General features: G+C 37.0%; 48 protein-coding genes, 1 pseudogene and 1 riboswitch (2 of these 50 only partly in view). Of the genes and pseudogenes, 31 read left to right on the forward strand and 18 right to left on the reverse strand.

Annotated elements, in window-relative coordinates; all coding sequences use genetic code 11:
• The 6 genes from GH741_RS03400 to ald all read left to right on the forward strand — a co-directional run.
• Positions 1 to 310, forward strand: the final stretch of a protein-coding gene (locus GH741_RS03400) for an NAD-dependent succinate-semialdehyde dehydrogenase (protein ID WP_153735344.1). It extends 1,118 nt beyond the left edge of the window; the window shows 310 of its 1,428 coding nt (coding positions 1,119-1,428); its start codon lies beyond the left edge, outside the window; its stop codon occupies positions 308 to 310.
• Between the two features lie 38 nt (positions 311 to 348).
• Positions 349 to 1,938 carry a bifunctional GNAT family N-acetyltransferase/carbon-nitrogen hydrolase family protein gene (locus GH741_RS03405; protein WP_153735345.1) on the forward strand — a complete coding sequence of 530 codons (1,590 nt, stop codon included), beginning with the start codon at positions 349 to 351 and terminating at the stop codon, positions 1,936 to 1,938.
• Positions 1,939 to 2,424: 486 nt separating this feature from the next.
• Positions 2,425 to 2,637: a hypothetical protein gene (locus GH741_RS03410; protein WP_170287545.1), complete on the forward strand. Its 213-nt coding sequence runs from the start codon at positions 2,425 to 2,427 to the stop codon at positions 2,635 to 2,637.
• Positions 2,638 to 2,818: 181 nt separating this feature from the next.
• Positions 2,819 to 4,279: a CoA-acylating methylmalonate-semialdehyde dehydrogenase gene (locus GH741_RS03415; RefSeq protein WP_153735347.1), complete on the forward strand. Its 1,461-nt coding sequence runs from the start codon at positions 2,819 to 2,821 to the stop codon at positions 4,277 to 4,279.
• Between the two features lie 29 nt (positions 4,280 to 4,308).
• On the forward strand, positions 4,309 to 5,652 hold the full coding sequence (locus tag GH741_RS03420; RefSeq protein ID WP_153735348.1) for an aspartate aminotransferase family protein: 1,344 nt from the start codon (positions 4,309 to 4,311) through the stop codon (positions 5,650 to 5,652).
• A gap of 25 nt (positions 5,653 to 5,677) precedes the next feature.
• Positions 5,678 to 6,820 (forward strand): alanine dehydrogenase, encoded by a 1,143-nt coding sequence (gene ald / locus GH741_RS03425; protein WP_153735349.1) that lies wholly within the window; start codon positions 5,678 to 5,680, stop codon positions 6,818 to 6,820.
• 174 nt (positions 6,821 to 6,994) lie between these two features.
• On the opposite strand, the gene GH741_RS03430 is transcribed toward ald, so the two are convergent.
• Positions 6,995 to 8,431, reverse strand: a complete 1,437-nt coding sequence (locus GH741_RS03430; RefSeq protein WP_153735350.1) for an aldehyde dehydrogenase family protein — start codon at positions 8,429 to 8,431, stop codon at positions 6,995 to 6,997.
• A gap of 761 nt (positions 8,432 to 9,192) precedes the next feature.
• Positions 9,193 to 9,348, reverse strand: coding sequence for a hypothetical protein (locus tag GH741_RS21755; RefSeq protein WP_153735351.1), 156 nt, complete (start codon positions 9,346 to 9,348; stop codon positions 9,193 to 9,195).
• A gap of 253 nt (positions 9,349 to 9,601) precedes the next feature.
• Between GH741_RS21755 and GH741_RS03440 the strand changes: the two genes are divergently transcribed.
• The 13 genes from GH741_RS03440 to GH741_RS03500 all read left to right on the forward strand — a co-directional run bounded on the left by GH741_RS03440 (position 9,602) and on the right by GH741_RS03500 (position 24,580).
• Positions 9,602 to 11,431 (forward strand): MotA/TolQ/ExbB proton channel family protein, encoded by a 1,830-nt coding sequence (locus GH741_RS03440; protein ID WP_153735352.1) that lies wholly within the window; start codon positions 9,602 to 9,604, stop codon positions 11,429 to 11,431.
• Entirely contained in the window at positions 11,421 to 12,116 is a 696-nt protein-coding gene (locus tag GH741_RS03445; RefSeq protein WP_153735353.1) for an OmpA family protein, read from the forward strand. The genes GH741_RS03440 and GH741_RS03445 overlap by 11 nt, the downstream gene beginning before the upstream one ends.
• A 253-nt stretch (positions 12,117 to 12,369) precedes the next feature.
• Positions 12,370 to 13,260 carry a nitrilase-related carbon-nitrogen hydrolase gene (locus GH741_RS03450; protein ID WP_153735354.1) on the forward strand — a complete coding sequence of 297 codons (891 nt, stop codon included), beginning with the start codon at positions 12,370 to 12,372 and terminating at the stop codon, positions 13,258 to 13,260.
• Positions 13,261 to 13,377: 117 nt separating this feature from the next.
• Entirely contained in the window at positions 13,378 to 14,745 is a 1,368-nt protein-coding gene (locus GH741_RS03455; protein WP_153735355.1) for an NAD(P)-dependent oxidoreductase, read from the forward strand.
• A gap of 38 nt (positions 14,746 to 14,783) precedes the next feature.
• Complete coding sequence (preA, locus tag GH741_RS03460) at positions 14,784 to 16,058, forward strand: NAD-dependent dihydropyrimidine dehydrogenase subunit PreA (RefSeq protein WP_153735356.1); 1,275 nt, start codon at positions 14,784 to 14,786, stop codon at positions 16,056 to 16,058.
• A gap of 732 nt (positions 16,059 to 16,790) precedes the next feature.
• Positions 16,791 to 18,209 (forward strand): dihydropyrimidinase, encoded by a 1,419-nt coding sequence (hydA, locus tag GH741_RS03465; RefSeq protein ID WP_153735357.1) that lies wholly within the window; start codon positions 16,791 to 16,793, stop codon positions 18,207 to 18,209.
• A gap of 44 nt (positions 18,210 to 18,253) precedes the next feature.
• On the forward strand, positions 18,254 to 18,466 hold the full coding sequence (locus tag GH741_RS03470) for a hypothetical protein (protein WP_153735358.1): 213 nt from the start codon (positions 18,254 to 18,256) through the stop codon (positions 18,464 to 18,466).
• 334 nt (positions 18,467 to 18,800) lie between these two features.
• Positions 18,801 to 20,447, forward strand: a complete 1,647-nt coding sequence (locus tag GH741_RS03475) for a PucR family transcriptional regulator (RefSeq protein WP_153735359.1) — start codon at positions 18,801 to 18,803, stop codon at positions 20,445 to 20,447.
• A 110-nt stretch (positions 20,448 to 20,557) separates the two neighbouring features.
• The gene (locus tag GH741_RS03480) at positions 20,558 to 21,334 is read left to right on the forward strand and encodes an ABC transporter ATP-binding protein (RefSeq protein WP_153735360.1); all 777 of its coding nucleotides are present in this window, start codon (positions 20,558 to 20,560) and stop codon (positions 21,332 to 21,334) included.
• Between the two features lie 3 nt (positions 21,335 to 21,337).
• On the forward strand, positions 21,338 to 22,147 hold the full coding sequence (locus GH741_RS03485) for an ABC transporter permease (protein ID WP_153735361.1): 810 nt from the start codon (positions 21,338 to 21,340) through the stop codon (positions 22,145 to 22,147).
• Entirely contained in the window at positions 22,148 to 23,041 is an 894-nt protein-coding gene (locus GH741_RS22255) for an ABC transporter permease (protein ID WP_338079217.1), read from the forward strand.
• Between the two features lie 121 nt (positions 23,042 to 23,162).
• Positions 23,163 to 24,203 carry an ABC transporter substrate-binding protein gene (locus GH741_RS03495; protein WP_153735362.1) on the forward strand — a complete coding sequence of 347 codons (1,041 nt, stop codon included), beginning with the start codon at positions 23,163 to 23,165 and terminating at the stop codon, positions 24,201 to 24,203.
• 188 nt (positions 24,204 to 24,391) lie between these two features.
• A complete protein-coding gene (locus GH741_RS03500; RefSeq protein ID WP_153735363.1) occupies positions 24,392 to 24,580 on the forward strand; it encodes a hypothetical protein in 189 nt (62 codons plus the stop codon).
• A gap of 169 nt (positions 24,581 to 24,749) precedes the next feature.
• On the opposite strand, the gene GH741_RS03505 is transcribed toward GH741_RS03500, so the two are convergent.
• Both GH741_RS03505 and GH741_RS03510 read right to left on the reverse strand, forming a co-directional pair.
• Positions 24,750 to 25,595 carry an FtsZ/tubulin family protein gene (locus GH741_RS03505; RefSeq protein WP_170287546.1) on the reverse strand — a complete coding sequence of 282 codons (846 nt, stop codon included), beginning with the start codon at positions 25,593 to 25,595 and terminating at the stop codon, positions 24,750 to 24,752.
• A gap of 410 nt (positions 25,596 to 26,005) precedes the next feature.
• Positions 26,006 to 27,040, reverse strand: coding sequence for a glycoside hydrolase family 5 protein (locus tag GH741_RS03510; protein ID WP_153735365.1), 1,035 nt, complete (start codon positions 27,038 to 27,040; stop codon positions 26,006 to 26,008).
• A gap of 1,084 nt (positions 27,041 to 28,124) precedes the next feature.
• On the opposite strand from GH741_RS03510, the pseudogene GH741_RS21865 reads away from it, so the two are divergent.
• Positions 28,125 to 28,244: pseudogene (locus GH741_RS21865) on the forward strand (NAD(P)H-dependent oxidoreductase); the annotation flags it as partial.
• Between the two features lie 155 nt (positions 28,245 to 28,399).
• Here GH741_RS21865 and pfkA read toward each other — a convergent pair.
• From pfkA to GH741_RS21550, 5 genes are all read right to left on the reverse strand, one after another.
• The gene (pfkA, locus tag GH741_RS03515; RefSeq protein ID WP_153735366.1) at positions 28,400 to 29,365 is read right to left on the reverse strand and encodes a 6-phosphofructokinase; all 966 of its coding nucleotides are present in this window, start codon (positions 29,363 to 29,365) and stop codon (positions 28,400 to 28,402) included.
• Positions 29,366 to 29,537: 172 nt separating this feature from the next.
• Positions 29,538 to 30,521, reverse strand: a complete 984-nt coding sequence (locus GH741_RS03520) for a glycoside hydrolase family 43 protein (RefSeq protein WP_153735367.1) — start codon at positions 30,519 to 30,521, stop codon at positions 29,538 to 29,540.
• 195 nt (positions 30,522 to 30,716) lie between these two features.
• Complete coding sequence (locus GH741_RS03525; RefSeq protein ID WP_153735368.1) at positions 30,717 to 31,985, reverse strand: MFS transporter; 1,269 nt, start codon at positions 31,983 to 31,985, stop codon at positions 30,717 to 30,719.
• A gap of 82 nt (positions 31,986 to 32,067) precedes the next feature.
• The gene (locus GH741_RS03530; RefSeq protein ID WP_153735369.1) at positions 32,068 to 33,375 is read right to left on the reverse strand and encodes an alkaline phosphatase family protein; all 1,308 of its coding nucleotides are present in this window, start codon (positions 33,373 to 33,375) and stop codon (positions 32,068 to 32,070) included.
• 228 nt (positions 33,376 to 33,603) lie between these two features.
• On the reverse strand, positions 33,604 to 33,759 hold the full coding sequence (locus GH741_RS21550; protein WP_170287547.1) for a hypothetical protein: 156 nt from the start codon (positions 33,757 to 33,759) through the stop codon (positions 33,604 to 33,606).
• A gap of 636 nt (positions 33,760 to 34,395) precedes the next feature.
• Here GH741_RS21550 and GH741_RS03535 point away from each other — a divergent pair.
• From GH741_RS03535 to GH741_RS03565, 7 genes are all read left to right on the forward strand, one after another.
• Positions 34,396 to 35,370: a TRM11 family SAM-dependent methyltransferase gene (locus GH741_RS03535; RefSeq protein WP_153735370.1), complete on the forward strand. Its 975-nt coding sequence runs from the start codon at positions 34,396 to 34,398 to the stop codon at positions 35,368 to 35,370.
• Positions 35,371 to 35,394: 24 nt separating this feature from the next.
• A complete protein-coding gene (locus tag GH741_RS03540) occupies positions 35,395 to 36,837 on the forward strand; it encodes a DEAD/DEAH box helicase (RefSeq protein ID WP_153735371.1) in 1,443 nt (480 codons plus the stop codon).
• Between the two features lie 42 nt (positions 36,838 to 36,879).
• Positions 36,880 to 37,236 (forward strand): nucleotide excision repair endonuclease, encoded by a 357-nt coding sequence (locus tag GH741_RS03545; protein WP_338079218.1) that lies wholly within the window; start codon positions 36,880 to 36,882, stop codon positions 37,234 to 37,236.
• Between the two features lie 211 nt (positions 37,237 to 37,447).
• The gene (locus GH741_RS03550; protein WP_153735372.1) at positions 37,448 to 39,007 is read left to right on the forward strand and encodes a sensor domain-containing diguanylate cyclase; all 1,560 of its coding nucleotides are present in this window, start codon (positions 37,448 to 37,450) and stop codon (positions 39,005 to 39,007) included.
• Between the two features lie 73 nt (positions 39,008 to 39,080).
• Positions 39,081 to 39,275, forward strand: coding sequence for a hypothetical protein (locus tag GH741_RS03555; protein WP_153735373.1), 195 nt, complete (start codon positions 39,081 to 39,083; stop codon positions 39,273 to 39,275).
• Between the two features lie 330 nt (positions 39,276 to 39,605).
• Complete coding sequence (locus GH741_RS03560) at positions 39,606 to 40,166, forward strand: hypothetical protein (RefSeq protein ID WP_153735374.1); 561 nt, start codon at positions 39,606 to 39,608, stop codon at positions 40,164 to 40,166.
• 29 nt (positions 40,167 to 40,195) lie between these two features.
• The gene (locus tag GH741_RS03565; RefSeq protein WP_153735375.1) at positions 40,196 to 40,498 is read left to right on the forward strand and encodes a hypothetical protein; all 303 of its coding nucleotides are present in this window, start codon (positions 40,196 to 40,198) and stop codon (positions 40,496 to 40,498) included.
• 175 nt (positions 40,499 to 40,673) lie between these two features.
• On the opposite strand, the gene GH741_RS03570 is transcribed toward GH741_RS03565, so the two are convergent.
• The 5 genes from GH741_RS03570 to ectA form a co-directional block, all read right to left on the reverse strand.
• A complete protein-coding gene (locus GH741_RS03570; protein ID WP_153735376.1) occupies positions 40,674 to 41,579 on the reverse strand; it encodes a DMT family transporter in 906 nt (301 codons plus the stop codon).
• Positions 41,580 to 41,865: 286 nt separating this feature from the next.
• Positions 41,866 to 43,353, reverse strand: coding sequence for a glutamate synthase subunit beta (locus GH741_RS03575; protein WP_153735377.1), 1,488 nt, complete (start codon positions 43,351 to 43,353; stop codon positions 41,866 to 41,868).
• A 28-nt stretch (positions 43,354 to 43,381) separates the two neighbouring features.
• Positions 43,382 to 47,971 carry a glutamate synthase large subunit gene (gltB, locus tag GH741_RS03580; protein WP_153735378.1) on the reverse strand — a complete coding sequence of 1,530 codons (4,590 nt, stop codon included), beginning with the start codon at positions 47,969 to 47,971 and terminating at the stop codon, positions 43,382 to 43,384.
• Positions 47,972 to 48,125: 154 nt separating this feature from the next.
• The gene (ectB, locus tag GH741_RS03585) at positions 48,126 to 49,400 is read right to left on the reverse strand and encodes a diaminobutyrate--2-oxoglutarate transaminase (RefSeq protein ID WP_153735379.1); all 1,275 of its coding nucleotides are present in this window, start codon (positions 49,398 to 49,400) and stop codon (positions 48,126 to 48,128) included.
• Complete coding sequence (ectA, locus tag GH741_RS03590; protein WP_153735380.1) at positions 49,397 to 49,915, reverse strand: diaminobutyrate acetyltransferase; 519 nt, start codon at positions 49,913 to 49,915, stop codon at positions 49,397 to 49,399. The genes ectB and ectA overlap by 4 nt, the downstream gene beginning before the upstream one ends.
• A gap of 156 nt (positions 49,916 to 50,071) precedes the next feature.
• Here ectA and GH741_RS03595 point away from each other — a divergent pair, with 156 nt between their 5' ends.
• Positions 50,072 to 51,310 carry an aspartate kinase gene (locus GH741_RS03595; protein WP_338079219.1) on the forward strand — a complete coding sequence of 413 codons (1,239 nt, stop codon included), beginning with the start codon at positions 50,072 to 50,074 and terminating at the stop codon, positions 51,308 to 51,310.
• Between the two features lie 8 nt (positions 51,311 to 51,318).
• Here the strand turns inward: GH741_RS03595 and GH741_RS03600 are convergent, their stop codons facing one another.
• Positions 51,319 to 51,954: an SIMPL domain-containing protein gene (locus tag GH741_RS03600; RefSeq protein WP_205677310.1), complete on the reverse strand. Its 636-nt coding sequence runs from the start codon at positions 51,952 to 51,954 to the stop codon at positions 51,319 to 51,321.
• A 295-nt stretch (positions 51,955 to 52,249) separates the two neighbouring features.
• Between GH741_RS03600 and GH741_RS03605 the strand changes: the two genes are divergently transcribed.
• Positions 52,250 to 53,782, forward strand: a complete 1,533-nt coding sequence (locus tag GH741_RS03605) for an alpha/beta hydrolase (protein WP_153735382.1) — start codon at positions 52,250 to 52,252, stop codon at positions 53,780 to 53,782.
• Positions 53,783 to 54,032: 250 nt separating this feature from the next.
• Positions 54,033 to 54,117, forward strand: a riboswitch (cyclic di-GMP riboswitch).
• A gap of 29 nt (positions 54,118 to 54,146) precedes the next feature.
• Positions 54,147 to 54,269 carry a DNA-binding anti-repressor SinI gene (gene sinI, locus GH741_RS03610; RefSeq protein ID WP_240795389.1) on the forward strand — a complete coding sequence of 41 codons (123 nt, stop codon included), beginning with the start codon at positions 54,147 to 54,149 and terminating at the stop codon, positions 54,267 to 54,269.
• Positions 54,270 to 54,367: 98 nt separating this feature from the next.
• Here sinI and GH741_RS03615 read toward each other — a convergent pair whose 3' ends face one another.
• Positions 54,368 to 54,763, reverse strand: a complete 396-nt coding sequence (locus GH741_RS03615; RefSeq protein ID WP_153735383.1) for a (deoxy)nucleoside triphosphate pyrophosphohydrolase — start codon at positions 54,761 to 54,763, stop codon at positions 54,368 to 54,370.
• A gap of 332 nt (positions 54,764 to 55,095) precedes the next feature.
• Between GH741_RS03615 and GH741_RS03620 the strand changes: the two genes are divergently transcribed.
• Positions 55,096 to 55,581 carry a DUF1189 family protein gene (locus GH741_RS03620; RefSeq protein ID WP_153735384.1) on the forward strand — a complete coding sequence of 162 codons (486 nt, stop codon included), beginning with the start codon at positions 55,096 to 55,098 and terminating at the stop codon, positions 55,579 to 55,581.
• 86 nt (positions 55,582 to 55,667) lie between these two features.
• Here the strand turns inward: GH741_RS03620 and GH741_RS03625 are convergent, their stop codons facing one another.
• Both GH741_RS03625 and GH741_RS03630 read right to left on the reverse strand, forming a co-directional pair.
• A complete protein-coding gene (locus GH741_RS03625) occupies positions 55,668 to 56,627 on the reverse strand; it encodes an L-threonine 3-dehydrogenase (protein WP_153735385.1) in 960 nt (319 codons plus the stop codon).
• Positions 56,628 to 56,656: 29 nt separating this feature from the next.
• Positions 56,657 to 57,671: the 3' portion of a glycine C-acetyltransferase gene (locus GH741_RS03630; protein WP_153735386.1), read on the reverse strand. It continues 176 nt past the right edge of the window; 1,015 of the gene's 1,191 nt are visible here — the last part of the coding sequence; its start codon lies off the right edge, out of view — the gene reads right to left on this strand; its stop codon occupies positions 56,657 to 56,659.

The following is a 57,671-nucleotide window of genomic DNA, read 5'->3' on the forward strand; positions in this document are numbered from 1 at the left end:
AATTGCAACGGAGGAAACATTTGGACCAGTAGCTCCTATCTTTACTTTCAAGAGCGAGGAAGAGGTTATTCAAAAAGCGAATGACACACCCTACGGTCTTGCTGCATATTTTTATACAAAAGACTTAAGTCGTGGTCTGCGGATTATGAATGAACTCGAGTACGGGATTGTTGGAATAAACGATCCTGCTCCTGTAACAGTTCAAGGACCATTTGGTGGCTTTAAGGAAAGTGGTAATGGTAGAGAAGGCGGAAAATCTGGTATTTTGGAATACTTAGAAGAAAAGTATGTTTCCATAAACTTGATTTAGCCGATTTAACGAAATCAACCAGTTAGGGAGGCTAATTTATGGTTGAGAAAAAGAAAGTTATCTCTGAAGAGTTAGGACAGGAAATAATTGTAAGAAATACAACCTATGATGATATTGATGACATTATTGAAATGGCCCATTTAGGGTTTGGTGATCCAGCGATTGCATTTAATCGTAAGCAGTATGAAACACACCTGCAAATTTTTCCGGAAGGCCAAATTTGTGTTGAATTCAACGGCAAAATTATCGGGTCTTGCTCGAGCTTAATTATTAATTTCGATGATTATGGTGACAATCATACAATCACAGAAATATCTGGTGGTGGATATATAAGAAACCATAATCCAGAGGGTTTGAATTTATATGGAATCGATGTCGTCGTCCATCCAGAATTTCGTGATATGAAAATAGGAAGACGTCTTTATGAAGCGAGACGGGAACTATGTAAAAAATTCAATTTGAAATCCATCACATTTGGTGGGAGAATTCCAAATTATCATAAGTATGCTGACAAAATGTCTGCGGAAGAGTATGTTGAACAAGTGATTCAAAAGAAAGTGTATGATCCGGTATTAACCTTTCAAATAATGAATGGATTTGAACTGAAAAAAGTAATGTCAAATTATTTAATAGAGGATAAAGAATCTCTTCAATATGCAACATTGATGGAATGGACGAATGTAGATTATCGCCCAGACTCAGATCATCGCTATCGACGGTCGTTACCTGTTCGAATTTCAGTTGTTCAGTATATGCTGAGAGAGATTGAAGAATTTGATGATTTTGCAGCGCAAGTCGAGTATTTTATCGAGTCAAGCTCTAATATTCGCAGTGATTTTGCTGTATTTCCAGAATCGGTTACACTGCAACTGCTTTCCTTTATAGATGAAACAGTGCCGAGTAAACAGGTCAGGAAGCTATCGGATTATACGGATCAATATATAAAGCTATTTTCTGACCTAGCCATTCGCTACAACATTAACATCATTGGTGGTTCACATTTTGTAGAAGAAAATAATTCTATTTATAATGTGTCCTTCTTGTTTAGAAGAGACGGAACAGTTGAGAAGCAATACCAAATTCATATCTCTGCAGATGAAAAGAAATGGTGGGGAATTCAGCCAGGCAGAACGGTTCAAGTATTTGATACTGATTGCGGAAAGATTTCCATTTTACTTGGCTATGATATTCAATTTGCAGAGTTGTCTAGAATTGCCGTAGATAAAGGAGCCCAAATTATTTTCACTCCATTCTCTGCTGAGGATGAACAGGGCTACTTGCGCGTTCGGTATTGTGCACAAGCAAGAGCAGTTGAAAATGAAGTTTATACGGTCATGGCGGGTACAGTCGGGACGTTACCTTATGTCTATCATATGGATGTCCAATATGCTCAGTCGGGAATTTTTTCACCATGTGACTTCAATTTTCCAAGTAGAGGAATTATCAGTGAATCAGGTGCAAACATGGAGACCATGGTTATTGGAGAAATTGATTTAGAATTGTTACGACGTTATCGTAAGGTCGGGACTGTTACCCATTTAAAGGATCGGCGACATGATGTCTATCGGGTTCAGGTAATGGACGACACGGTGGATAATTCAAAGCAGGAAGTTAGTCAAGAAATTTAAGACAGATATGTGGTCGTCAGGAAAAACTGACGACCATTGTTTTTATCTATGACTGTTTTCTAAAAGATTGTTGTTATTTACAGATTCTCTATAGACTCCGACGTAACTGTCAGGTTGATATCCTACCATCCTTTATAAGGGAGTCGTAATTCATCGCTGCGGAAAAACACTCCCTTTCCATGGGGAATGCTTCAGCCTCCTCGCTCGTAAAAAACACTCACTGTGGGGTCTTCAGACTGTTCTTTGCCCATAGGACCAGAAATGACATCCGTGAATTTGCAACACACGAAGAAAATTGGTTTATATTTTCGAGGAGTGTCGCATTTTTCCGCAGCTTAAGGTAGCTTTCTGCTCAAATGAGATGAACTCCAAGAAACGTTTATTTCATGAATCATTACTACTTATTAATTAGAAAATTTCATTGCGTGGAGGTTTCAATTATTTTATGAGTCTTCGTGTATTCCCAACGCTAGTATAGTGTTGTATTTGATAACTACACTAGATGACGGTGATTGGAGCGAAGGGCAGTCGACTCCAGCGGGAAAAGCGACGGCTGAAAATCCCGCAGGAAGTGGTCTGCTTCCAAGGAAGTTGAAGCGTTGCCCGCGGAAAGCGACTGCCCGAAGCGCAAATCAACTAGTAGCTACGCTACGACGCATTTTATATCAAGTGCGAAGATTAAAAAGTAACAAGACTTAAGAAAAGGCTTTATCTATACATATTGAAGATAAGGGATTTAATAGCAAAAGGAAAATAAAGTAAGCACGCCGTTAAACCGAATGATACTTTGTTTTACCTTCTGTCTAATGCAAGCTAATCATTCCTTATCTATACTTAAGATACTAATAAAAATCTATAAATTGATAGAGGAGGCGCTGATATGACAGATACGAAGAAGGATACAATCGTACTGAAAAATTATGTTAATGCTAAATGGGTGGAAGCAAACACGGATCAATATCAAGATGTGCCAAATCCGGCAACAGGAAAGACGATTGCGATGGTTCCTATATCATCGTTTAGCGATGTGGATCAAGCTGTTGAGATAGCGAAAAAAGCGTTTCAATCTTGGAGTAAAACACCAGTACCAAAGCGTGCAAGAGTTTTGTTTAGATATCAACAGCTGTTAACTGAAAATCATGAGGAATTAGCAAATCTTGTCACCAAAGAGAATGGTAAAAGCTATAAAGAAGCCTACGGAGAAGTATTACGAGGAATCGAATGTGTAGAATTTGCAGCGGGTGCACCAAGTCACATGATGGGCGTTACGTTATCAACAATTGCAACGGATATTGATTCACAAATGTTTCGTTATCCCCTTGGGGTAGTAGGTGGGATTAGCCCATTTAATTTTCCGATGATGGTACCTTGTTGGATGTTCCCATTAGCAATTGCATGTGGTAATACTTTTGTGCTAAAGCCTTCTGAACGAACACCAATCCTTGCCAATCGATTAGCCGAGCTATTTTCAGAAGCTGGTCTTCCGGATGGAGTTTTTAATATTGTGCATGGTGCACATGATGTGGTAAATGGATTGTTAGGTCATGAAGACGTGAAGGCAATCTCATTTGTAGGATCCGAGCCAGTTGCAAAATATGTTTACGAGCAAGCAGCCTCTCATGGTAAGCGTGTGCAAGCGTTAGCGGGAGCAAAAAATCACCATATTGTCATGCCTGATGCTGATAAAGAAGTGACGATTCAAAATATTATAAGTTCATCTTTTGGTAGTGCAGGGCAACGTTGTATGGCTTGCAGTGCCGTAGTTGTAGTCGGAGCTGGGGATGAATTTGTCAAAGAGTTAAGTCAATCTATTAATGATATAAAGATGGGTAATGGAATGGAAGAGGATGTTGTTCTAACCCCAGTAATTAGAGAATCAAATCGCTCTAATGCACTTAAGTATATCGAGCTGGGTATTAAGGAAGGAGCTCAAATGGTTCGAGACGGAAGAAACGATAAGGCGGATAATGATCAAGGTTATTTCCTAGGACCAACAGTCTTTGACCACGTAACACCGGAGATGAGTATTGCTAAAGATGAAATCTTTGGACCGGTGCTTAGTATATTACGTGCAGATGATTTAGATGGTGCACTAGATATTGTGAATAAATCCAAGTTTGGTAACTCTGCTACTCTTTATTCAAGAGATGCGAAGGCAGTTAGGAAGTTTCGAGAGGAAGCTGAACCGGGTATGTTAGGAGTTAATATTGGCGTACCAGCACCAATGGCATTCTTTCCGTTTTCAGGGTCGAAAAATTCATTCTTTGGCGATCTTCATGCGAACGGCAGTGATGGTGTTCAGTTCTATACAAGGAAGAAAATGATTACTTCTCGCTTTTAATTTCCCTTTCGGAAAGGAGTAAAATAATAATGGTTAATGTTAAGCAAGACCTCAATAAAAAGGATGAAAAGTACGTGTGGCATTCGATGCGAAAGTTCGATCCGGAAGCCACCATGGTCGTGACTGAAGCTGACGGAGCTTGGATTACAGATGCGGAGGGGAATCGTTATCTAGACGGAATGGCAGGTCTTTGGTCTGTGAATGTAGGTTATGGACGAACTGAGCTTGCCGAGGCTGCTTATAACCAACTGAAGAAATTGCCTTTCTACCCACTTACACATAGTCACCAACCTGCAATCGAATTAGGGGAAAAGTTAAATGAGTGGCTAGAGGATGATTATGTTATTTTCTTTTCCAATAGCGGATCAGAAGCTAACGAAGTGGCATTCAAAATTGCACGCCAATATCATAGACAAAACGGTGATTATGATCGTTATAAAATCATTTCTCGTTACCGGTCCTATCACGGGAATACAATAGGGGCTCTTGCAGCAACAGGCCAGGCCCTTAGAAAGTATAAATATGAACCACTAGCTCAAGGATTTCTTCATGTTGCTCCACCTGATTGCTATCGGAGTTCATTTGATTCATCAGATGGCACATGTTGTTCTCAAAGTGCTAGTGAAATCGATCGGGTAATGACATGGGAGCTAGATGAAACAATAGCTGCTGTAATTATGGAGCCGATTATTACTGGTGGGGGAGTGCTAATCCCGCATGACCATTATTTGAAAGAAGTAGAAGAAATTTGTTCACAACATGGTGCACTGCTAATAGTAGATGAAGTAATCAATGGCTTTGGTAGAACAGGTAAACGGTTTGGTCATATGCATGCTGGTATCAAACCAGATATTGTTACCATGGCAAAAGGACTGACTAGCTCTTACATGCCATTATCCGCAACTGCGGTTAAAAGGGAAATATATGAGGCATTCAAAGGAACAGAAGAATATGATCATTTCAGACATATAAACACATTTGGAGGAAGTCCAGCTTCTTGTGCTGTAGCTCTTAAAAACATTGAAATAATGGAGAGAGAGGGACTGGTTGAACGATCAGCTGTTTTAGGAAAGAGACTTAACGAAGGTCTAATGGAATTAATTGACCATCCAAATGTTGGAGATATTCGGAGTAGAGGCTTACTACTAGGGATTGAATTAGTGGAAGATAAAGCGACAAAAAAACCCGCACATCCAGACAAATTAACGAATGTCATCTCTTTTTGTAAGAGAAAAGGATTAATAATTGGTAAGAATGGTGACACAGTTAAAGGATTCAACAATGTGTTAACACTGAGCCCTCCTTTAAATCTGACAGAGGATGATTTAGAACTTATTATTAAAACAGTAAAAGAAGCAATCATACAAATCTAGTCAATTAGGATGGAGGTATAGTTATATGAGAATAGGTGTAGTCAAAGAGATAAAAAATAATGAAAACAGAGTTGCTATCTCTCCTTCTGGTGTTAATTTGTTTATTAAAGCAGGACATGAAGTTGTGATAGAGAGTGAAGCTGGAGTTGGATCGGGATTCACAGACGAGGATTATAGGCTCGCGGGTGCTGAAATTTTAAGTAGTAGAAAAGATGTATGGGCAAGTCAAATGGTTATGAAAGTAAAAGAGCCTTTGCAAGAGGAATATTCATATTTTCATGAAAATATGATTTTGTTTACTTACCTCCATCTAGCTGCTGAGCCTGAATTAACAAAAGCACTGGTTGCTGCCAAAGTAGTTGCTATAGCATACGAAACGATACAGGATGAAAATGGATCACTTCCACTTTTAACACCAATGAGTGAGGTAGCGGGGAGAATGGCATCTCAAATTGGAGCACAATTTTTAGAGAGACCCAAAGGTGGGAAAGGTATTTTATTAAGTGGTATTCCGGGAGTGCGTCGAGGTAAAGTAACCATTATTGGTGGAGGAGTAGTTGGAACTAATGCGGCAAAAATAGCGATTGGTTTGGGTGCTGACGTAACAATTATTGATTTAGATTCAAATCGGTTAAGAGAGTTAGATAACATTTTCGGAAACCAAATAAATACAGTAATGTCCAACCCGCTTAATATAGCTGAATGTGTTGCAGAATCGGATCTAGTTATCGGTGCTGTTTTAATACCAGGAACAAAAGCACCAAAACTTGTTTCAGAAGAGATTATTAAAGCTATGAAAAAAGGATCTGTCATAGCTGATGTGGCTATCGATCAAGGAGGAATCTTTGAAACAACAGATAGAATAACGACGCATGATAATCCAACGTATGAAAAGCACGGTGTTGTTCATTATGCAGTTGCAAATATGCCTGGAGCAGTTCCAAGAACCTCGACTCTTGGTTTAACAAATGTTACGATTCCGTACGCCTTAAAGATTGCTAATAAAGGCTATATGGAAGCTTGTCAGCATGACCAGTCGATTTTAAAAGGAATTAATACGATGAACGGATACGTAACCTATAAAGCAGTAGCAGAAGCACATGGATTAGAATACAAAGAAGCAAGCTGGGACAGAGGGACAGGCTCCTTGTCCCTCTTAGGGAGATAGCCTATTCTGTAACTAGTAAGTTGCAAACCCCTGATTAATAGTTAACTTACAATCTTTCAAGATCTCAACACATACGTTAAAAATAATCTAGTATATCCATTTTCAATCTAAGCTAAATAACGGAAAACACCGCACGTATTCTTTAAAGAATCACATGCGGTGTTTTTATGTACGTTAAAATTGATAGTTTATACTGATGAATTTCATGTTGACCATCTCACGGATTGCGTATTTTATCCCTTCATATCCATATCCCGATGACTTTAATCCACCATAAGGCATATGATCAAAACGTAACGTTGGCAAATCGTTAATTAGCACCTGGCCGACTTCTAATTGATGTGCAAATTTAAATGCTTGCGGTAGGGTGTAGGTGAATACTCCAGCATTTAAACCATATTGACTGTCGTTCATCTTAGCTAAAGCCGCCTCTGCATTAGAAACCGTATTAACGACAACAACGGGTCCAAATACTTCTTGACAAGATACCTTTGAATCTGATGGTACGTTCGTTAAAATGGTGGGTTTTACTCCGTTACCTATTACTTCTCCTCCAGTAATTAGCCTTGCTCCCTCATTGAGTGCTTCCTCAATCCAATCCAACACACGTTGCTGTGACTTTTCATCAATCATACCAGACAAATCCGTTGTATCCTTATTGGGATCACCATATACAAGTGTTTCGGTTGCAACCTTAAGATGCTGTAAAAATTCTTCGCTGATATCTTCATGAACATAAACACGTTGTGTACTAATGCAAACCTGCCCGTTGTAAGAAAAACCGCCAACTACTACTTTTTGAGCAACGTCTTTTAGTTTATCTTTTACACTGTTATCAATATACAAAGCAGAATTATTCCCTAATTCAAGTGTTACCTTTTTTAAACCCGCTTGTGATTTAATAAATTTTCCTACATCAGGACTTCCAGTAAAGGTAATCTTTGCAACATCAGGATGATCGATAAGTATCTTTCCTAATCTTGGACCATCCCCTGTAATTACCTGGATTGCATCTTTAGGTAACCCAGCTTGATCCATTACTTGTGCAAGCATGATGGAGGATAGTGGTGTTTTCTCTGCTGGCTTTACAATTATAGTGTTACCTACTGCTAGGGCAGGGCCAACTTTGTGAGCTACTAGATTGAGTGGAAAATTAAAAGGCGTAATTGCCCCGACAACACCAATTGGTTGAAAAATTGTATAAGCATCTCTTCCAGCACCTCCTGGAGCAGCATCCAAGCGAATGGATTCTCCCTCTAACTTTCTTGCTTCTGTGCTTGCGAATTTTAATGTCTCAACCGTCCGGTCAACCTCACCCTTGGCAAAACGAATAGGCTTACCTGATTCCAAAACTATTGTCCTAGCAAATGCTTCTTTTTGTGCAGCTATTAATCTAGCTGCATTGTCTAAAATTGTAGATCTTTCCTCAGAAGTTAGCTTTTTCATCTTTTGAAAAGCTTCGTTACTTTTGGAAATAGCATCTTCCATTTGGTTATTCGTACACTCTGGAATATCAGTAATTGCTTCGCGAGTGTGTGGATTGATTAGGGGATAGGTTTTATTAGTTCCTAAAGCTAAATTGTCAAGATACCTTTTCCAGTCTGTACTCAATAGTGCCACCTCATTTAAATTATTCTATTTATTTATTTTAGCTATAAAGAAGGGCCGGTAAAAGAAACATAATGTAAATTTATTTACAGAAAATTTTAACATTGTAAGTCTCTGCAGGTTTGGGGAAAGTCAGAACTTACAAGTTTTAAACCATAAAAAAGTAGTCCCGTAATTAAAATTTACGGGACTACGTTACTTAACATTACAGGGGACCCAACCATACACATCCTAATGGAATCTTTTTCAGAGAACATTTTGACCCAATGACAGGTTTAAACACTTCTGATTCAACGTATCATAGTTTGCAGTAAGGACTAACTGCCAAGGAGAAGTGCGACCTCTCTAGGATATGTGCCAGTTCCGTTGAAGGATACTGAATTGATTTACCTGAATAAGATTTTCTTCTTATTTTAGACTCATTTTTTGAAATGTTCGGATTGTATAACTTTGTAAAACTCTCCACCTTCTTCATATTTCCTATTTTGCATCAAAGTTCACCGAATTTACATCACACGTTTAAATTTAACCTAGTTAAAGCTCTTAAGTTTTGCCTCATCTTAATCACCATCTAAAGCTTAAATCTTCCATCCCTATGAACTTGTTCTAGTTCATAGTTCATCTGTAGCTTTAGATAGGCAAGCCGTCGAACAATTTAGCTAGACATTTAAGGTTTTGATGATCATACAAATCACTTTGTGTGCAACAGTTCTTTTTGGGTGGACTCACTTTTTTTTTGAGAATTTTCTGAACAAATTAGAAAGTTAATTGGTGGTACCACCTGCTTTCTGCATTTCAGATTTTCCGACATTCTTCCTAGCTGGCTTTTTTAAACCGTAATAAACGGAACTAACTAGGATGGTTGAGTCTCCTGTAATGTTAACTTTGTAAGAATCCTTCTTACATTTATAGTATATCATGTTTTACCTAGTTTATACTAAAAATTTTGCAATCGCTTTCATTTTTTCAAAAAAATAAAAAAGATTACTATAGAGGGCAAGTTTTCAATATGAATACTAACAAAAAAATAAATTGAACTGCTTCTTAGAACACATGATTTGGTCATGCTATGAATAAAGATATAGAAGGATGTACTTACGATATCTTTACTATGCAAGATTAATTGAGTTTATATCCTGTGAAGCCTTTAAATCTAGTTGGGGGAGATTTGTAATGCTAGAAGCCATACTACAACTTTTTACAAGTCAACAAAAAGCGGAAGCGATTCTTTCAAATGGAATTATTGAATTCATTTTTATGGCTTTATTCCTCACGTTTATCATATCTATTCTTGTTCATTTTTCACTGTATAGTAAATTAACAAAAATTCGTAATTACATACAAGAAACCAAAAGAATGGATATTGAACCCCTTAGTTCGTTCAAAGATGAATTTGATCGAAGGAAGCAGGAGGAATCTGTAAAAGCTGAGACGTTTGTTCAGGAGAAATTCTCAGGTTGGCGAGTTTATAATGTACCAGTTATAAATCTAATTAAAATGATTCAGATGACGGTCTCTATGTTTATATTGATTGGTGTTTTGGGAACGTTTATCGGACTAACAATGGCTCTGGGCAATATTGATTCTGGTGGGAATCAATTAGTTGAAGATGTGGCAAGTGTTCTCGCCGGAATTGATGTGGCGTTTTATACGAGTATTGCTGGTATGGGATTGTCTTTGATTATGACAGTAATTATTCGAGCAGCGAATTCTGAATATTTACTCACCGATATTATGCTAAAGGTAGAATCCAATTTAGAAGAAACCGAACAAAATGGCATCGGTCGCTTGATTGATGTATCTGAGACAATTAATGCTTCTATTCTTCAGTTTCAAAAGACAAACCAAGAATCGTTGCAAAATATTGTTCATTCATTTAAAGGTTTCCAGGAGTACACGAGCGGACTACAACAATCAGCAGAAGACTTAGCTAAGTTTAATGATGGATTGTCTAGTAATCTTAAGAATTTCACGGTTTTATTTACAAGTATTAAAGAGGTAACTGATGGACTCGGTAGTTCAGTAACGAAGCTAAACAGTAATTTTGATCAACTATTCTCTTATATTAAACGTGTAGATAAAAGAAATGAACGAATGACAGAGATATTTGAAAATACCTACAAGAAAACCAAGGAATTATCAGAAACTCAGATGAATACATTAGAGACGTTCGAAGCATCAGTTGAGGAGCTGAAGGAATTTACCACGTCAATTGTCGAGGGACAGGAATCAGTCAAAGGTGCATTTGAAAAAATGAACCGAAGGAGCACTGACTTGGTCGCACGGATGGAGGATCATAATAAACAGTTTAAAGGGATTTTCGGAGATAATCTCAGTTCAAATTTATCAAGAATTACTTCTTATCTAAGTGAACTCTCGCAGGATTTTGATAGATTAGGAGAATCGATTGTCCATCTACCTCATGCACTTGAAACGATAAATAATACGCAAAATGAATATAAGCATCTTCTATCTAATCGTTTTGACGATCTCGAACAATTTAATAAAGACTTTAATAATCATCTAAAGGCTCACTCTGCAGATTCAGTAGACTTTGAAAAACACTTAATCGGGGCATCAAGGACGTATGAACAAGTAGGGATAAAAAATAATCAGTTAATCAACGAAATCAACGGAACAATTTCTCGATTGAATGAATCATTTAATCAAAAAGACAATCAAATGGATGCAAGTATTGAGGTTTTAAAGGATACACTTTCCAAATATGTGTCTAATTTGGAGGGAACCCTCGGCGAAAAACTTGATAAGGTTGTTCGGAGTATCGGAGAGTATGTTGAATTAACAAATGAGGGAATCAAAAAAGAGTATAAGCAAATTCGGCAACTAACTGAAGAAAATCATGAAAGCAGTGCAAGATATGCCCAGCAAACAGGAAATGAATTAAACCAAGAAATTCAAAGGCTAAATCAACAAATTAATTCATTTACTCAAGAGGTCGGGAAACTAAACAATCCAATAAGAGTTGGCCAAAATGATCAATAAATACCATCGATTATTTAAAAATGAAGAGGAAGAAAGTCACTTTTGGCCTTCATTTACAGATTTACTAACAATAATTTTACTTTGTTTTATATTAATTTTTATAAGCATGATGGTGATCAAGTCTTTTCAAATTGAAGAGATGGAACGGACCATTGATCAGATAATGGGGGTTAGAGTAGAACTAGTAAAGGAGTTGAACGAAGAGTTTAGTGAATCTACATTGGGTATTGAAGTAGATGAAAAAACTGGTGCGATTATTTTTAATACTGATATCTTGTTCGAATTTAATCAAGCCGTACTGAAAAAGGAATCCTATCAATTTTTAGATGAATTTATACCTAAATATTTAGATGTTCTATTAGAAAGTGAATACGAAAATTATATTGCTGAAATCATCATTGAAGGTCATGCGGACAAAAATGGAGGGTATTTATACAATTTAAATCTGTCACAAGACAGAGCATACAGTGTCGCGTCATATATCCTTGGAGAAGACTTTCCAGAGAAAAGCATTCAGCAAAAGTTAGAGGGAAAGTTGACGGTAAATGCTAAGTCTTATACGGATGGGAGGAATGATGCAGAAGGGAATTATAGTGCTGATGATTCACGAAGAGTCGAATTTAAGTTTCGTTTGAAAGATGAGGAGATTTTAGATAAAACGAGAGAATTATTGCAAGGGAATTAGTAATCTCTTTCAATAATCTGTTTTATTTGTGAGTAGTTTACTACAAATTTACTCTTTTTTAGATGTATAAAAAAATTAGCAGTTAGTATCGTTAGAAAATGTAACAAGTTATTTTAACATAATGGGCATTCGTATGTCATTTCATTTAACAGAGTGTGCAGGTGAAGGGTAATAATTCTTTTGTATAATTACAGATAAGATATCTAAAAATTCAGAATTAAAAACAGTTTGTTTTTATGAGGAGGAGTAATAAATGTCTGATAAGGTTACGATTGGTTTAATACAAGCAACCAACGACGTTGATGGAAATGAACCAGTTGCAGTCCATAAAGAGGCTGCAATCGAAAAACATATTAAGCTTGTGCGCGATGCAAAAAGTAAAGGTGCGCAAATTGTGTGCCTTCAAGAAATATTTTATGGTCCTTATTTTTGTACAGAGCAAAATTCTAAATGGTATGAGGCTGCTGAGGAAATACCAAATGGCCCAACAACAAAATTATTTCAAGAACTAGCAAAAGATCTAGGGGTTGTAATTGTTTTGCCTATTTATGAAAGAGAAGGTATTGCTACCTACTATAATACAGCTGCTGTTATTGATGCAGATGGTAGCTATCTTGGTAAATATAGGAAACAACACATCCCACAGGTAGGTGTTGCAAAAGAGGGCTGCGGTTTTTGGGAAAAATATTACTTTAAGCCAGGAAATTTAGGGTATCCCGTGTTCGATACTGCTTTTGCAAAAATAGGCGTTTATATTTGTTATGATCGACATTTCCCGGAAGGTGCCAGATTACTAGGGTTAAAGGGTGCAGAAATTGTATTTAATCCTTCAGCAACGGTTGCTGGATTATCTGAATACTTATGGAAATTAGAGCAACCAGCCCATGCGGTAGCTAACGGATACTACTTAGGAGCTATTAATCGTGTTGGATATGAAGCACCTTGGAATATGGGTGAGTTTTACGGACAAAGTTATTTAGTTGACCCTAGAGGAAGCTTTGTTGCTACTGCAAGTCGTGATAAAGACGAAGTGGTCATTGGTGAAATGGATAAGCAACTGATTCGAGAGGTTAGAGATACTTGGCAGTTTTACCGGGACCGAAGACCAGAAACATATGAAGATATGACCGCTTTACTTCCATAGAAATGAAAGAACATTAAAACTTTTAATGAAAGTTTAACAAATCAATCAGGTGAACGGGTTTTTCCTGCTCACCTTTAATGAAAATAGCAACTAGATGCTATGAAGGGGGTAACTTGATTGAGTGCTAATTTTGAAAAAATTACACCGGATGATCTACTTGCAAACTTTCGAGAAGTAAAGCCTGGTCTGACAAATCAGGAGGCAATGGAAGAGTCTAATCGTTGTTTGTTTTGCTATGATGCGCCTTGTACAATCGCCTGTCCAACTGGTATTGATATCCCATCATTTATTAAAAAAATAGCCAGTGGAAATTTGAAGGGATCCGCGACCACAATCATGACGGCTAATCCAGTTGGTGCGAGCTGCGCAAGAGTTTGTCCAACAGAAGAGCTTTGTGAAGGTGCATGTGTTTTAAATGAATCGACAAAATCGATCATGATTGGTGACCTACAACGACATGCAACAGATTGGGCGATTAAAAATGAGCAGGTATTGTTCAAAGCGGGCAAGAAAAACGGTAAAACAGTTGCGATTGTTGGCGGGGGACCTGGGGGACTTTCTGCTGCTAGGGAACTCGCCTTACTAGGCTATAAGGTCACTATTTTTGAAGCAGAGGAACATGCAGGTGGGCTAGATAGCTATGGTATTGTTTCCTTCCGGTTACCACAAGCGGTTTCGTTTTGGGAGGTGGAGCAGGTAGAAAGTTTAGATGTAGAAATACGTACCAATACAACTGTTGGTAAAGACATACAACCTAGTGAACTACTAGAAAATTTTGACCGAGTAGTCGTAGCAATTGGTATGTCTAGCGTTCCTGCTTTGGGTATTGAAGGTGAAAACCTAGATGGTGTTTTTGATGCAATCGAATTTGTAAAGGATACAAAAACAAAACCAATTACGGATGATTTCGTGGGTAAAAGAGTGGCAGTCATTGGTGCTGGAAACACGGCGATCGATGGTGCGACTTGTTCAGTACGGTTAGGTGCTGAGAATGTGAAAATTCTTTATCGGAGAACAATTGAAGAGATGACGGCTTATGATTACGAGTATGAATTTGCTAAGCAAGATGGTGTAGAGTTCCGGTGGTTAACTCAGCCTACCAAGATTATCAGCGATGAATCAGGAAAAATAACCGGATTGGAATGCATAAAAATGGAGCTTGGGGAGCCTGGTGAGGATGGAAGGCGAAGACCGGTGCCTGTTGAAGGTTCTACATTTACCTTGGCAGTGGATGTAATAGTGAAAGCGATAGGTCAATCACGTTATACGAAATTAATTGAAGGTTTTTCATTAAATCATAACGGTGGTGTTGTTACAGTTAATGAAGAGACATATCAAACGTCAAATCCAAATGTTTTTTCTTGTGGGGATGTTATTTTTGGTAAAGGTCAAGGTGAAGCAATGGTAGTTTCGGCAGCAGAACAAGGTAAACAGGTAGCCTATGCACTACACCGACAGATGTTTGGTGTTGCAGAAACAGCTTAGTAACCAAAAATAGTAAATACAATAAAGGAGGCCAATACATGGCGGACTTAAGTATAAATATAGCTGGTATCAAATCACCAAACCCTTTCTGGTTGGCATCTGGTCCACCTACAAATACTGGATATCAGGTTCAACGAGCCTTTGAAGCAGGTTGGGGTGGAGCGGTTTGGAAGACACTAGGTGAGCCAGTAATTAATACTTCCTCTAGATTTGCTGCAGTTGGGTACAACGGCCAACGTGTAATGGGGTTTAATAATATTGAGTTAATCACTGATCGATCATTAGAAGAAAACCTAAAAGAGATTTATGAAACAAAGAAAAAGTACCCAAACCACGCTATCATAGCTTCATTAATGGTAGAGCCCCAACAGGAAAAGTGGCATGAGATTGTTAAACGAGTCGAAGAAGTCGGGGTTGATGGTTATGAACTCAATTTTGGCTGTCCACACGGAATGGCGGAACGCGGTATGGGATCTGCCTCTGGGCAAGTTCCAGAACTTGTAGAAAAACAAACGTATTGGACAAAGGAGGTTGCTACAAAGCCAGTTATTGTAAAGCTTACTCCAAATATTACAGATATTACACTTACAGCTGAAGCTGCTACCCGGGGAGGGGCCGATGCTGTAAGTATGATTAATACGATTAATAGTTTAGCAGGTGTCGATATTGATACATGGAATACGATTCCGCATGTTGGAAATAAGGGTGCACACGGAGGTTATTGTGGACCGGCAGTTAAACCAATCGCGTTAAACATGGTTGGAGAGTGTGCAAGAAATGAGCGAATTGGTATCCCTATATCCGGTATTGGTGGTGTATCGAACTGGCAGGATGCAGTTGAATTTATGCTAATGGGATCGACTAGTGTGCAAGTATGCACTGCAGCGATGCATCATGGTTTTCGGATTGTTGAAGACATGATTGATGGACTAAATAATTATCTTGATGATAAAGGGATTGCTTCGGTGATGGATATCGTTGGTAAAACAGTACCGAAGTACACCAACTGGGGAGATTTAGATTTAAATTATCAAATTGTTGCACAGATAGATAATGACATTTGTATCAATTGCAATAAATGCCATATAGCATGTGAAGATACTGCACACCAATGTATCGACATGTTGAAGGACGATTTTGGAAAAGACATTTTAAAGGTGAGAGAAGAAGATTGTGTCGGTTGTAATCTATGCGCAATTGTTTGTCCAGTTGATGGTGCAATTGAAATGGTTGAAGTAGAGAGTGAATTTCCACCAATGACATGGAATGAACGACAAGCTACGACCAGTAGTAGTGTTAATTTAGTGAAATAGCTTAAGGTTGTTTTCTAAAGATTGTTGTTGATAATTAACTATAGACTACGGCCGTAACCTACACCACTACGGAAATACACTCCGCTTTCCGCGGGCGGCTGTTGAGCCTCCTCGTGCTACGCACTGTGGGGTCTCATCGATGCCTTTCCATCCCGCAGGAGTCTCCGTGTATTTCCTCCGTTGGTATAGATCGTTGAAACTAATACATTTAAAATGAGGAACGTTGAAGATCCCACAGGACTTAAATTAACTTCCTGAATCAAAATATCTCCCTAAGAAAATTGTATTTTATTTTCAAGGAATCTATGTATTCTTCCTACGCTTCAATCAACATCATATTGCACCAATACTGAAAGGATGATGGATATAACCAAAAGTAGTATAGTAAAGCTCCGCAGCTTAAATAGCTTTCTGATTACGAGGGTAAAGTCCTTGAGACATAGATCTTTGGCTTTCTCTCTTCGATAATCAGAACACTACTACCAGCGTAGGCAGAATACGTAGACTCCTGTGGGAACAGCACCCGTCCGAAGACCCCGGAAGGATCGTTCTTTGATTCTGAGGAGGCTAAGGCCGTGCCCACGGAAAGCGAAGTATTCTGCCGAAGCGTTAGTATAGCGCAATTTAACTAGAGTGAAATCAAATCAATGCAGAAGTTACGTCGCATCAAATACGAATACTAAAAGCAACAATGTTTGCGAAAAGATCCAGATTAAGTAAAGGAGGCTAATTATGGGCCAAAAGGTGATTAAAAATGGAACAATTGTTACAGGATCTGATACGTATGTAGCAGATCTATTAATTGAAAATGAAGTCATTTCAATGATTGGACGAAACTTGACTGTTGATGGTGCCGAGGTAGTTGATGCTTCGGGATGCTATGTTTTCCCTGGTGGAATCGACCCCCATACTCATTTAGAAATGCCGTTTGGTGGAACGGTTAGTAAAGATGATTTTGAAACAGGTACAATTGCTGCTGCACATGGTGGAACAACCTCTGTTATTGACTTTTGTATAACGAGAAAAGGGGAATCACTTAGAAATCCAATTAAGGAGTGGCATGCTAAGTCGAAGGATAAGGCAGTTATCGATTATGGTTTTCATTTAATGATCAGTGAGGTTACTGATGATGTATTAAATGAACTTCCATCGATACTAACAGAAGAAGGTATTACATCATTTAAAGTGTTCATGGCTTACAAAAATGTATTCCAGGCAGATGATGGAACTCTTTTCCAAACATTAAAAACAGCAAAAGAACTAGGTGCACTAGTCATGGTCCACGCTGAAAATGGTGATGTGATTGATCACTTAGTAAAGGATGCCTTAGCAGCTGGGAACACAGACCCAATTTATCATGCCTTAACACGGCCCCCGGAAGCGGAGGGTGAGGCAACTGCAAGAGCAACACAATTAACTGGTTTGGCTAATTCACAGTTATATGTGGTGCACGTATCCTGTGATGAGAGTGCTCAAAAAATTAAAGAAGCCCGTGAAAGGGGCTATGACGTGTGGGGTGAGACATGTCCCCAATATTTAGTTTTAGATCAAACCTATATGGAAAAACCAAACTTTGAAGGTGCTAAATATGTCTGGTCACCACCACTAAGGGAAAAATGGAACCAAGACAAGCTATGGAATGCACTTAAGAATGGTCATTTGCAAACAATTGGCTCAGATCAATGTTCATTTGACTTTAAAGGGCAAAAAGACTTAGGCAAGGGGGATTTCACCAAGATACCAAACGGTGGACCGATGATTGAGGACCGCTTTAGTATTCTTTTTTCTGAAGGTGTAAAAAAGGGACGAATTACGCTCAATCAGTTTGTTGATATCACCTCAACTCGAATCGCGAAGCTTTTTGGATTATACCCTAAGAAAGGAACGATTTCAGTTGGAGCTGATGCCGATATCGTGATTTTTGACCCGGAAGTGGAGCGGACACTATCTGTTGATACCCATCATATGGCGGTTGATTATAATGCTTTTGAAGGAATGAAGGTTACAGGTGAGCCTGTTACTGTCCTGTCTCGTGGTGAGTTTGTGATAAAAGATAAGCAATTTGTCGGCACATTAGGAGCAGGTAATTACCTAAAACGGGCGCGGTATGGAGAATTGTTAACGAATGATAGTGACAAGGTGTCAGTGTAATACTTTAGGAACCTTGAGTAACTTACACAAGGAGGAGTGTTTTCTTGTCTGAATACAAACTATATGAGAAGGAAAGAAATTCAATTGAATCCTTGCTAGAAAAAGGGTATAGAATAAAGGGAGTCAAAGATAACTTAGAAGGAGCAATCGTAGTTTTCGAAAAAGAGGGAAAAGTTGCTGAACATCTTCAAGTCATGATGGCTGATACAAGAAAATATATTTCTAATTTAATAGCTATCCAAAATAAGGGAGCATAAAAAAACTATTATAACAAAACGTCTATCTAGCATATTTTCCTAGGCGTTTTGTTATTTTATTATCAGCGGTAGAATATACTCTGAAAGAGATATCTTTATGCCATTTTATGTATTTTTTTAACGTATAATTACTAATTTGAATTTTCCTATTAGATGTGACTTATCACCTTATCTATCAGGAAAATTATTCAATATATATATATTCAGTTAGGTTACCTTACAGAACAAAGGGATTCATTGATAAATAGTGTTACCTTAATATTAAGTAATATCTGTAATTCTCTGTTCTATATTAAGATTATCCAATCAAATCAGTAGCAAAGGAGGAAAATTATTGGGATCACTTCGAATAACAGTAGGAGAATTGTTAGAAGAAAAGTGCTTTGAACATGCAAAGGTTATACCAGGTGAAAAAGGGCTTGTGAACACTGTAGATTGGGTTCACATTATGGAAGTTACAGATACTGGTAAGCTATTAAATGGATCGGAATTGATTCTTACGACAGGTGTTGGTTGGCGTAATTTTAGAGCAACGAGTATTAAGTATTTGGAACAACTTATATACGCGGGTGCTGCAGGGCTCTGTATTGAGCTTGTTAAATACGCAAATGAAATACCTGAGGAAATGGTCGAGCTTGCAAACGAACACAACATGCCAATAATTATATTTTATCAAGAGGTGCGTTTCATTGATATTACCCAAACGGTTAATCGACAATTAATGAACAATCAATACAGAGTCTTGGTCGATTTGGAAGAGTTTTCTAGAAAACTTAACCATACGATGCTACTACCAAATGCATTTAAACGGGTATTAAAGTTAATTAGTGAGTATTTAAATGTTCAAGTTATTTATCTGGCAAAAAGCAGTGAAGAAACTATTTTTGTTCCACTACAACATGAAATAGAAAAAATGGACATGATTGAAATAGTAAATAAACATAAAGGTAAACGAGTAGTTAATAGAAATAAACAATTTATTGCTGCAGATGGATCCTATGTAGGACAATCGGTTCAAGCTTTGGATCATAAATTTGCTGAGTTAATTATTTTTCCAAAGTATAAAAAAGTTACTGAATATGAACTATTAGTTTTAGATCGTTGCACAAATGCTATTTCACAAGATTTGGTTCGGTTTTTTTATATCGAAGAACAACGAAAACAGAAAGAGCAGCAATGGGTCTATGAATGGTTAAATGGTGAATACAAAACAGAAGAAATAAGGCAATATTTATCCTCGATAGATTCTAAAATAAAGCCTCAGGGAGCCGTCGTATGTATTTGTCGGTTAAACCAATTAATAGAAGACTCCAAACACTCCTACTTCTTAGCAATATTTAGAAATGTGTTACAAAAGCATGGATATTTCTTAATTTCATTGTGCGATCAGAAACAATTTATTTTTGTATTGATCAACCAACGCTCGTTATCCGATTGGAAAAAAAGATTGGAGAAAGCACTAAACCACATAAAGCAATTGGATTTATTTAAAGAAAGTAAATCTGACCATGCGCTTTTTGGTGTCGGGAAAATGAAAGTAAACATAGAAGCACTATCAGAAAGTTACTCCACAGCGAAAGAAGCACTTCAAATTCAAAATCAAGCGAGACTTAAAGATGAAATTTTTTATGAGAATTTACATATATATCGCTTGGTATCAAAGTTAAGCGAGACAGTTGACTTAGATGATTATGTTAACGAATATTTAGGGGCTGTTATTGATTATGATGAAGCACATTCCAGTCAATTACTTTACACATTACAAGTTTTTCTTGAATCTAATGGTTCAAAAAATGAGGCAGCCAAACGTCTATTCGTAGTACGCCAAACCTTATATCATCGATTAGATAAACTAAAGGAACTACTAGGTGAGGATTTCATGGAATCATCCAAACGAGCTACCATCGAATTTTCACTTCATGCCTATCATTACAACAATCCATCCATCAATATGCCTCAATCCACGATTAATCAGCTTTAAGGCTTTATTTGCTAGAGCAAACTGATCTGAGCAATTTCATCATACTGGGAATGAACACAACTGGGACAGAGTACCTGTCCCCTAATCCCAAAAAAATGGGGGAGATTTCTATGTCGTTAGTGAACACTCCGGAAATAAAATTGGAACGAGTTAGCATGCTTTATCAAACGGATTCCACGGAAGTATTAGCAGTTCAAGATGTCACGTTAGATATAAAACAGGGTGAATTCGTTTCGTTGCTAGGGCCGTCTGGTTGTGGAAAGACAACGCTACTGCGAATTATGGCTGATTTAATTCAACCGACAAACGGAGAAATCAAAGTAGCGGGTGAATCAGCACGAGCAGCAAGACTAGCACAGAAATACGGTATCGTGTTTCAAAGTCCTGTTCTTTATGATTGGAGAAAGGTAAAGCAAAATATAAATCTACCTTTAGAAATGATAGGTATGAAGAAATCAGAACGTGAGGATCGAGTGAATGCTTTATTGGAGCTAGTTGGTTTAGAGGACTTTAAAGAAAAATACCCTTGGCAATTAAGTGGAGGAATGCAGCAACGTGTAGCCATTGCAAGAGCACTTGCGATGGAACCGGAAATATTGCTAATGGACGAACCCTTTTCAGCATTAGACGAGTTTACCAGAGAGCACTTAAACGAAGAGCTCTTATCGATTTGGAGCAAGGTCGGAAGTACTGTAGTATTTGTTACACATAGCATCTCGGAATCTATCTTTTTATCAGATAGAGTATTTGTACTTTCACCCCATCCTGGAAGATTATCTTCTGTTGTAGATATTACTCTTCCTAGACCTCGCACACAAGAAATGAGAAATAGCCCTGAGTTTTTCCAGTTGATCGCAGATATACGCGATAGCTTTGAAGGGGTGTAAGTAATGAACGTTCAGAATGTGTTAAGTAGCCGCTATTTCCCGGTAGTTGTTTGGGTATTTGGGCTATTAGTGGTGTGGGAATTTAGTTCTTGGTTTTTGCTTCATGTTGTAGAGGCATCAATGGCACAATCAAAGATTCCCTACATTCATGAACTTGTTTATACATTTACTCAGTATGGTTATACACTTTTTGTTGAAGGTAAAGCGACTTTTTCGAACGCTGCAATTGGTTTTTTACTAGGTGCAACCTTAGGTGGACTATTGGCGGTACTTATGAGTATATCAAAATGGATAGAGCAACTGACTTTTCCATATGCGATTGCTTCACAAATGATCCCCATCCTTGGCCTTGCACCAATTGTGTATGGAATATTTCGTGATGAACAAATTGCACGTATATTGATTGCAGGTTACATCACTTTTTTTCCGGTTGCATTAAACATGTTAAGAGGACTCAGAAGTGTTGATCCCACAGCAGTTGAACTAATGTACTCCTTTGCAGCAAAGCCGTGGATGATTTATTGGAAGCTTCGCTTTCCAGCGGCATTACCTGGCTTGTTTAGTGGGTTAAAAATAGCTGCCCCACTTGCAGTGACAGGCGCTATTCTGGTTGAGTTGATGGGTGCGCAAAATGGCATAGGTGTACTTATGTTGCGTAATCTCTATTATGGTCCTTCGCATAATTATATGTTTTGGTCAACTGTAATTGTCGGAGCGTTCCTAGGTGTTGTTAGTTACTTACTGATTAGCTTAATCGAACGTATCGTTGCCCCTTGGCAACCGGATTTCAGGTCAAGTGGAGGTGACGATTAAGTGGAAGAAAAAAGATCAGTTAAAACTTTTGATTGGTCAGATGAAGCGGCTGTAAAAGTAGCAGGAAAATCACAAACACAAAAGCTAAAAAATATTTCTCAAGCTGGTTCAAAGAAAAAAAAGAGTAGAAAAGGATATGTCAAGCAGATACTTCTCCCCCTTATTGCTGGGGTAGTGATGGTGCTTTTATGGGAATGGCAAATGTTCCATTTAATATTTAATTTGGAGACGTATCAATTACCAATTCCGTCAACAATTCTAGAAGCAATGACTGAAAATCGTACCCTTTTGTTATCCTATGCTGGCTATACGATGACAGAAGCGGTTCTAGGTATGTTAATCGGGTCGACCCTTGGTTTTGTATTTGCCATACTTGCTGCCGCTTGGCCGAGATGGGGAAAAGGGGGCCTGGTGCTGATTGCTTCCTTGAATGCAGTACCGATAGTAGCGATGGCCCCAATTATGAATCTGTGGTTTGGTGCTGGTATGGGTTCAAGAATTGCTATCGTTACAATCATGACGATGGCTGCAATGGCGATTAATGCGTACAAAGGTATGAGGATGGTTGATCCGTTAGCACTCGATTTAATGCATTCTTATGCTGCGAAAAAACATGAAGTTTTTCGCTATTTACGTGTTTCTAACAGTTTACCGTTTGTGTTCACGGCTTTAAAAATAAATACAACTGCAAGTATGATTGGTGCAATTGTTGGTGAGTTCTTCTTTTCATCACGAGGACTAGGCTATCTACTGTCCAATTCAATTAAGGTTGCTAAAATGCCTTTAGGTTGGTCTTGTATCATAGTAGCAGCTATTGCTGGGGTGATTTTTTATTTAATCGTAGAAAGATTAGAGAAGGTATTCTTAAAGTGGCATACTTCCAATCGATCATAGATTAGATAAAATTAACAGAAACATCCGTCCGTTCTATCTCCCGTACAGGAGTTGATACGGCTGTTTGTATATAAGAAGACTTCTCGACACTAAACAAAATAAGGATAAATGGGGGAAAACGATGATTAGTAAAGTAAAACTTAGCCGTGGTTTACTTGTGTTCGCTTGTACTATGTTGGTATTGCTTGTTATGTCTGCATGTGGTAATGACTCTGCTTCTGGAGATACAGGAGATGAACTGACACCTATAAAATTGCAATTAAAATGGGTTCCACAAGCACAATTTGCTGGGTACTTTATGGCGCTAGAGGAAGGCTACTATGAAGAAGAAGGTTTAGATGTCACTATTGTAGCGGGAGGACCTGATATTGTTCCTGAACAACAGGTTGCCAATGGTGCAGCAGATATTGGAATAGGATGGGTAGCTAGTTTGTTGCCTCACCAAGAACAAGGGTTACCACTTGTACAAATATCTCAGATCTATCAAAAAAGTGGTTTAGTGTTAGTTTCAAAAAGTGAAACAGGAATTTCCTCACCAGAAGACCTTGCCGGTAAAAATGTTGGTAACTGGATGGGCGGAAATGAGTTTGAGGTACTTGCTTTATTCGATAAATATGAACTAGATCCAAATGCAGATCTATCTTTTGTTAAACAAGGATTCACTATGGATCAGTTCCTAGCAGATGAAATCGATGCCGCTTCAGCAATGACTTATAATGAGTATCAAGTGGTACTTGGAGAAGGATTTGCTGAGAGTGATTTAAACGTTATTGATATGAACGATGAGGGTGTAGCAATGCTTGAGGATAACTTGTTTGCTAATACAGAATGGTTAGAAAACAATAAAGAAACAGCAGCCAAGTTTGTCAGAGCCTCTTTAAAAGGCTGGCAAGCAGCAATTGATGATCCGGAAGCGGCTGTGGACAGTGTAATGGCTGAAGCAGAAGAGGGAAGTACGTCAAGGGATCACCAATTGAAAATGATGGAAGAGGTGGCTAAACTAGTTCTTCCTGAGGGCTTTGACCCTGCAAATATTGGTCAAATCGATGATGAAATGTTTAAGCAGACAGCGATAATCGCTCATCAATATGGGGTTATCGAAACCCCAGCAGACTTAGATGAAGCCTACACACATGAAATCATGGAAATGGTTAACGAATAATATTTTTTCTCAGGAGCCTTAATCCAATATATCAAGGATTAAGGCTTTTCCTGTTTGGTTTAAGAATTGGGACATTGCAAGGCGTTGTCATAATCATGCTGCTATTTAATGTCAATAATTTTGTTATTATTTCATGCACTATATGTCTATTTAGTTGAATAGATATATATATAAAAGGAGGGGTTATATTGAGTAGTTATCCGATTTTGTATTTGGCTTGTATTCTTGCTGGATTTGCGTTAATTCGAGTTCCACTACAAGGTTTTTTAGCACCGTTAGAACCGTTAACATTTATCGTTGGAGTGCTCTCCATTCTGCTCTTTTCATGTGTAATAATAGTGGATGGTGTGATGTCGTTAATTGGTAAGAGAAGATAAACAAAATCATAATAAAAAATAGATCTCTCTAATAAATAACTTAGATGAGATCTATTTTAAACAGAATAGCTTAGCTGATTCCATTAAGAACCAGCTAAGCTATAGACCATAGTTCCCGGCTACGGTTTATCTAGTAATACGTTAGTTCAGAAAAATTATACATAAGAATTTAAAAATTTATTTTGGTTTTTCCTTTTTCTGCTAGAATCTGCCACTTTCTGAACAACTCTTTGTATTTAGGCAACTTTTTATAATCATCTGGGGTGTCAATGGGATCATCGATGCCATTAACTAACAGTGTAATTTTTAAGCGTTGTCCAGGCTCATCAATGAAATAGGAACCAAGCTTGAAAAGGTCCGCTTTCGAAAAAAGATCATGTAGCCGGAGGTTTATTTGACGAAAGGCCTCCATATCAACCTCTTGAGTATAACCAATATTAATAATTAATTGTTTGCCATCAGTAAAATCATTTGGTAAATAGGGGGTTGAAAAAAGATATTTTAACGGTTCGTCAAAGGATTCTTCCTCAACCGTATGTATAAACAAGGGACCTTTATTTGCCTTAATAAACGTTTCGATGTCTTGAAAATCGATATTCATATTACCTGTCATTTCAATCATTTCTTTTAATGCCTCAATTGTTCGCTCCTCAATCGCATTAAAAGTTAAATGTGCGTCACGTATAGTTGTGTTTGCATCGATTGTTTCCATAAGCCCATCACTATTAAAGTAAATAACGGCATCACACAGCTCTTTCATCCGTAAGTACTGAATTGTTGCAGTTTGAAACCTTTTTTTGCCCTCAAAACGGAAGGGAAAGCGAAAGACACCAATTAACAAAATTTTTTTCTCTTTTAGTTCACATAACTGATTGGTTAATTCAGCCGTTTCACTCGAGTTACCTCCAATAAAGCGATAAAAACACAAATCATCTGGTTCAAGATTTGCAGCAACGGCTTTCTCTGTTTCAAAAAGCGTACTTTTAATCTGATAGATTTTAGCAGGTTTGTCCATATCGCCTTCTCCCAACTTCACTTTTTCACCATTATAAAAGATAAATCTCATAAAACGTGTCAGATCCTGTTAAGAAAAACAACTAGTTTTGTTGAATAAATGTACTTAAGTGGATTTGTTGGAACTTGTACTCGTTAAGGCATCAATTGGAAATACACTTCGGCCTTTATATTCCATTGATTACAAGGGTTACCGATATCTTTAAAGTAGTGTTACCTCGTGGATTGATGATGTGTTCTAGTGAAAGATATTTCACCACTCTTGTGTCGACAACCCTTACTTGCTAACCTACGAACATGAGGATCCATGTCTTATGCCCCATTGCTTCATAATAGACATCATCTTAATTAATTTTAAAAATAAAAGGACGTTCTGGGGAAATCTTACTTTAAAGAAAAGGGTCTAAACTATCATTTGTCTCCTCTAATGCGGGAACGAATGAACTTACCTGATTCCGATAATTCTTCTTCACTCCACACCTGATCTTCACCAGGATCTAGACTGGTATCATGATTGAATACAGCGGAAGTTTCTAGCTTGTTAGCAGCAGACCAATTAATCCAGCTCACTTGTTCTTTATTTAAAAAATCAAGCCATTCATCTGTTTCCTCATAAAATGGGCCTAAATGTCCGCTTGCTTCACTAGTGCCCCATTCAGATGCAAATATTGCAACTCCATTTTCTAATGCAACTTTAGCGTTATCCATTACCTGACCATCATTATGCGTTCCAGCATAAAAGTGAATTGCATAAGCCGTATTCTTATCATCAATTGGTTCTTCTGCTGCTAAATCTGGTCTTTGACTCCAATTTGGAGTTCCAACAATTATTAGATTTTCGTTACCGCTATCTCTAAGCATCTTGATAATTGGCTCAGAATATGATTTTACCTGTCTCCAGCCAGAAATATCGTTTGGAATGCCTTCTCCATGCTCACTGGGTTCGTTTGCTAGTTCATAAATAATGTTTGGATGGTTGGGATAAAGAGTGGAAATTTCTTCGAAAAACCCCATTGCGCCTTGATAAGTCTCATGATTCGGATCTCCTGGATAAAGTACGTGCCAATCAACGATCACATATAAATCATTTGCAATTGCAAGATTAATTCCTTCTATGACTAATTCCTTCATTTTGTCGGGTCTTTTAGCATAGCCTCCGTCACCGATATACATCGCAAGTCGAACCACATTTGCATCCCAGTCATTTGAAAAGGCAGCGAAAGCATTGTTATTTACAATGGCTGAGTACCATTGTAACCCATGCGTACTGATTCCTCGTAGTTGAATTTTATCTCCGTCAGTATCCACCAGAGTTTTCTTTCCATCAATTTCTTCAATTGCAAGACCTGCTTCTGGTGGGCTAGTTGATTTTGTTATGACAATAATTAGGGAAGTGAAAATAGTTATAGTAATTAAAATGATAATATAAACCTTTTCATTCTTCATATTTCACCCCTATATTCTCTTCCAAAAAAGCGCTTTCATCCTTTAGTATATTATAATGTTTTGATAGAAAAAAATTCAAGCTTAATTTCTAACTACTTGTTAATAGGAAAATTACATTGACTTTGCATTTAACAGTAACTTCAATTTCATAATAAATACAATCAAGGATGAAAGAAGATGCTTTAAATATAATAACTTCCATTATTGGAGTGGATGTCGTTATAAAATAAAAACAGAAAAGCAATCCAGTTTAATCAACTGGATTGCTTTTCTTAACATCACAGGGGACCCAACCATTACATGTCCTATGTGGGGAACGGTTTTAACATGATTCCGCCCAATATAGGCTCAAGAACACTTTTGATTCTACTTATCAAAGTTTACAGTCATTCCGACTGCCAAATAGAAGTGCTACCTGCCAGGATATGCCCAGTTCAGCGGAAAGGATACTGATCAAACTGATTAACTTTTCTTAAGACTCATTTTCAAATTGTTCGGTTGGATTTTTTTGTAAACACCTAATTAGAATTGGATCGTTTGAAATAGTTAAACGAATTGACATCTAACGTATAAGTTAGAAGTATAAGCCGATTTTGAATGTCTCTATTTAAAAGAACATTAGTTGCTTTTATTCATCCTTAGAGACTTCAGTTCTTGTTTTTCAACTTCAAAAGAAATTTATTAACTCAGCAAATATTCTAATTAGCATTCAAACACTTAAAGTTTAGATGCTTTACCAAGTCACTGATTCAAGGATTCTTCTTTGTGGACTGTTTCTTTCAAAAAAAATTCACCGAGAATAACAAACGGGCTGTTAATGGAACCGCCTGTGTATTGTTACTTAAGATTCAGACATTCTTCCTAGTTTACTTCAAAGCCGTATTTAAACGGAACTAACCTAGGACGGTTGAATCTCCTGTGACGCTAAGTGCGGTAATAATGAGTTGTTATTATTTTCCTTACACTTATATTATATCACTCACCAGTAGTGTTAATTATGACTAATTCGTTAGCGTTTTCATACGAAATAATAGACTTTATCTAAATCGAACATATTATTCTATGGACAGTGCAGACATCTTTAAACTATGTAGGGATAAAGAAAGTAAAATTCTTTGAGTTTGGTAATATGGAAAGTCCTAGGGGAAAGCAGAAGGAAAAATTACAGAAAATATACCGCTATTTTAAAACTGTCGATACGTGAGAATTAGTGTTGAAATAACTTTTAAAACCGTATTTGATGCTACTGGAAATTAATTTGGAGAGTGGTAGCACATCCTCAAGCCAGGGATGTGCTTATTTGTTATAAAGTATTTAACTTCTTCTATTTGAAAAAAGAATACTCTATTATTGTTATAACTAAACAAGATCTTCGAAAATTTCATATAACTTTTTATCAAAAACATCTTTACTCTTAAAAATTTCATCAAATGTATGATAGGTAATCTTGTTTTTTTCCATACCTAAAGCTACACCTGAAATGTCTTGTTTGATAAGATTGATAACTTCGTGCCCCATTCGACTGGTGAAAATACGGTCAAACGCAGAAGGAGTTCCACCTCTTTGAATATGTCCTAATACAGTAGATCTTGTGTCTAGATCGGTATGCTCTCTAATCAACGTAGCGATATCCTCAGCCTTGCCTGCACCTTCAGCAACCATCACAATACTATGTGTTTTGCCTTCTTCAAAACCATGTTTAAGCCTATTAGAAACTTTAGTTATATCCCATTCCAATTCAGGAATTAAAATAGCGTCGACACCACTAGAAATACCAGCCTGTAATGCAATGTCACCAGCATTTCTTCCCATAACCTCTATTACACTGACACGCTCGTGGCTGCTCATAGTATCTCGTAGGTTTCCAATTGCATCTGTTACAACATTTAAGGTTGTGTCAAATCCAATTGTATAGTCCGTTAAAGGTATATCATTATCGATCGTCCCTGGCAGTCCATAGGTTTTAATACCACGTTTACCAAGTGCATCTGCACCACGATAACTACCATCACCACCGATTACTACTAGATAATCAATCTCTGCTTTTTTTAAGTTATTGATAGCTTTTAGTTGCCCATGTTCTGTTTTAAATTCTTCTGAGCGTGCAGATTGAAGAAAAGTTCCACCGCGATAAAGGATGTCTCCAACATCTTTTAATTCTAATTTTGAAAAATCGTTTTCCATCAATCCCTTATAACCACGTTTAATACCAATCATCTCAAAACCATTATTTATTCCAGTCTTGACAACAGATCGTATAGCACTGTTCATCCCCTGTGAATCTCCCCCGGACGTTAAAATACCTATTTTTTTCAATGTAAACATCCCTTTCAATTAATTAGTTTTATGTATAAATATCGATGAGACACACCTTTTAATTGATTCTTTTAAAATTTTATATTTTTCTTTACTGTTCCCTTATGTGGAAATCACAAACTAGAATGGTGTAAAAAAAGACTGAGCCCATAATAATGAGTTCAGTCTTTTTTTCATTTTTTTATTCTTTATAGGGGTCGATTGTTTGGATCGTACCATCTTCATTGTAATGAATTTCAGTGAACTTAACACTTCGCTTGTGATTCACACCATCTGATAGTGAACTATCATGGTAGAATAAGTACCACTTATCTTCAAATTGAACAATCGAGTGATGCGTTGTCCAACCAATTACAGGTTCAAGTATTTTACCTTTGTAAGTATATGGACCCTGTGGGTCTTTACTTGTCGCATAGACGATATTATGTGTAGAACCAGTCGAATAAGAAAGGTAATAGTAACCATTGTATTTATGGACCCATGCACCTTCAAAAAATCTTCTATCTTCATCACCTGCAAGAAGAGGGTTGCCATCTTCATCCACGATGGAGATTTCTTTAGGTTCTTGTTTAAATGTAAGCATGTCATCACTTAACTCAGCTACAATTGGTCCTAATGCAGGGGCTGTTTCAGCCGGACCTTCTGCATCTGGTTTAAATGACCCAGTTTGCCATTTTTCTAATTGTCCACCCCAAAGACCACCGAAATACATGTAGGATCTTCCGTCTTCATCAACTAAAACGGCTGGATCAATACTGAAGCTTCCAGGGATATAACTTTCTTGTGGTGTGAACGGACCAGCAGGGTTATCGCTTGTTGCTACCCCGATTCTAAAGATCTCATCTTTATCGCGTGCTGGGAAATATAAATAATACGTATCATTTTTGTATGCAGCATCTGGAGCCCACATTTGTTTCTTTACCCAAGGTACGTTTTTCATGTGAAGCGCTTCCCCGTGATCTACAACTGGAGAATCAAAATCATCCATGGAAAGTACGTGATAATCTTCCATCTTGTATTGGTCACCATTGTCGTTAGATGGCTCGTTATGGTCTAAATCATGAGAAGGATATATGTATATTTTCCCTTCAAATACATGTGCAGAAGGATCTGCAGTAAAAATATGCTCGACTATAGGTTGATTTTGCTTCGGCTTTTTTGTCATAAGCTCGTCTCCTTTTAAAATAGTAAGTATGAAAGCGTTGCGATTTTCATTATATCAATTTCAACAGATTAATCCAATAAATAACATGCACATTACCTAAAGTAATATACTAAGATGCTTTAGAAACGTTCACATGCTGTACAAATTTCCATGCTTAAGTTAGTAAATAATATTTTTTATATAGAAAAAACTAGACTACTTAATTGCTTCCACTGAAACCTTTTTGGGATCAGGTACAAATGCAAGGACTATAATTCCAATAATGAACAGAATAACTAAACTGAACACACCCATGTTTGATTTTCCGGTAATTTGTGCGGTAACTCCTACTAATAAAGGTCCCATAATCGAAGCGAATTTACCAAAAATATTATAAAATCCAAAGAATTCGTTGGCATTTTTCTTTGGTACTAGCTTAGCAAAATAGGATCGACTGAGTGCTTGAATTCCCCCTTGTGATGTAGCGACAAGCATCGCAAGAATCCAAAAATCAAGTGTGGTTTCCAGGAAATAGGCATAGATACAGACAATGATATAAACAACTATTCCGACGTAAAGCATTTTCTTTCCGGTAAATTTATCTGCTAACCTTCCATATAAAATGGCAAATGGACCAGCTACAACTTGGGTAACAAATAAAATAATAAGTAGGTCAGTTGTACCAATCCCTAAATCTGATCCGTAGGCTGTAGACATGGAGATAATCGTTCCAACCCCGTCAATGTAAAAGAAATAAGCTACAAGGAATAGAAAGACTGCACGGTATTTTTTAATCTCTTTAAATGTCTTACCAAGGCGCTTAAAGCTATTGGATATAATTTTGGATTCCCGTTCAATGTAATGGTGTTGATGTACATTTTTAAACATCGGTATGGCGAAAAGTCCCCACCATAATGCGGTAATGACAAAGGCAATCTTACTAGCAATTGAAGCTGAAATTGGTAATACTCCATTCTGAGCCAAAATTATGATTGCAATACTAATGATAAATGGGATGGTACTACCGATATAGCCAAGTCCATAACCACGTGAGGAGACACGATTCATCCGGTCATCCGTTGTAACGTCAGTAAGGAAAGCATCATAAAATACATTGGCTCCAGTTGAGCCAAGAGCTGCGAAGGTATAACAAATTAATAGGAGAAGCCAATTATCGCTTGGTATGAATGCTAACAATCCTGTAGAAAATATTCCGAGGAAAAAGAAAAATGAGAAGAATTTCTTCTTTAGTCCTTGGTAATCAGCTATTGTTCCTAAAATAGGTCCGATCATAGCCAAAATAAATGTGAAAATAGCAATGGTATAGCCAAGGTAAGCGGTAGAATCAACGGCAGTAACTCCAGCTTTTGTAGCAGCTGCCTTGTAAAATAGCGGGAATACAGCAGTTGTAATAATGATTGAGTAAGCAGAGTTTCCCCAATCATAGAACATCCAGCTGTTTTCCGTTTTTGTAAAACGCTTCATGAAATCATCCCCCTAGGTTACTATTAGTTTACTAGAAAAGTAGTTTAAAAAGGCTGACTACTTCTGAAACTTTACAGACTTTTTACACTTTTAATAACTCGTCTATACTTTGTCCATCTGTATCCCCGAGGTCTAGTCCTAATAACCGAGCGAATGTAGGGCCTTCATCAACTAAATGCATGGAGGGGATGGTAGTGTTTGGTTTAATGCCTTTTCCGGCAGCCATTAGAACTGTAGTATAGTTGTCTTTTTCAGGAGAATACCCATGACTAGCGTGGGTATAGCGACCTTCTTTAACATCATTATCTGTAATCTCATCGATAAATTCGCCGGTTAAGTATTCTTTAAAGTAGTAATCTCTTTGTGCTTCGATAAGTAAAAAGGCATTTCCATCAGCGCCCTTTGCAGCAGCTTCTTCACCTGTTAAAACTCGTTCAATTCCGCTATTACTATCCTCAACAAGTGATTCGAAAAGTCCATGGACTGTATGTTTTGTTTCTAAATCATGTTCATCCTTCACATAAATATATGCAGAACCATCACAGCTCTTGCAATACGCCTGCCAACTTAAAACCTTATTATTTTCATCTATTTTAATTAGACCACGTTCTTTGAGTACGACGTTAGGTTTAATTGCTTTAGATTCGTTCAGTGCGCTATGGTCACCGAGAGCTACAATTGTTGAGTCTTGATAAATTCCTGCTTCCTTTAACGCCTCGACAATTTTCCCAAGACGGACATCATGCCTCCGGATAGCTGCTATTGCTTCTTCGGAAGAAAATCCATGGTAATGACGCTGCGTATCTAAATCTACGAAATGAACGAGTAACAGATTAGGCTTTTTGGCTGTTATTGTGTCAACCGTTGATTCTAGAACGAAATCATCTAGTTCCGGTTGATTTAGTCCTTTCCGTATTTTACCAAACTTCCGATTCATTTCTAGTTGATAGAGTGGAGTACCGTTAGCTAGTGATACAGGGATCTGATGTTGCCAAGAGCGGTTGGCGAATATTTCAGGCATGTTGTAATTAATCTTTGCTTTTGCGGTTACAGGCCATAATAAAGCGGCTGTTTTCATCCCTGCTTTACGGGCCTCATCATAAAGTGTGGTTCCGCTTACATACTTTCGGTGCCAGTACCAGTCGGGCGAAGAGGCTCCAGGTTGTAAAAAAGTGTTGTTGATAATGCCATGACGATTTGGGAATCTGCCGGTAACAATTGTTGCGTGACAAGGATAAGTCACGGAAGGATAAATTGTTTCAACATTTTTACAGTGAGCGCCTTTTTCCAATAGTTCTTTGAAGTTAGGGAGTTCCTCTAGCATAGGTATGTCTAATGAGGATAGGCAATCAAATGAAATTACAATTAAATGATCTGTCAGACGCGTCATAATAACCTCCAGCGTATGTATTCTCTAAAACAACTAAGCGGTACTATGGTCTAATCATATAATAGAATTATTAGAATTGATAGATAATAGTTAATACATAGGGAAAACGTAACGTAATTACTAATTGGCCTCTGGTAAGAGAGGTTATGAGCCAATAAAATGAACACCAGTCATTTCGGCTGGTGTTCCAAATGATAAATTATTGAGAATTGCAGATTTTAGTCTTGACTAAAACATTGGAAAAATATAACTAACTAAGAACCACAAAATTATGATTAGGATAATAATATAGGCAGAATATTTAATAAACGTTGACGCTACCTTACTAGAATCCGTTTTCTTTTCTCTTTTTTCAATTTCAATATCTTCATTTCTTTCGGACATTGATTTCGCCTCCGTTTCACTCGTTTATAATACTTTTAAACAAGGAACGGTTCCCCACTTTATTTATTAATAAACATAACAAAATTTTCTCTAGGATTTGTGCAGGGATAGGGTCGAAAAGAGTAAATACAATTACTTACTGAGCTGAACAGTATGTTTAGTGGTTAGAAAAACATGGTAAAGGAAGTATAGGAAAGACAAATAAAAGGAGGAATCAATGATATGATTCGAACAATCTTAATGATAATTGGAGCAATTGTTGTAATAAGTTTTATTTTTAGTCTTTTGTAAGTAGGAGTTCATGCTCTTATTTTATTTTAAAATAACTTTATAGTTTGTTTGCAATTAGTTCAATAAATTAGAGTAAGTAAATTATAGCAGGAGGTAATTTTTATTTATCTTTTGTTATAATTTTTTGCATTTATTAGATGTTTACAGCCTACATGAGTAATTCTCATTTGGATTGCATATCTAAAAATAGGGTGAAATAAATGCTTACCTTATTCATGGAGGGAAATATATGTTAGTCTAAATCGGTATGAAAAAAACCAGAATGACTTTCTAGTCTTTAGGTTAGCTCTATTTTTGTAGTATAATGAAGTGCTTCACAATAGACATTAAAGATAAATACAGATTATGTGTAGCGGGAAGGGATTGAATCGTGTGGATGCTAGTAGTAAAGAGCCACTCACCTATATTTACAATTATTCATGGATAGAGGATGAGAAATCCTTATGTGCACTGGAGATGCGTGCTCTTTTTGGAGCAGACACGGAGTCAACTATCCTAGAAAGTACTATAAAGGTTGATCCAAGTCGAAGTCCATTTATAAAAGAAAGAATTGATGTTATTTATCAGGGTGATACATTACAGGATGTTATCAGACAGGTAAAGGACCTACATATAGATAAGAGTTTTAGAATGATTTTTGTTAAAAATCAGGATCTTGAAAAAGTTGGTTTCACAGAACGGCGTAAGATAGAAAGGGACGTTGGTTTAGAAATCCCCGGTGAAGCAGATTTAGTTCATCCAGAACTATTGTTAGGTATTATGAATGTGAATGGACGTTGGGTATTCGGTGAATATTACAAGAATGAAGCGATTTGGTTACACCACCAAAAGAAGCCACATAGTTATTCGACCTCCCTTAGCACTCGTGTAGCAAGAGCAGTTGCAAACATTGCTGTCCCTAATCCAACTGGAATTAAAGCGATTGATCCCTGCTGCGGAATTGGAACGGTGTTGGTAGAGGCCTTGTCGATGGGGATTGATATTGTTGGTAGTGACTTTAATCCTCTTTTAATAGAGGGAGTAAGAGAAAACATCGCACACTTTGGGCTGGCAGGTGATGTGTCTATGAAAGACATTCGAAACGTCACCGGCAGTTATGATGTAGCAATTATTGATATACCATACAATCTATATTCAGCGATTACACCCGAACAGCAAAGAGAAATGCTTGAAAGTGCTAGAAAATTTGCTGACAAGTTAGTAATTGTAACAATTGAACCAATTGATTCAGTTATTTTAGGCGTTGGATTTGAGATTATAGACAGATGTACTGTGAAAAAAGGACTGGCGTTTGTTCGGCAAATAATTGTTTGTAAGTAAATATTATAAAAATGAGGTAGCTAAATGAGTACAAGCTTTAAAGAATATAATTTGAGCGATGAAATATTAAGAGCACTTGCTAGTTTGAATTATAAAAACCCTACAGAAGTACAAAATAAAGTAATTCCCATTGCATTACAAGAACAGGACCTTGTTGTAAAGTCACAAACGGGAAGTGGAAAAACCGCATCCTTTGGTATTCCTCTTTGTGAAATGGTAGAGTGGGAAGAGAATAAGCCACAGGCACTAATTCTGACACCAACACGTGAGCTCGCTGCACAAGTAAAAGAGGATATAACCAATATCGGTCGGTTTAAGCGAATCAAAGCAGTTGCAGTTTATGGAAAGCAACCTTTTGCCAAACAGAAAATCGAACTAAAGCAAAAAACACATGTAGTAGTTGGTACTCCAGGTCGGGTATTAGATCATATTGAAAAAGGCACTCTTGCATTGAATGAACTGAAGTATCTAATTATCGATGAAGCAGATGAGATGCTTAACATGGGATTCATCGAACAGGTGGAAGCAATTATAAAAGAACTTCCAACAGAACGTATGACATGTGTATTTTCAGCTACATTGCCAGAAGATGTTGAAAAACTTTGCCATAAATATATGAACCAACCAGTTGAAATAGAAATAAAAGCAAGTGGGATTACGACAGACAAAATAGTCCATAATCTTTTGGAGGTAAGGCCAGACAATAAACTTGCAATCCTTAAAGATATAACAACGGTTGAAAACCCGGATAGTTGTATTATTTTTTGCCGAACTCAAGAACAGGTAGAACTTGTACATAAGCAATTAGATCATGCAAACTATCCTTGTGACAAGATTCATGGGGGATTGTACCAAGATGATCGATTTGCCGTCATGAATGATTTTAAAAAGGGAGTCTTTCGTTATCTAGTTGCAACTGATGTCGCTGCAAGAGGGATTGATGTTGATAATGTCTCGCTTGTTATTAACTATGACATTCCATTAGAGAAAGAAAGTTATGTCCACCGAACTGGAAGAACTGGACGTGCTGGTAAATCAGGTAAAGCAATTACATTTATAACACCCTATGAAGAAAAGTTTTTGACAGAAATTGAGAGCTATATTGGTTTTGAAATACCTAAAGTTGACGCGCCTACGAAACAAGAAGTAGAAAGCAGGAATACTGCTTTTGAAGAAAAAATTAATACTAAACCAACTCTTAAAGAAGATAAAAGTGCTAAGTTAAACAAGGGGATTATGAAGTTATACTTTAATGGTGGCAAGAAAAAGAAAATCAGAGCAGTAGATTTTGTTGGTACGATCGCAAAAATTGAAGGTGTATCAGCTTCAGATATTGGAATCATCACAATCCAGGAAAATGTTTCTTATGTTGAAATATTAAACGGCAAAGGCCCATTGGTGTTAAAAACTATGAGGACCACAACAATCAAGGGTAAGTTGTTAAAGGTACATGAAGCAAACAAGTAATATGCTAGAATCAAGACAAAATACAGAAGAGGAAGTGATTTAGTGATAACTGTAACTATACCAAAACCAGAGGTTACTATTAACAAACAGAATAATCCTGAACTGAGCAACATTTATGGATTTACTGATTTTCACCTAATTCCTAGAGATAAGGGTGGTATCTTTATGTTTTACAACAATAATGATGAGCTGTTATTTGTAGGTAAAGCAAGGAAATTAAGACCAAGAGTAAAAAAACATTTTGAAGATAATGTATCTGCAATCAAAGATCATAGAGATGAAGTAAGTAAAATAGAAGTATGTCTCGTAGAAGAACCCGTCGATAGAGAAATCTATGAAACGTATATTATTAATGATCGGAAGGCGAAATACAATATAGATAAAGCATTTTTTAGGTAAAAAGAAATTTAATTGTGGAGATTTTCTTTGTCTCCACTTAAGTTCGTTAAATAAAAAATTCCACCCAACTTGCAATAAGGCAAATTAGTTGATCTTATTGCTATTTTATTGGGTAATTTGATTCATTGGTGTATAATAGAGTTTACTAATGTAGGTCTAAATGACTAACCTAATAAATATTTTAATATAGTCTTTTCTGGAGGTGAGTCTGTTGTTCATTGTAATCCTTTCACTTTTCTATTTCGCTATTACCTGCTACTTGCTATATCTATCTTATAAAACATATTTAAAAAATCGAGAAAGTCCAATACATAAAGTCGCTTCACTTCTAATCTTTTCTTTTGCTCTAGTCTTTCTCATCTTCTTTTTTAAACAGACTCTCCCAGATGAAACCACAAGATTTTTAGTTATAGCCTTAGAATTTCCAGTATATTTATTGCAAATCTGTTTAGTTGCAGACTGGTTTAGGTTGCTTACTAATGAAAATAAAAAAATAACAGGCTTCTGGCAAAGATGGGGAATCTATTTACCAATCGTTCTTATCACTCCCTTATTTTTCATCAATGATATTCTTGTGAAAAATATAGTACATTTACCTTATGCAAAGTATATTGAGTATGGACCGGCAGTACATTTAGTAGGTCTACATGTATTGATTTACGTAATTTATATGCTCACCATTACTTCAATCTATCTAAAGAAAGCACCTGAAGAAAATGTGAGACAGCTATCTCTCCTTAGGATTGGACTAATTTTTTATTTTATTTGGGCATTTGGATGGGGGATTATTCAGTCTCAGTTTATATTTATGAGTAATTTTCCTCCTATGATTATCTATGCAGAATTTTTTCTTATTTATGCTATGTTACTTACTATGAAGAAATATAACTTTTTACCTTATTACGAGACGAGATATCAAATTCTATTTGATGTATCGCCAATTGCCATCATTCTAGTAAATAGTGAACTTATAATAAAAGAGTTGAATAAACAAACTACTCAATTATTTAATCTGCAAGAAAAAGACATATTAAACCGATGCTTAGGTGATTTTATACCAAAGGTCATTGTAGACACTTTTTATTCTAGTTGGGTCAGAGGCTTACAACAAAATATGGGGCTTAGAAATTACCAATTAACCTTGAAGCATCCCGATACTGGACAAGATATGCATCTGTTAGTAGATTCGGAGTTTATCAAAGTAGAAAATGAAATGATGCAATACGTAATGATTAGAGACATAACCCAAGAAAAGCTTGCAGAGAGTAAAGTAAGGTTCCTTGCCTATCACGATACATTAACAGGCTTAGCCAATCGACATCATTTCAATAGTACATTTTCGGAATGGCTTTACAATATGAAAGACCAGAAAAACCAACAATTTTCATTATTGGCCATAGATCTTGATAATTTCAAGGAAATTAATGACACGTTTGGTCATGATGTAGGGGATAAAGTACTAATTAAAGTAGCTTCTATATTTGAAGCTCATCTCCCTCCAGATAGTTTTGTAGCTAGAATAGGTGGAGATGAATTTGCGCTATTAATCGCAGGGGGATTTGAAGACGCTGAGCTATTTGTCAATGATTTATTGGAAGTAATGAATGAACCTTTTATGATTGAGGATGCTCAGATTCAGACTTCTTGTAGCGTAGGAATAACGAATATTGACTCGGATACACTAGATGAAAATCTTTTGATGAAACAGGCGGATCAAGCTATGTATGGGGCTAAACGGGAAGGGAAATCTACTTATAAAGTGTATGCTTGATAGTAGAGAATGAGGTAAAGGATAAACTTGCAATGACTATATGTAAGCATTAACAGAAAGGTGGTAAATCCCAATGAAATACCTAAAATCTCAAATGAAACAGCTGGTGAAGGATAACGGGGAACTGCAAGTGAGACTAAAAGAGTTAATGCGGGAGCATGATCTTGAGAAACCATTTGCCCTTAAGGCATTATATCATTCAGAAGTCGCTGCAGGTGGAAAATATCAATCTGCATACCAAGCACTCGATGAACCAAAAAAAGAATAGAGTCCACCTTAAAACAATAAGAAAACCAAACAGTAAAAAGACAATCAATTTGTATGCTAATTGATTGTCTTTTTAAATGGATATTAGATTTGAATATGAATTACAGGTTGTATTCTAACCTTACATTTCCAGGAAATATAAAAAAAGGGTATTAGTTTATTTATGGAGAATTTAAATCAATTATTGCGATTATTATTGTGAGAATGAAGGGTGAATTATGAAAATATCATCTTTGATCAGGGGTAATCAATGGATGTTTTTCATTATCATTACTGGGCAAATAACGTAGACCGACCCAAAAGGAATTATTAATTTATTTTGAGGTGAAATATGAACAAAGAAACAGTAATCTACATAGCAAATAACTTGAACAAAACAAATTGTACATGGGCAATAGGTGGTTCTTTACTTTTATTTCAACATGGAATAACCAATATTGTAAATGATCTTGATATTATTGTTAAAGATGATGATGTTAAAACTGTTGTTAATATTCTATGCAAATTAGGGAAGGAACGAAAAGTAGAACCATTAAATCCTTTTCATACTACCTACTATTATGAATTTGTAATTAAGGACTTATTTATGGACGTAATGTCTGAATTCAAAATTAAGCATGATGAAGGCGTTTATGTACTTCCGTTCGCGGAGCATTCTGTTAAGAGTTATATGGTAGATGGTAATCAGACCCCGTTCTGTTTATTAGAAGATTGGTATATTCTTTATCAATTGATACCGGGGCGAGAAGAAAAGGTTCAAAAGGTTGAAAATCATTTTCGGAAGGTAGGTATTGAAAACCCTGCTATATTAAAACAAGCATTAAAAAGTAATCTACCTAAAAATGTTAAAACTAGAATTCAGAAATTATTAACTTATGTGAGTGAAATTTAAGTAGTTGTGGTTAAAAGGGGGACAAAAAGATGAAAAAAATAATGATTCCTTTTTTACTGTTATTGATTTTTTTGGTAGGATGTTCAGATTTTCAAGGCGTTATTTTGAAAGTGGAAAAAACAAGTATTGTTGTAGGAACGGATGAAATTGACCCTGAGGCTGAGTATCCTTCTTTTAAAATAATGGTAGATGAAGAAACCATCATTTCCGGTGAGGTAGAAAGTTTTTCTGATTTGGAAAAGAATCAGAAGGTTGAGATTTGGATATTAGACAAAGGATTTAATAATGAAGTTGATCACAAAATTGCGAGTAAGATAGTAGTTGGAGAATAGTACCAGGATACCCATTTCGACTAAATTATACCTATACTTGAAGCAGAAAAGCTCAGTTTAATAACTGAGCTTATTTTAATGAGTTTGTAGGTGTTAATTTGGTTTAAATTGACAGTGTTTTTATCCAATATGCCAGAAGGAATGGTATGTTGGATATGTTAGTGAAGGTAAAGTACTAACCAGCTTCCAATTCCTTAACAATCACTCTGCGTTTTTTACCTACCAAATTCACTACAATCACACTAGCGATGGCAATTGTTCCTCCGATAATCGAGAGCGTACTTGGAAATTCTTTTAGCCAAATCCAAGCAACAACTATCGCGATAACTGGTTCAATATACATGGTGCTCGTTACAGAACTTGCTTTTCCTAACGAAAGTGCTGTTCCCCAAAGAGCGTATGCAATTGCTGCAGGGAAAATTCCTGTGTATAGTGCTGATATGTTTGCTTCCATCGTCGCTTGTTGGATTGTACCAAACAATCCAGGGGCGAAAAACAGCATTGGTAATGTTCCAGCCCAGGTGAAATAGGCTGCTAGTTCAATAGGTTTATATCGTGCATAAAGCGGTTTTTGAAAAACGAAAAATACCGAGGTTGCTAGTGCTGCTAGCATTACTAAATAGGCACCGTTAGATACTTGAAAGGACGAATTGGAGGTGCCAAGTGTTATAATAATAATACCTGTAAAGCCAATTCCAAGACCAACCCAACCAATAATACCAAGACGTTCCTTTAATACGAGCACTGCAATTAAAGCTGTAAAAATAGGTGCGGTACCAATAAACATGCCTGCTGTACCAGCAGAAACCGTCTGCTCACCAAAAGTTAATGCTATATGGTATGTGCTAATTCCAATAAGTCCGAGTATTAAAATTCGAAAAAAATCATCCTTTCTTGGTATTTTGAAATGGGCATTTGGCAACATCGAATAACCAGCAAAAATTGCTGATGCGATTAGGAAACGAGTCAGAACTAAATGACCTGGTGAATATCCACCATGCAAGCTGGCACGAATAGCGGCGAAAGTAGATCCCCAGATAGTAATAGTGATAAGTGCAAATAAAAGTGCTTTTTTATTCAAAATTTATTCCCCCCTAATACCTTTAAAACTCAATAATTCATATGTAAGTTAAGTTCGTAGATAATATAAACTTCGATATGTTATATATTAATTGCTTTCGGGGAAATTTGCTCGATATAGGATTTGGAGAATAAATAGTAGCAATTTCGAGGTATGCTAAACATTTTCCCATCTATCAAAATTTGTCAATTATCTACTTAACAAAAAAGGGAAATAATAAAAAATATGACACCTGCAAAAATACAAGCGTCATACCATTATCATGGAACATATATTATTTTGAATCTCAGCCTGGTAAATCAGTTGATCCCATTAGATAGCGATCACATTCTTTTGCAGCTCCACGTCCTTCATTTATAGCCCAAACAATCAAACTTTGACCTCGTCGTACATCTCCTGCAGCAAAGACTCCATCCAAATTAGTCTTGAACTTACCGTATTCTGCAGCAACAGTTGAAGAATTAGTCGTGTTAATACCAAATTTCTGAAACGCTCCTGCTTCAGGTCCGGTAAAGCCAATAGCAAGAAGAACAAGCTGTGCCGGCCAAATTTTCTCAGTACCCGGAATTTCTTTACGCTGTTTTTGGCCGTTTTTATCAATGTATGATTCTACACCAATAGTATGAACCTCTTTAACATTTCCGTTTTCATCACCGACAAATTTTTTAGTCGATACTGCATATGCTTTAGGTTCTTCTTCAAAAACAGCGGCTGCTTCTTTATGTCCATATTCCACCCGGTGAATTACAGGCCATTGTGGCCATGGGTTGTCGTCCTTTCTAGTTTCAGACTTTTTTGGATAAATATCAAATTGTACAAGACTCTTACATTCATGTCTCATGGAGGTGGCTATGCAATCCGTTCCGGTATCTCCTCCACCGATAACTATTACATCCTTGTCCTTAGCAGAAATATAATTTCCATCCTTATGTTTAGAATCAAGTAAGCTTTTTGTATTTGCATGTAAAAAGTCCATGGCATAATGGATACCTTTTAAGTCGTCACCTTCGGCAGCGATAGGTCTAGGCACGGTGGCGCCGCAACTAAGCACAATGGCATCAAACTTATCTTTTAGTTTTTCGAATGAAATGTCTTTCCCAATTTCTGTATTTGTTTTAAAAGTGATTCCCTCTTTTTTTAAGAGTGAGATCCTTCTGTCAACAACAGAGTATGATAGCTTCATTTCAGGTATGCCGTAAGTTAGGAGACCACCAGGGCGATCATCCCGTTCGAATACGGTCACATGATGACCTACTTTATTTAATTGGTCAGCACAGGCTAACCCCGCTGGACCAGATCCGACAATAGCCACATTCTTGTCTGTTCGTTGTTTAGGGGGGTTAGGGGTGACCCAACCTTCTTCAAAACCTCTTTCAATAATCGCTCTTTCAACTGTACGAATGGCGACGGGAGGTTCATTAATACCAAGGACACACGAGCCCTCACATGGAGCAGGACATGCAATTCCAGTGAATTCTGGGAAGTTATTCATTTTCATTTCACGGTCTAAAGCCTCTTGCCATTGGCCCTGGTAAACAAGGTCATTCCATTCTGGTATCAAATGGTAAACAGGACAGCCAGATGTTAAGCCATTTATTTCTGTTCCCATGTGACAGGTTGGGATACCACAGTCCATGCAGCGGGCCGCTTGTTTTTTGAGTTCATTTTCTTCTAGTGGGACTGTATAATCCTCCCAATCTTTTACTCGTTCCTTTGGATCCCGTCCAGGCCATGGTTGACGTTCGTATTCCATAAATCCCGTTATTTTACCCAAGTTGTTTCCTCCTTACCTACATTTAATGCTATTTTCGATCGTTAACAGCTACTTTTGTCTCTTCAAATGCTTGCATCGATGCTTCTTGTCGAGGTAAACCCGTTTTCATAATTTGGATAATTGAACGTTCCATTTCACGGAAATCTTTTGGAATGATTCTTAAGAATTTTGTTAGATAATCTTCCCAATTTTCTAGAACTTTGCTTGCGATGGAACTGCCTGTGTAATCTGCATGTTTCTTAATCATTGATTTAACTTCCATGATTTCCTCATCATCGGATAACGACTCAATTGCTTCTACCATTTCTGGATTGCATTTTTGTTTAAAGTCATTGATTTGATCGTTCAACACATAAGCAATTCCTCCGGACATTCCAGCTGCGAAATTTCTACCAGTCGGACCAAGTATGATCACGCGACCACCTGTCATATATTCACAACCATGATCACCAACACCTTCAACAACCACATGTACACCACTATTTCGTACACAAAAACGTTCTCCTGCAATGCCACGGATATACCCTTCTCCTGCAGTTGCCCCATAGAAGGCTACGTTTCCAATAATAATATTTTGTTCTGGAACAAAGGTTGATTGACGAGGTGGGTGAACAATAATTTTTCCTCCTGACAATCCTTTTCCGACAAAATCATTGGAATCTCCAACTAGTCGAAGAGTTATTCCTTTTGGTACAAAAGCACCAAAACTTTGACCTGCTGATCCGGAAAACTTCAATTGAATCGTATCCTCTGGTAAACCATTAAGCCCATGTTTCTTTGAAACTTCACTACCAAGAAGTGTCGCTACCGAACGATTAATATTAAAAATTGGTAAGGATGCCTTAACAGGTTCTTTATTTTCTAAGGCAGGTTCACATATTGGAATTAGTTCTTGCTGGTCAAGTGATTTATCAAGTCCATGATATTGTTCTTCAGTTGCATATACATTTGTATTTCCTCTAAGTTCGGACTTGAATAAAAGCGCTGATAAATCAATGCCTTTTGTTTTCCAGTGTTCAATAGCCTTATTTGCCTCTAATACATCTGTCCGCCCAATCATCTCATTAATTGTTCTAAAGCCAAGTTCGGCCATAATTTCCCTTGCCTCGTTTGCAATAAATCTCATGAAATTAACAACATGATCAGGATCACCTGTGAATTTTTCTCTTAACTCTGGATTTTGGGTAGCAATGCCAACAGGGCAAGTGTCTAAATGACAAACACGCATATAAACACAACCAAGGACTACAAGTGGTGCTGTTGCAAAACCAAACTCTTCAGCCCCTAACAAAGCAGCTATGACCACATCTCTACCAGTCATCATTTTCCCGTCCGTTTCCACTACAATCCGACTACGTAACTGGTTTAAGATAAGGGTTTGGTGTGTTTCAGCAAGACCGATTTCCCAAGGTAACCCTGTATGTGAAATACTTGTTCTTGGTGCCGCACCAGTTCCACCGTCATATCCGCTGATTAACACCAAGTCCGCCCGACCTTTTGCAACCCCGGCTGCCACCGTTCCAACCCCGACAGCGGAAACTAATTTAACACTTATTCTTGCCTTAGGGTTAGCGTTTTTTAAGTTTAAAATTAGTTCTGCTAGATCTTCAATCGAATAAATATCATGGTGTGGGGGAGGGGAAATTAAGCCAACTCCTGGTGTTGATCTTCTTACTTCAGCAATCCATGGATAAACTTTTTTCCCGGGTAGATGGCCACCTTCACCTGGTTTAGCACCTTGGGCAACTTTAATTTGGATTTCATCTGAATTGACTAAATAATGACTGTTTACTCCAAATCGTCCGGATGCAACTTGTTTGATTGCACTTCTGCGCAAATCCTTGTTTTCATCAGGTTCAAAACGACTTGGATTTTCACCGCCCTCACCTGAGTTACTTCTCCCACCGATGCGGTTCATTGCTATTCCTAAGCTTTCATGTGCCTCTGAACTAATCGACCCATACGACATGGCTCCAGTTTTAAACCGCTTGAAAATCTGTTCAGCAGTTTCAACTTCTTCAATCGGCACTGGATTTTGTGTTTCTTTAAACTTTAATAATCCGCGAATTGTTTGTAAGTTCGTATCATGTTCGTTTAGTAGTTTTGCATAGTTTTTATATAGTTTCTCGTCACCTGTTCGGCAGGCTTGCTGTAGCAAATGTACTGTTTGTGGGTTATATTGATGATCTTCACCATGTTGCCGCCATTGAAATTCATCACCATCTTCTAGGTACTGGTTCTGACTCTTATATGCTCGAGCGTGTCTTAAGGTAACCTCTTTAAATATAGTCTCTAGGTCGATTCCACCGATCCGTGAGGCTGTTCGACTAAAATAGTGGTTGATTACATCACTTTCAATACCTAGTGCTTCAAAAATTTGTGCACCTTTGTAACTTTGAATAGTTGAAATGCCCATTTTTGATAAAACCTTGAGAACGCCTTTTGTCGATGCTTCTATGTATCGATCAATGGCTTCCCGGTAGGAGGTATCGATCAACTCACCATACTCAATCATTTGTTCCAAAGTCTGGTAGGCAAGGTAAGGATAAATGGCATCTACTCCGTAACCGAGGAGGCAGGCGAAATGATGAACAACCCGGGGTTCGCCGGACTCAATGATTATACTAATCTTTGTGCGAGTACCTTGTTTAATTAAATAATGATGTAGTCCAGAAACAGCAAGTAGAGAAGGGATGGCAGCCTTAGTCTTGTCGACACCACGGTCAGTTAGAATGAGTAGCTTTGCACCGCTTTCAATCGATTCATCAGCTTTTGCAAAAAGTCGATCCATTATTTCTTTCGGATTAAATTTCTGATCATTGATCTCAAACAACGTGGATAGTTGCACTGCTTTAAAATCATCATAAGGATTGTCAGATAGAATTTGAAACTGATCATCTGATAATAGCGGCGTTTGTAATCGAATCCTTCGACAACTCTCAGGTTTTGGTTGGACAAGGTTCCCCTCAGCACCAATCGTTGTAGACACATCCGTCACAAATTTTTCGCGAATCGCATCAAGGGGTGGATTGGTCACTTGGGCAAACAACTGCTTAAAATAGCTATATAGTAACTGAGGTTTTTTTGAGAGAACAGCAATTGGTGTGTCATTTCCCATCGAACCAATTGGATCTACTCCATCGGTAACCATCGGCTTTAACATTTTGAATCGTTCCTCGTTTGTATACCCGAATGCGAGTTGTTGCTCACGTAAATTCAAGTTTTTGCTCGCTCTGTGTTGAGTTGATAAAGGAAGATCCTTAACATCGATTAACTGTTCTGTTATCCATTTTTGATAGGGTTGTTCTGTTGTAATTTTTTGTTTGAATTCTTTATCTGGTATGATCCGTCCTTCTTCTAAGTCAATCAATAACATCTTCCCAGGTTCTAGTCGTTCTTTTCGAACAATATCTTCTGGAGGTATATCGAGAACACCAACCTCTGAAGCTAGAATGATACGATCATCCTTTGTTACGTAATACCGTGCTGGTCTTAATCCGTTTCTGTCCAGACAAGCCCCGATTTGCTTACCATCTGTATATACAACAGCAGCTGGCCCGTCCCATGGTTCCATTAGACAGCTATGGTACTCGTAAAAGCTTCGTTTTGTGTCATCCATCAGCTCGTCATTTTTCCAAGGCTCAGGAATCATCATCATTGCTGTATGTGCTAGTGAGCGGCCAGAAAGTCTTAAAAATTCAAAACAATTATCAAACATAGATGAGTCACTGCCTTCCTCATCAATTACAGGAAGTACTTTTTCAAGCTCACCTTTACTAAAATAGTCTGATTCTGCTAAACCTTGGCGAGCGCGCATCCAATTAACGTTCCCTTTTAACGTATTAAACTCCCCGTTATGAATGCAGTATCGATATGGGTGTGACCTTTCCCAGCTTGGAAATGTATTGGTACTAAAGCGAGAATGAACTAATGCCATCGCAGTCTTAAAATCAGGATTATTTAAATCGATATAAAATGTATCGATTTGCTCAGGGATTAGCATCCCCTTGTAAACAATTGTAGTGGTAGATAGACTTGCAGTATAAAAGTAGTCAGATTCCTTTGCGCCGCGAATCTCTTTTTCTGCTCTTCTACGTATCACATATAATTTCCGTTCAAAGACCATCTGATCGGAGATCTTTGGATTTGGCGCGATAAATATTTGACGTATTATTGGCTTTGTTTCTGTTGCTTTCTTTCCAAGAAAGGCGTCATTAAGAGGTACGGTTCTCCAGCCTAAGACTACTTGGCCTTCTTCCTCAACAATTTTTGTGAATTTTTTCTGAGTGTTTTTTCTTACTCTAGGATCAGGAGATAAAAATATCATGCCAACCCCATATTTACCTTGATCAGGGAGGTTAAAATCTTCCTTCTCGCATTCTCTTTTGAAAAAAGTATGGGGGATCTGTGTCATTATCCCAGCGCCATCACCGGTACTTGTGTCAGCACCTTGCCCTCCACGGTGTTCAAGATTACAAAGGATTTTCACAGCAGAAGTAACTATATCATGTGTTCTATTTCCTATAATATTGGCTATTAGGCCAATTCCGCATGCTTCATGTTCATATGAAGGGTCATATAGACCTTGAGCCGGAGGATATTGATGATGATGTTCCATGCCAAAACCTTCTTTCAAAAAAATATATTAGTGTTTATAGTGAGCAAATTCTTGAAAAATTATTCCAGTTTCTCACATTTTTCAAATAGACTAAGTAAGAAAATTTGTTATGTAAAAAAATGAGGCCATAATAGCCTCATTAAAAATCAGGTGATTATTTAATTACCTCTTGAACACATTCCTCTAGAATTTTCAGTCCTTGATCTAATGTTTCATCATTAATCGTTAAAGGTGGCATGATTTTAGTAACTTGATCATTAATCCCAGCGGATTCCATTATCAAGCCTTTTTTGAATCCGGTAGCACAGATTGCATTTGCGAGTCCCTCTACATTGGAAGCTAATCCTAGCATTAATCCGCGACCCCGAACTTCTCCTTTTAGTTTTGGATAATTTGCTACTAGCTGGTCAAGAAATTTTCGAACTTTTTCCCCTTTTCTTTCAACCTCTTTTTCAAGGGTGTCGTTTTCCCAGAAACGGAGGGCCTCCGTAGCTGTTATAAACGCAAAATTGTTACCACGAAATGTGCCGTTGTGCTCTCCCGGATCCCAGATATCATGTTCCGGTTTAATCAATGTTAAGGCAAAGGGTAGCCCGTATCCACCGATAGATTTGGATAGACAAATAATATCAGGTTTTATTCCTGCAGGTTCAAAACTAAAAAATGGTCCTGTTCGACCAACACCAGCTTGAATGTCATCTATAATAAGAAAGATGTCTAATCGTCGACATAAATCTTCAATTCCTTTTAACCATTCATAACTTGAAACATTTATTCCACCTTCGCCTTGTACCGTTTCCAAAATAATCGCCGCAGGTTTTGAAATTCCACTACCTTTATCTTCTAAAAACCGCTCAATATAATGTACAGAATTAGTGTCGTCTCCAATAAATTTGTCATAGGGCATAACGACTGTATTATGAAGTGAAACACCTGCACCATGTCTTTTTCCTTCGTTTCCTGTTATCGAAAGTGCACCGAGTGTCATCCCGTGAAACGCATTGGTAAAACTCATAATCATTTCTCTACCAGTAACTTTTCTTGCAAGCTTTAAGGCGCTTTCAACAGAATTTGTCCCGGTTGGACCTGGAAACATCATTTTGTAATCCATGTTTCTTGGTTTTAAGACAATATTCTGTAACCGTTCTATGAAAGCTTCCTTAGCATCAGTAGCCATATCAAGCCCATGAGTTATACCGTCACTCTCTATATAATCCATCAACTTTTTTTTCATTTTTGAATCATTGTGACCATAATTTAAAGCTCCTGCACCAGCAAAGAAGTCAATGAATTCAGTTCCATTTTCATCCCATAACTTGTCCCCTTTAGCTTTCGTGAAGATGGTGGGGAAACTACGAGAATAACTTCGAACTTCTGATTCGTGCTCATTAAATACTTTTAAATCTGATTTTTCTTGTACAGATTTCATTGTTTTCCTCCTCCTAACTCTTGATGAAACGGACCAATTCTATAAGTTTGTTCAAGCTCATGATTTTCGTTAGGAAATAGGCTAGGGTGTAAAATTTCTGTTTCTACCATTTTAGTTTTCAAAGTGTTTGCCAACTTTTGAAATAAAGCCTTTGAAGCTTCGTTTGATGGTGAAATGGTCGTATCCAAATAGTTGATATCAGAGCATTCTTTTCTTTTTAGTAGCCCTTGAAGCAAGGAAGAAGCTAAGCCTTTACCTCGTTGTGACTGATCAACTGCAACTTGCCACACGAAGATACTTCTCATTTCTGTCGGTTCACGAAATGCTGAAATAAAACCTACTATTTCACCATTTTCCTCGGCCACTACACAGGTATCGGTGAAATATTTACATAAAATCGTGTAATAATAAGCTGAGTTAAGATCAAGAACTTTTGTCTCTTTAATTAAACGCCAAATTTTCTTTCCATCTTCAAGGAGTGGTTTACGTATTTCTACTGCTGTAGTAAGTGTCAACGTGGATTCCTCCTAAAAGTACAGCATACTGTTACTATTTGTCAGAAGTAGCTTACTTATATGATTTTTTTTTAGCCAAAATTTAAAAAGTTTTCCTGTTTTTAAATAAGTTGGAAATTAGTTAGTAATAATAGGAAATGAAAGAGGGTAATTATTGTGGGAATTATTGTACAAAAATATGGTGGAACATCCGTTGGAGATGTTAAACGAATCAAAAATGTAGCTAAACGAGTGAAGAAAAGCGTCGAACAGGGGGATCAAATTGTGGTAGTTGTTTCGGCAATGGGAGACACCACGGATGAATTGGTTGGTCTAATGAATGATATTACAGATAACCCACCTCGACGTGAAATGGATATGATTTTGACTACTGGTGAGCAGGTATCCATGGCATTACTGTCTACAGCCTTACAAGAACTAGGCGTTGCTTCCATTTCATATACAGGGTGGCAGGCTGGAATTGAAACAGAACCTGAATACGGTAACGCGAGAATTATCCATATTGATCCAAAACGCATTCTGCATTCAATTAATGAAGGGAACGTTGTAATTGTTGCTGGGTTTCAAGGGATGACAGAAGATAAAGAAATTGCAACACTAGGGAGAGGTGGGTCAGATACAACAGCAGTAGCCATTGCTGCAGAAATAAAGGCAGAACGTTGTGAAATTAATACAGATGTTGATGGCGTCTATAGCACCGATCCACGGATTGTTTCAAAGTCACGTAAGCTAACTACAATTTCACATGATGAAATGTTAGAAATGGCTACATTGGGTGCATCTGTACTACATCCAAGAGCAGTTGAAATAGCAAAGGTTCACGGTGTAAACCTAATGGTAAAATCCAGTTTTACGGATGCTGAAGGAACGTATATCAAGGAGGAAAGTGATATGGAGAAGGATATCGTCGTAAGTGGAGTAGCTTATGATACGGATGTAAACAAAATTGAAGTGTTGCAAATGCCTAATGAAGGTGGGATGATGTCTGACTTGTTTGAACATCTAGCGAATGAAAAAATTAATGTTGATATGATTGTGTTAAATGAACATGGGTCGAGAAATTTCAATCTCTCGTTTACTGTAGGGGTTGAGAATGGGGATCGAACAATTGAAGCTCTCACAAAAAAGAAGGAGAGCTTGCAGTTTCAGACTATTTCCTTGGACAAAAAAGTGTGTAAGGTATCGATCATTGGCGCAGGCATGATTACCAATCCCGGAGTAGCAGCAAAAATGTTTAAAGTGTTAAGTGAACAAAATATTCCTATAAGACTGGTCACGACCTCTGAAATTAAGGTATCTTGCGTTATTCCTGAGGAGCGAGGAGTTGAAGCAGTGCGCCTATTGCATACTACGTTTGGATTAGATGATGAAGATACCTTACAAGTTGAAGTGTAAGGTGTACTTCAAGAAAAATAAAGGAACTCAACTTCTATTCTTGCCTCTATATCTATACGACCTGGCTGGATAGGAGTTGAACTACCATCGACTAATTCTGAACTAATTGCTGGTTGATAGGGGACTAGAGGCTGTTCTGTGGATTGTTCAGTAATTTTAACCGGTTTAGGATCAAGGTTAAGCCTCAATGTATTTGCTATTGTTTGGGCTTTAACTAAGGTGTCTTCTAATGCCATAGCTAATGCTCGCTGGTAATAGGAGTCTTTATTTTTTACGATGAAATTAATATTTTCTACCTCGTTTGCACCAATTCCAACGGCCGTATCAATTATTACACCTGTTTTATCAAGATTTGTTATTGTTATGTTGAGAATATGTTTAACCTGATACCCTTTAAATTTCTGGATGCCATCTACATAATCATATCGTGGGTAGATGGTATACTCTGAAGTATTAATTTTTTCCTCAGAAATACCTAGCTCTATGATTGAATTAATTATTTGTTGGATAATTCCGGCATTTTTCTGCTGAGCGGTTTTTAATTCCAATTCTTCTGTAACCACACCTAGTTTTATCTCGGCTATGTTTGGATCAATTGAAAGTATACTATTTCCAAAAAGGATCATACTTCGTTTGTTCATCATGCTAACAGGAGGATAGTGCATTTTACATACCTCGTTTCCAGTAAAATTTTATTACTATATTATTTCATGATTGATTTTTATATTTTATGTCTATTTTCTAATCTAGCGAAAGAAACTTGGATAGAGCTATTAATAATTTTGTATTTGCAGTTAAACTTAATCAGTATAAAAGGAGCAACTTGTATAAATTTCCACAAATAAAGGACTTTGACAATCTTTGCCGAATTTATGTATACATTAAACTCTGTTTTTGTTGGATTCTATCATTTTTAAAATCTAAGGATGGGGTGATCTATTGGTTCGTCTTAAACGTGAATCTATCTATATAAATTATGAGCGAATTAATTCAGAAGACCCTTGTGCAAGAGAGACTCTTATTTTTATACATGGAGTAGGTCATGATATGCATTCATGGGATTTTATCCTTCCTTATATTCGGAAGAATTACCATATCATTCGTTATGATCTTAGGGGGCATGGAGAAAGTGACGCTGGATCAGAACAAAGAACGGTTAAACTAATTTCTGAAGATCTTATCTATCTGATTTCTGAACTGAATGTACAATCCTATCATCTAATTGGTCAAGGCCTAGGTGGATTTGTTGGTGTCCAGATTGCAGCTCAAAGGCCTAAGTATTTAAAAACGTTGGTTTTAATAGGTGCACCGATACACTATCCTAAGCAACTAGGGGTGGAGCTTGTACGGAAGCGTAAAGAGCTAGTGAAAAAAGAGCAATCGATGATAGAGATGGGACAGGAATTGGTTAACAAAATTTGTTATCCCCCTACAAAAAGAAAAATTAAAACTTTACTAAATGGATACGAAAAAGTATCCCCAGAGGTATATTTTGAATTATTTCATACAGGATTTGGAGAAGAAGGTACTAAAAATCTACAAAAAATCAATGTCCCTATTCTTATCTTGTCTGGTTCAGAGGATACAATTTTCCCTCCTGAATTGTGTAGTGCTAGTTTGTACTTTAACAGCAATGCTAGATATTTAACGGTTCCGTATGCATCCTTCATGATTCAGATGGATCAACCTAAAATAACAGCAGAATGGATTCATAAGTTTATTCAAAGAAATAACAATCAAAACAAATATATCAATCTACCAGAAGACAGTTATCAAAAAAACTTAACCTCTCAGATCTATGCGGAAATTAGAGGGATTTTCATACAGGTAGATTCATCTCAATCCACCAATGAAATACAAGTCGATATTATGAATGGGTTCAAAGTTGCTATTAAAGAAAATAGAATTGTAGATGGTTGGGGGAAAAGAAAAGCAAAACAAATTCTCGTCTATCTTGTCATTCAACCTTCTGCAACACGTGATGAGTTATGTGACATTTTTTGGCCAGATGTACATCTAGAAAATGCTCGAAATAGGTTAAGAGTTTCTTTGCACCATTTAAAGCAATTACTGGAGAACAACAATGAAATTAATGGAGAGCCAATTCTTGGTACTGATCGGGAACACATATTTTTAAGAGCGAAGGTTAGCTCTGATTTGTTAACGCATATTAATGGAATAAAATCAGCACATCTCACCGAAGATATCAATAAAAAAATAGGACAGTACAAGAATCTACTTATTGGAAAAACGGAAAATGCCTTATCGGGATTGTATGAAGAATGGTTTTTGGATTTTCGAAATTGGATTGAACAACAATGGATAGATATGTCACTTTTCCTTGTTGATGTGTATGAGCAACGGAAGGATTATAAAAATGCAATGAATTATATGGAGATTGCTTTAAAGTACAGTCGAGAAGATAGTGAATTATCTAAAAGGTTTATAAGCTTGAAAAAAAAGTCTAGTTGATTTCATAGTAGCATTTAATGAATATATCTTTTTTTCATAAAATAATGAAAGTGTAATGATTTAGTAATGCGTTGCTTGATACTATCTAAATTAAGAATATTCTAAATTTTAGCGTTAGATTGTTTTAAGTAAACATTGATAATTTTTTCAAAGGTATATGATAGGGGAACTTAAGTCATTCACTAACGTAATAAGACGGATTGGAGGTTGAACTAAAAGGGGTTTTGTTTTAAAAAGTGCTTTATGGATATTTAGAAAAAGGCAAACCTATTGAAAAATAGGGACGCAAAGTCACAGGTCTAAGGTTACGTAATGATGACGGCTGGGCTGCCTGAAATACTAATGTATTTTGGGAGGGATTATCATGATTAAAATGTATGAGAAAGTTGATGTCGAATGGATCGAATTAATGTTACAGGCTTCTGAAATAGGACTAACCGTTGAAGAAGTGACAGCGTTTTTGAATGATAACAAAAAAAAAGTATGAGAATTAAATTGGGCAATCTTAGGAAATTATGGAAAAGGTAGAGTGGACGACAAGTGAATAAATATAGTAACCATGAGTCTTTTCTACCTAGAAAAGACTCATTTTTCATTCATGAGTAACTCAACAGCAGGAATATCCGCCGGGGCCCATTTTAATAAACTTAAGCTTTCTCTTTTTGACCAGATAAGATTGGAGTGTTCACTTACTTTCGGCGATCCCTTCGTAATTTTTGATTTGATTGTGATTAAGTTGATGATGAAGGCTTCATATTCATGAGTATGTTCATTAAATATTTCTTGGGTTGCAATGTTGCAATCTAATTCTTCTTTGATTTCTCTTATCAAAGCAGAATAAATATCCTCACCATCTTCAACCTTTCCACCTGGAAACTCCCACATATTGGGAATTAACATGGAGGGTGATCTTAAAACACACAGAATTTCCTGATTTTCGTTCTCAATAATAGCTGCAACCACTTTTACGGTTTGTTTCAAGATAAACAAGTCTCCCACGTGTTAATATTTTGGTTAATAATAGCACGTTATAATTTTAATAGTAAATAAAGAATTACTTCGTAAAAATCGAATTTTTGTAAAATAAGTGATAGCGCTATAAGATGGTGGTTGAGGTGGAGGGCAGTCAACTGCTCGAAAATTAAATTCATTTTTTTTAGTGCAACTGAATATTCTTTTTCATATATAAAATTCTGTGATAAAATCAAAAAGGACAATTAGACTAGCCCTTCTGAATTAGGGCTAGTCTTTTGAATGTGAATGCATTCGCATTCAAAATTGAATCGATAGATTTGTTTAAAGGAGGTACAATATTGGACTTAAAAAAGATAATAAAACAAAGTCTATCTTTACCAAAAAAAGAAGCAGTGTTTTTTTTGAATAGAGTTAGCATGAGAGACACACTAGTCTATTTATTTGCACTACTTTTTTTAGTGTTTCTCCCTGAAGGAATTCAATCGTTACTAGCGGATAATTTATCCCAAAGTGAACGTGCAAGTAGTTATATCTTACAAATGATAGTTTTCTATCCAATATATATTATTTTTTTAAGCTTAATAGGTATTTCAGCTTTGGCCGCTAGTGGATTACTAATTGTAAAAGTAGGGAAGAGGAAGCTTGCGTATCAGCATCTTTGGAAAATGACATCATTCGCATTAACGGTACCCCTAATTCTAAATATGATTGTTAGTTTTATAGGTTTGGATTACTGGCTTATACGATTGTTAATTTTACTTATGTTTTATTTGATTTTGTATAAAATGGTTATGGTTTATCCGAGAAATAAAAACAAAGGTTAGTGGCTATTGGGATGTCCAAGCAATATTTTAAATATTAAAAGACCATCCTATTGAAATGAAGAGGATGGTCTTTTTTGCTTATTTTATCAACCTGCATGTTGTACTAGTTTTTTTTCCAATTTCTTCAACATGTCTTCGGTCATAGTTGAAAGATCATATTTTGCTTTAAATCCCCATTCTTTTTTCGCCGCAGATGCATCAATTGCGTTTGGCCAACTTTCTGCAATAGCCTGTCGACCGGGATCTATATCATAATTCAACTTAAAGCTTGGTATGTGTTTTCTGATTTCTTTTGCAAAGTCTTCTGGCTCTGCACTCATGGCTGTGATATTAAATGCGTTTCGATGAATAAGATTCGAAGCATCAGCTTCCATTAATTGAATAATTGCATCAATAGCATCTGGCATATACATCATGTCCATAAAGGTTCCTTTTTCAATATACGAAGTGTATGATTGGTTTTTAATTGCTTCATAGTAAATCTCCACCGCGTAATCTGTTGTACCGCCACCTGGAGGTGCAACATATGAAATTAAACCTGGAAAACGCACTCCACGTGTATCTATTCCAAATTTATGATAGTAATAGTCACATAATAGCTCACCAGATACTTTGTTTACTCCATACATTGTTGTTGGACGCTGTAATGTGTCCTGAGGAGTAATATCTTTTGGTGTTGTTGGGCCAAAAGCGCCAATTGAGCTTGGTGTAAATATTTGGGCATTTAGTTCTCTTGAAGTTTCTAAGGCATTTACTAAACCACCCATGTTAATGTTCCATGCGAGTAGTGGATTATTTTCTGCATTGGCAGATAAGAGGCTAGCCAAATGCATAATCGTGTCAACGTTGTATTTTCTTGCAATTGTAGTAAATGTACTTGCTTCGGTAACGTCTAAAAGCTCAAAAGGACCAGACTGTACAACTGCACAGTCCACTTTTCTAATATCAGTTGCAACAACATTGTTCGCACCATATATTTCTCTTAATCTTAGAACAAGCTCCGAACCAATCTGACCAAGAGCTCCAGTAACTAAAATTTTCTTCATTTTGTTCTCCCACCCTCTCAGTCAAGAAGTTAAATAATCCCCAGTTCTTTACCGACCTTTTCATAAATAGTAAGTGCTTGATCAAGCATTTCCTTTGTATGTGCTGAAGTAGGCATGTTTCTTACACGACCTTTACCTTTGGGAACTGTTGGAAATACGATAGACTTTGCATAAACTCCTTCTTCATATAACCTTTTACTAAATTGTTGTGTTGCTTTTTCATCACCAATAATACAGGGGGTAATTGGTGTTTCACTGTTACCAATGTCAAAGCCTAACTGGGTTAATCCCTTTTTCAAATAATCACTATTTTCCCATAGTCTATTTTGAAGTTCTGTACTGTCCATCAATATTTCAATTGCCTCTGTACTTGCGGCAACATCTGCTGGTGTAACTGCAGTCGAGAATAGGAATGGACGGGACTGAACTTTTAACCAATCGATTAGCTCTTGTTTACCAGCAACATAGCCACCAATTACACCAATTGCTTTTGAGAGTGTACCCATTTGGAAGTCTACTCGATCCTGAAGTCCGAAATGCTTTACAGTTCCAGCGCCTTTACCTAATACGCCAGATCCGTGTGCATCATCAACATAAGTCATTAAGTCAAATTCTTCTGCAATATCAACAATCTCAGGAAGCTTTGCTACATCTCCGTCCATTGAAAAGACACCATCTGTAATAACCATAATTTTATTATATTGCCCTGATTCGACTGCTTCTTTAGCTTTTTGACGCAAATCATCCATATCTGAGTGATTAACACGAATGATTTTTGCTTTTGACAGTCTACAACCATCAATGATAGACGCATGATTTAGTTCATCAGAAAGAATGGCATCGTTCTTATCCATTACTGCTGAAATGGCAGCCATATTACAGTTAAAACCGGATTGATAAGAAATAACAGCTTCTGTTCCTTTGAAGGCCGCTAGTTTTTCTTCGAGTTTTAGGTGCAGATCCAATGTCCCGTTAATTGTACGAACGGCACCTGCTCCTACTCCATAAGTTTTGACAGCATCGATTGCGACTTTTTTTAACCGC

Source organism: Aquibacillus halophilus, assembly GCF_009649745.1.
Lineage (GTDB): Bacteria > Bacillota > Bacilli > Bacillales > Amphibacillaceae > Aquibacillus > Aquibacillus halophilus.

Coding starts and splice junctions, on each gene's coding strand:
- GH741_RS03405 (WP_153735345.1), top strand. CDS start 349: ATGGTTGAGAAAAAGAAAGTTATCTCTGAAGAGTTAGGACAGGAAATA.
- GH741_RS03415 (WP_153735347.1), top strand. CDS start 2,819: ATGACAGATACGAAGAAGGATACAATCGTACTGAAAAATTATGTTAAT.
- GH741_RS03420 (WP_153735348.1), top strand. CDS start 4,309: ATGGTTAATGTTAAGCAAGACCTCAATAAAAAGGATGAAAAGTACGTG.
- ald (WP_153735349.1), top strand. CDS start 5,678: ATGAGAATAGGTGTAGTCAAAGAGATAAAAAATAATGAAAACAGAGTT.
- GH741_RS21755 (WP_153735351.1), bottom strand. CDS start 9,348: ATGATATACTATAAATGTAAGAAGGATTCTTACAAAGTTAACATTACA.
- GH741_RS03440 (WP_153735352.1), top strand. CDS start 9,602: ATGCTAGAAGCCATACTACAACTTTTTACAAGTCAACAAAAAGCGGAA.
- GH741_RS03445 (WP_153735353.1), top strand. CDS start 11,421: ATGATCAATAAATACCATCGATTATTTAAAAATGAAGAGGAAGAAAGT.
- GH741_RS03450 (WP_153735354.1), top strand. CDS start 12,370: ATGTCTGATAAGGTTACGATTGGTTTAATACAAGCAACCAACGACGTT.
- preA (WP_153735356.1), top strand. CDS start 14,784: ATGGCGGACTTAAGTATAAATATAGCTGGTATCAAATCACCAAACCCT.
- hydA (WP_153735357.1), top strand. CDS start 16,791: ATGGGCCAAAAGGTGATTAAAAATGGAACAATTGTTACAGGATCTGAT.
- GH741_RS03480 (WP_153735360.1), top strand. CDS start 20,558: ATGTCGTTAGTGAACACTCCGGAAATAAAATTGGAACGAGTTAGCATG.
- GH741_RS03485 (WP_153735361.1), top strand. CDS start 21,338: ATGAACGTTCAGAATGTGTTAAGTAGCCGCTATTTCCCGGTAGTTGTT.
- GH741_RS03495 (WP_153735362.1), top strand. CDS start 23,163: ATGATTAGTAAAGTAAAACTTAGCCGTGGTTTACTTGTGTTCGCTTGT.
- GH741_RS03505 (WP_170287546.1), bottom strand. CDS start 25,595: ATGGACAAACCTGCTAAAATCTATCAGATTAAAAGTACGCTTTTTGAA.
- GH741_RS03510 (WP_153735365.1), bottom strand. CDS start 27,040: ATGAAGAATGAAAAGGTTTATATTATCATTTTAATTACTATAACTATT.
- pfkA (WP_153735366.1), bottom strand. CDS start 29,365: ATGTTTACATTGAAAAAAATAGGTATTTTAACGTCCGGGGGAGATTCA.
- GH741_RS03520 (WP_153735367.1), bottom strand. CDS start 30,521: ATGACAAAAAAGCCGAAGCAAAATCAACCTATAGTCGAGCATATTTTT.
- GH741_RS03525 (WP_153735368.1), bottom strand. CDS start 31,985: ATGAAGCGTTTTACAAAAACGGAAAACAGCTGGATGTTCTATGATTGG.
- GH741_RS03530 (WP_153735369.1), bottom strand. CDS start 33,375: ATGACGCGTCTGACAGATCATTTAATTGTAATTTCATTTGATTGCCTA.
- GH741_RS21550 (WP_170287547.1), bottom strand. CDS start 33,759: ATGTCCGAAAGAAATGAAGATATTGAAATTGAAAAAAGAGAAAAGAAA.
- GH741_RS03535 (WP_153735370.1), top strand. CDS start 34,396: ATGTGTAGCGGGAAGGGATTGAATCGTGTGGATGCTAGTAGTAAAGAG.
- GH741_RS03540 (WP_153735371.1), top strand. CDS start 35,395: ATGAGTACAAGCTTTAAAGAATATAATTTGAGCGATGAAATATTAAGA.
- GH741_RS03555 (WP_153735373.1), top strand. CDS start 39,081: ATGAAATACCTAAAATCTCAAATGAAACAGCTGGTGAAGGATAACGGG.
- GH741_RS03560 (WP_153735374.1), top strand. CDS start 39,606: ATGAACAAAGAAACAGTAATCTACATAGCAAATAACTTGAACAAAACA.
- GH741_RS03565 (WP_153735375.1), top strand. CDS start 40,196: ATGAAAAAAATAATGATTCCTTTTTTACTGTTATTGATTTTTTTGGTA.
- gltB (WP_153735378.1), bottom strand. CDS start 47,971: ATGGAACATCATCATCAATATCCTCCGGCTCAAGGTCTATATGACCCT.
- ectB (WP_153735379.1), bottom strand. CDS start 49,400: ATGAAATCTGTACAAGAAAAATCAGATTTAAAAGTATTTAATGAGCAC.
- GH741_RS03600 (WP_205677310.1), bottom strand. CDS start 51,954: ATGATGAACAAACGAAGTATGATCCTTTTTGGAAATAGTATACTTTCA.
- sinI (WP_240795389.1), top strand. CDS start 54,147: ATGATTAAAATGTATGAGAAAGTTGATGTCGAATGGATCGAATTAATG.
- GH741_RS03625 (WP_153735385.1), bottom strand. CDS start 56,627: ATGAAGAAAATTTTAGTTACTGGAGCTCTTGGTCAGATTGGTTCGGAG.